Source organism: Pelagimonas sp. (assembly GCF_058892305.1).
In genome coordinates, this window is sequence record NZ_JBZXVN010000035.1 from 1 (window position 1) to 56,206 (window position 56,206).

Annotated in this window: 56 protein-coding genes, 1 other RNA gene and 2 riboswitches; of the genes, 40 read left to right on the forward strand and 17 right to left on the reverse strand. The window is 55.9% G+C overall.

Features of this window, described 5'->3' with window-relative positions; genetic code table 11:
- Positions 1 to 548 precede the first annotated feature (548 nt).
- Positions 549 to 3,341: a bifunctional aconitate hydratase 2/2-methylisocitrate dehydratase gene (locus tag AC5EFR_RS14745; protein WP_493576550.1), complete on the forward strand. Its 2,793-nt coding sequence runs from the start codon at positions 549 to 551 to the stop codon at positions 3,339 to 3,341.
- 168 nt (positions 3,342 to 3,509) lie between these two features.
- Here the strand turns inward: AC5EFR_RS14745 and AC5EFR_RS14750 are convergent, their stop codons facing one another.
- The 3 genes from AC5EFR_RS14750 to cobU are packed head-to-tail and all read right to left on the reverse strand — an operon-like array spanning position 3,510 to position 5,795.
- Complete coding sequence (locus tag AC5EFR_RS14750; RefSeq protein WP_493576551.1) at positions 3,510 to 4,262, reverse strand: adenosylcobinamide-GDP ribazoletransferase; 753 nt, start codon at positions 4,260 to 4,262, stop codon at positions 3,510 to 3,512.
- Entirely contained in the window at positions 4,259 to 5,275 is a 1,017-nt protein-coding gene (gene cobT, locus AC5EFR_RS14755; protein ID WP_493576552.1) for a nicotinate-nucleotide--dimethylbenzimidazole phosphoribosyltransferase, read from the reverse strand. The genes AC5EFR_RS14750 and cobT overlap by 4 nt, the downstream gene beginning before the upstream one ends.
- Positions 5,259 to 5,795, reverse strand: coding sequence for a bifunctional adenosylcobinamide kinase/adenosylcobinamide-phosphate guanylyltransferase (cobU, locus tag AC5EFR_RS14760; RefSeq protein WP_493576553.1), 537 nt, complete (start codon positions 5,793 to 5,795; stop codon positions 5,259 to 5,261). The genes cobT and cobU overlap by 17 nt, the downstream gene beginning before the upstream one ends.
- Before the next feature lie 57 nt (positions 5,796 to 5,852).
- On the opposite strand from cobU, the gene AC5EFR_RS14765 reads away from it, so the two are divergent.
- From AC5EFR_RS14765 to bluB, 5 genes are read left to right on the forward strand one after another with little or no spacing between them, the layout of a single operon-like run.
- Positions 5,853 to 6,416 (forward strand): histidine phosphatase family protein, encoded by a 564-nt coding sequence (locus AC5EFR_RS14765; RefSeq protein ID WP_493576554.1) that lies wholly within the window; start codon positions 5,853 to 5,855, stop codon positions 6,414 to 6,416.
- A complete protein-coding gene (locus tag AC5EFR_RS14770; RefSeq protein WP_493576555.1) occupies positions 6,407 to 7,222 on the forward strand; it encodes a GHMP family kinase ATP-binding protein in 816 nt (271 codons plus the stop codon). Before AC5EFR_RS14765 ends, AC5EFR_RS14770 begins: the two co-directional genes overlap by 10 nt.
- Positions 7,219 to 8,154 (forward strand): adenosylcobinamide-phosphate synthase CbiB, encoded by a 936-nt coding sequence (gene cbiB, locus AC5EFR_RS14775; RefSeq protein WP_493576556.1) that lies wholly within the window; start codon positions 7,219 to 7,221, stop codon positions 8,152 to 8,154. The genes AC5EFR_RS14770 and cbiB overlap by 4 nt, the downstream gene beginning before the upstream one ends.
- A 12-nt stretch (positions 8,155 to 8,166) precedes the next feature.
- Positions 8,167 to 9,132 carry a threonine-phosphate decarboxylase CobD gene (gene cobD / locus AC5EFR_RS14780; RefSeq protein ID WP_493576557.1) on the forward strand — a complete coding sequence of 322 codons (966 nt, stop codon included), beginning with the start codon at positions 8,167 to 8,169 and terminating at the stop codon, positions 9,130 to 9,132.
- Positions 9,129 to 9,752 carry a 5,6-dimethylbenzimidazole synthase gene (bluB, locus tag AC5EFR_RS14785; RefSeq protein ID WP_493576558.1) on the forward strand — a complete coding sequence of 208 codons (624 nt, stop codon included), beginning with the start codon at positions 9,129 to 9,131 and terminating at the stop codon, positions 9,750 to 9,752. The genes cobD and bluB overlap by 4 nt, the downstream gene beginning before the upstream one ends.
- On the opposite strand, the gene AC5EFR_RS14790 is transcribed toward bluB, so the two are convergent.
- The 5 genes from AC5EFR_RS14790 to AC5EFR_RS14810 form a co-directional block, all read right to left on the reverse strand.
- Positions 9,749 to 11,197, reverse strand: a complete 1,449-nt coding sequence (locus tag AC5EFR_RS14790; RefSeq protein WP_493576559.1) for a cobyric acid synthase — start codon at positions 11,195 to 11,197, stop codon at positions 9,749 to 9,751. The genes bluB and AC5EFR_RS14790 overlap by 4 nt on opposite strands.
- Positions 11,194 to 11,541, reverse strand: a complete 348-nt coding sequence (locus AC5EFR_RS14795; RefSeq protein ID WP_493576560.1) for a Lin0512 family protein — start codon at positions 11,539 to 11,541, stop codon at positions 11,194 to 11,196. The genes AC5EFR_RS14790 and AC5EFR_RS14795 overlap by 4 nt, the downstream gene beginning before the upstream one ends.
- The gene (locus AC5EFR_RS14800; RefSeq protein ID WP_493576561.1) at positions 11,542 to 11,883 is read right to left on the reverse strand and encodes a Lin0512 family protein; all 342 of its coding nucleotides are present in this window, start codon (positions 11,881 to 11,883) and stop codon (positions 11,542 to 11,544) included.
- A 151-nt stretch (positions 11,884 to 12,034) separates the two neighbouring features.
- Entirely contained in the window at positions 12,035 to 12,643 is a 609-nt protein-coding gene (gene cobO / locus AC5EFR_RS14805; RefSeq protein WP_493576562.1) for a cob(I)yrinic acid a,c-diamide adenosyltransferase, read from the reverse strand.
- Between the two features lie 69 nt (positions 12,644 to 12,712).
- Positions 12,713 to 13,885 (reverse strand): NnrS family protein, encoded by a 1,173-nt coding sequence (locus tag AC5EFR_RS14810; protein WP_493576563.1) that lies wholly within the window; start codon positions 13,883 to 13,885, stop codon positions 12,713 to 12,715.
- Between the two features lie 39 nt (positions 13,886 to 13,924).
- Positions 13,925 to 14,130: riboswitch (cobalamin riboswitch) on the forward strand.
- A gap of 89 nt (positions 14,131 to 14,219) precedes the next feature.
- On the opposite strand from AC5EFR_RS14810, the gene AC5EFR_RS14815 reads away from it, so the two are divergent.
- The 7 genes from AC5EFR_RS14815 to cobJ are packed head-to-tail and all read left to right on the forward strand — an operon-like array spanning position 14,220 to position 22,125.
- Complete coding sequence (locus tag AC5EFR_RS14815) at positions 14,220 to 14,594, forward strand: DUF1636 family protein (protein ID WP_493576564.1); 375 nt, start codon at positions 14,220 to 14,222, stop codon at positions 14,592 to 14,594.
- Complete coding sequence (cobW, locus tag AC5EFR_RS14820; RefSeq protein WP_493576565.1) at positions 14,587 to 15,621, forward strand: cobalamin biosynthesis protein CobW; 1,035 nt, start codon at positions 14,587 to 14,589, stop codon at positions 15,619 to 15,621. Before AC5EFR_RS14815 ends, cobW begins: the two co-directional genes overlap by 8 nt.
- Before the next feature lie 6 nt (positions 15,622 to 15,627).
- Positions 15,628 to 18,873: a cobaltochelatase subunit CobN gene (gene cobN, locus AC5EFR_RS14825; protein WP_493576566.1), complete on the forward strand. Its 3,246-nt coding sequence runs from the start codon at positions 15,628 to 15,630 to the stop codon at positions 18,871 to 18,873.
- Entirely contained in the window at positions 18,870 to 20,042 is a 1,173-nt protein-coding gene (gene cobG, locus AC5EFR_RS14830; protein ID WP_493576567.1) for a precorrin-3B synthase, read from the forward strand. The genes cobN and cobG overlap by 4 nt, the downstream gene beginning before the upstream one ends.
- The gene (locus AC5EFR_RS14835) at positions 20,043 to 20,672 is read left to right on the forward strand and encodes a precorrin-8X methylmutase (RefSeq protein WP_493576568.1); all 630 of its coding nucleotides are present in this window, start codon (positions 20,043 to 20,045) and stop codon (positions 20,670 to 20,672) included.
- A gap of 2 nt (positions 20,673 to 20,674) precedes the next feature.
- A complete protein-coding gene (locus AC5EFR_RS14840; RefSeq protein WP_493576569.1) occupies positions 20,675 to 21,391 on the forward strand; it encodes a precorrin-2 C(20)-methyltransferase in 717 nt (238 codons plus the stop codon).
- Positions 21,388 to 22,125 (forward strand): precorrin-3B C(17)-methyltransferase, encoded by a 738-nt coding sequence (cobJ, locus tag AC5EFR_RS14845; RefSeq protein WP_493576570.1) that lies wholly within the window; start codon positions 21,388 to 21,390, stop codon positions 22,123 to 22,125. Before AC5EFR_RS14840 ends, cobJ begins: the two co-directional genes overlap by 4 nt.
- Here the strand turns inward: cobJ and AC5EFR_RS14850 are convergent.
- Positions 22,101 to 22,850: a cobalt-precorrin-6A reductase gene (locus tag AC5EFR_RS14850; protein WP_493576571.1), complete on the reverse strand. Its 750-nt coding sequence runs from the start codon at positions 22,848 to 22,850 to the stop codon at positions 22,101 to 22,103. The genes cobJ and AC5EFR_RS14850 overlap by 25 nt on opposite strands.
- On the opposite strand from AC5EFR_RS14850, the gene cbiE reads away from it, so the two are divergent.
- From cbiE to AC5EFR_RS14930, 16 genes are all read left to right on the forward strand, one after another.
- A complete protein-coding gene (gene cbiE, locus AC5EFR_RS14855) occupies positions 22,849 to 24,069 on the forward strand; it encodes a precorrin-6y C5,15-methyltransferase (decarboxylating) subunit CbiE (RefSeq protein WP_493576572.1) in 1,221 nt (406 codons plus the stop codon). The two genes, AC5EFR_RS14850 and cbiE, sit on opposite strands and share 2 nt — an antisense overlap.
- Positions 24,066 to 24,428, forward strand: coding sequence for a cobalamin biosynthesis protein (locus AC5EFR_RS14860; protein ID WP_493576573.1), 363 nt, complete (start codon positions 24,066 to 24,068; stop codon positions 24,426 to 24,428). The genes cbiE and AC5EFR_RS14860 overlap by 4 nt, the downstream gene beginning before the upstream one ends.
- A complete protein-coding gene (gene cobM / locus AC5EFR_RS14865; protein WP_493576574.1) occupies positions 24,425 to 25,210 on the forward strand; it encodes a precorrin-4 C(11)-methyltransferase in 786 nt (261 codons plus the stop codon). Before AC5EFR_RS14860 ends, cobM begins: the two co-directional genes overlap by 4 nt.
- The gene (locus tag AC5EFR_RS14870) at positions 25,207 to 26,520 is read left to right on the forward strand and encodes a cobyrinic acid a,c-diamide synthase CobB (protein ID WP_493576575.1); all 1,314 of its coding nucleotides are present in this window, start codon (positions 25,207 to 25,209) and stop codon (positions 26,518 to 26,520) included. The genes cobM and AC5EFR_RS14870 overlap by 4 nt, the downstream gene beginning before the upstream one ends.
- Positions 26,517 to 27,242, forward strand: a complete 726-nt coding sequence (gene cobA, locus AC5EFR_RS14875) for a uroporphyrinogen-III C-methyltransferase (protein WP_493576576.1) — start codon at positions 26,517 to 26,519, stop codon at positions 27,240 to 27,242. The genes AC5EFR_RS14870 and cobA overlap by 4 nt, the downstream gene beginning before the upstream one ends.
- Before the next feature lie 19 nt (positions 27,243 to 27,261).
- Positions 27,262 to 27,474: riboswitch (cobalamin riboswitch) on the forward strand.
- A gap of 79 nt (positions 27,475 to 27,553) precedes the next feature.
- A complete protein-coding gene (locus AC5EFR_RS14880) occupies positions 27,554 to 28,222 on the forward strand; it encodes an energy-coupling factor ABC transporter permease (protein WP_493576577.1) in 669 nt (222 codons plus the stop codon).
- 70 nt (positions 28,223 to 28,292) lie between these two features.
- On the forward strand, positions 28,293 to 29,051 hold the full coding sequence (gene cobF / locus AC5EFR_RS14885) for a precorrin-6A synthase (deacetylating) (protein WP_493576578.1): 759 nt from the start codon (positions 28,293 to 28,295) through the stop codon (positions 29,049 to 29,051).
- Between the two features lie 97 nt (positions 29,052 to 29,148).
- Positions 29,149 to 29,523, forward strand: a transfer-messenger RNA (tmRNA) gene (ssrA, locus tag AC5EFR_RS14890).
- A gap of 104 nt (positions 29,524 to 29,627) precedes the next feature.
- A complete protein-coding gene (locus AC5EFR_RS14895) occupies positions 29,628 to 30,071 on the forward strand; it encodes a nuclear transport factor 2 family protein (RefSeq protein WP_493576579.1) in 444 nt (147 codons plus the stop codon).
- 56 nt (positions 30,072 to 30,127) lie between these two features.
- Positions 30,128 to 31,378 carry a chromate efflux transporter gene (gene chrA, locus AC5EFR_RS14900; RefSeq protein WP_493576580.1) on the forward strand — a complete coding sequence of 417 codons (1,251 nt, stop codon included), beginning with the start codon at positions 30,128 to 30,130 and terminating at the stop codon, positions 31,376 to 31,378.
- A 66-nt stretch (positions 31,379 to 31,444) separates the two neighbouring features.
- Positions 31,445 to 31,909 (forward strand): SspB family protein, encoded by a 465-nt coding sequence (locus tag AC5EFR_RS14905; RefSeq protein ID WP_493576581.1) that lies wholly within the window; start codon positions 31,445 to 31,447, stop codon positions 31,907 to 31,909.
- 164 nt (positions 31,910 to 32,073) lie between these two features.
- Positions 32,074 to 32,643 carry a class I SAM-dependent methyltransferase gene (locus AC5EFR_RS14910; RefSeq protein ID WP_493576582.1) on the forward strand — a complete coding sequence of 190 codons (570 nt, stop codon included), beginning with the start codon at positions 32,074 to 32,076 and terminating at the stop codon, positions 32,641 to 32,643.
- Positions 32,644 to 32,740: 97 nt separating this feature from the next.
- The gene (gene fumC, locus AC5EFR_RS14915) at positions 32,741 to 34,135 is read left to right on the forward strand and encodes a class II fumarate hydratase (protein WP_493576583.1); all 1,395 of its coding nucleotides are present in this window, start codon (positions 32,741 to 32,743) and stop codon (positions 34,133 to 34,135) included.
- A gap of 150 nt (positions 34,136 to 34,285) precedes the next feature.
- A complete protein-coding gene (locus AC5EFR_RS14920) occupies positions 34,286 to 34,882 on the forward strand; it encodes a protein-methionine-sulfoxide reductase heme-binding subunit MsrQ (protein WP_493576584.1) in 597 nt (198 codons plus the stop codon).
- Positions 34,883 to 34,919: 37 nt separating this feature from the next.
- On the forward strand, positions 34,920 to 35,093 hold the full coding sequence (locus AC5EFR_RS14925) for a DUF4169 family protein (protein WP_493576585.1): 174 nt from the start codon (positions 34,920 to 34,922) through the stop codon (positions 35,091 to 35,093).
- Positions 35,090 to 35,317 carry a ribbon-helix-helix domain-containing protein gene (locus AC5EFR_RS14930; protein ID WP_493576586.1) on the forward strand — a complete coding sequence of 76 codons (228 nt, stop codon included), beginning with the start codon at positions 35,090 to 35,092 and terminating at the stop codon, positions 35,315 to 35,317. The genes AC5EFR_RS14925 and AC5EFR_RS14930 overlap by 4 nt, the downstream gene beginning before the upstream one ends.
- Before the next feature lie 16 nt (positions 35,318 to 35,333).
- Here the strand turns inward: AC5EFR_RS14930 and AC5EFR_RS14935 are convergent, their stop codons facing one another.
- The 5 genes from AC5EFR_RS14935 to AC5EFR_RS14955 form a co-directional block, all read right to left on the reverse strand.
- Entirely contained in the window at positions 35,334 to 36,395 is a 1,062-nt protein-coding gene (locus AC5EFR_RS14935) for an ABC transporter ATP-binding protein (protein ID WP_493576587.1), read from the reverse strand.
- Positions 36,396 to 36,477: 82 nt separating this feature from the next.
- On the reverse strand, positions 36,478 to 37,848 hold the full coding sequence (locus tag AC5EFR_RS14940) for an SLC5/6 family protein (protein WP_493576588.1): 1,371 nt from the start codon (positions 37,846 to 37,848) through the stop codon (positions 36,478 to 36,480).
- A gap of 91 nt (positions 37,849 to 37,939) precedes the next feature.
- Complete coding sequence (locus AC5EFR_RS14945) at positions 37,940 to 38,479, reverse strand: RSP_2648 family PIN domain-containing protein (RefSeq protein ID WP_493576589.1); 540 nt, start codon at positions 38,477 to 38,479, stop codon at positions 37,940 to 37,942.
- On the reverse strand, positions 38,476 to 39,690 hold the full coding sequence (locus tag AC5EFR_RS14950) for an RSP_2647 family RNA methyltransferase (RefSeq protein WP_493576590.1): 1,215 nt from the start codon (positions 39,688 to 39,690) through the stop codon (positions 38,476 to 38,478). Before AC5EFR_RS14950 ends, AC5EFR_RS14945 begins: the two co-directional genes overlap by 4 nt.
- Positions 39,691 to 39,732: 42 nt before the next feature.
- Positions 39,733 to 40,428 (reverse strand): DUF6778 family protein, encoded by a 696-nt coding sequence (locus tag AC5EFR_RS14955; RefSeq protein WP_493576591.1) that lies wholly within the window; start codon positions 40,426 to 40,428, stop codon positions 39,733 to 39,735.
- 306 nt (positions 40,429 to 40,734) lie between these two features.
- On the opposite strand from AC5EFR_RS14955, the gene edd reads away from it, so the two are divergent.
- Together edd and eda are read left to right on the forward strand one after the other, a co-directional pair.
- Entirely contained in the window at positions 40,735 to 42,552 is a 1,818-nt protein-coding gene (gene edd, locus AC5EFR_RS14960; RefSeq protein WP_493576592.1) for a phosphogluconate dehydratase, read from the forward strand.
- A gap of 77 nt (positions 42,553 to 42,629) precedes the next feature.
- Positions 42,630 to 43,274, forward strand: a complete 645-nt coding sequence (eda, locus tag AC5EFR_RS14965) for a bifunctional 4-hydroxy-2-oxoglutarate aldolase/2-dehydro-3-deoxy-phosphogluconate aldolase (protein WP_493576593.1) — start codon at positions 42,630 to 42,632, stop codon at positions 43,272 to 43,274.
- 51 nt (positions 43,275 to 43,325) lie between these two features.
- Here eda and AC5EFR_RS14970 read toward each other — a convergent pair whose 3' ends face one another.
- Both AC5EFR_RS14970 and glnE read right to left on the reverse strand, forming a co-directional pair.
- Positions 43,326 to 43,595, reverse strand: a complete 270-nt coding sequence (locus AC5EFR_RS14970; RefSeq protein WP_493576594.1) for a hypothetical protein — start codon at positions 43,593 to 43,595, stop codon at positions 43,326 to 43,328.
- Positions 43,592 to 46,372, reverse strand: a complete 2,781-nt coding sequence (gene glnE / locus AC5EFR_RS14975) for a bifunctional [glutamate--ammonia ligase]-adenylyl-L-tyrosine phosphorylase/[glutamate--ammonia-ligase] adenylyltransferase (RefSeq protein ID WP_493576595.1) — start codon at positions 46,370 to 46,372, stop codon at positions 43,592 to 43,594. Before glnE ends, AC5EFR_RS14970 begins: the two co-directional genes overlap by 4 nt.
- 962 nt (positions 46,373 to 47,334) lie before the next feature.
- Here glnE and AC5EFR_RS14980 point away from each other — a divergent pair.
- From AC5EFR_RS14980 to AC5EFR_RS14990, 3 genes are all read left to right on the forward strand, one after another.
- Positions 47,335 to 49,314, forward strand: a complete 1,980-nt coding sequence (locus tag AC5EFR_RS14980) for a BTAD domain-containing putative transcriptional regulator (protein WP_493576596.1) — start codon at positions 47,335 to 47,337, stop codon at positions 49,312 to 49,314.
- 76 nt (positions 49,315 to 49,390) lie between these two features.
- Positions 49,391 to 50,410: a phosphatase PAP2 family protein gene (locus tag AC5EFR_RS14985; protein ID WP_493576597.1), complete on the forward strand. Its 1,020-nt coding sequence runs from the start codon at positions 49,391 to 49,393 to the stop codon at positions 50,408 to 50,410.
- Positions 50,411 to 50,438: 28 nt separating this feature from the next.
- Complete coding sequence (locus AC5EFR_RS14990; RefSeq protein WP_493576598.1) at positions 50,439 to 51,482, forward strand: C1 family peptidase; 1,044 nt, start codon at positions 50,439 to 50,441, stop codon at positions 51,480 to 51,482.
- Between the two features lie 106 nt (positions 51,483 to 51,588).
- Here the strand turns inward: AC5EFR_RS14990 and AC5EFR_RS14995 are convergent, their stop codons facing one another.
- Complete coding sequence (locus tag AC5EFR_RS14995; RefSeq protein WP_493576599.1) at positions 51,589 to 52,422, reverse strand: hypothetical protein; 834 nt, start codon at positions 52,420 to 52,422, stop codon at positions 51,589 to 51,591.
- Between AC5EFR_RS14995 and AC5EFR_RS15000 the strand changes: the two genes are divergently transcribed.
- The 6 genes from AC5EFR_RS15000 to AC5EFR_RS15025 are packed head-to-tail and all read left to right on the forward strand — an operon-like array spanning position 52,397 to position 56,046.
- On the forward strand, positions 52,397 to 53,422 hold the full coding sequence (locus tag AC5EFR_RS15000) for a peroxidase family protein (RefSeq protein ID WP_493576600.1): 1,026 nt from the start codon (positions 52,397 to 52,399) through the stop codon (positions 53,420 to 53,422). The two genes, AC5EFR_RS14995 and AC5EFR_RS15000, sit on opposite strands and share 26 nt — an antisense overlap.
- Before the next feature lies 1 nt (position 53,423).
- A complete protein-coding gene (locus tag AC5EFR_RS15005; RefSeq protein ID WP_493576601.1) occupies positions 53,424 to 53,630 on the forward strand; it encodes a hypothetical protein in 207 nt (68 codons plus the stop codon).
- Positions 53,627 to 54,544 carry a hypothetical protein gene (locus AC5EFR_RS15010; RefSeq protein WP_493576602.1) on the forward strand — a complete coding sequence of 306 codons (918 nt, stop codon included), beginning with the start codon at positions 53,627 to 53,629 and terminating at the stop codon, positions 54,542 to 54,544. The genes AC5EFR_RS15005 and AC5EFR_RS15010 overlap by 4 nt, the downstream gene beginning before the upstream one ends.
- Positions 54,474 to 54,920, forward strand: coding sequence for a hypothetical protein (locus AC5EFR_RS15015; RefSeq protein WP_493576603.1), 447 nt, complete (start codon positions 54,474 to 54,476; stop codon positions 54,918 to 54,920). Before AC5EFR_RS15010 ends, AC5EFR_RS15015 begins: the two co-directional genes overlap by 71 nt.
- Positions 54,921 to 54,928: 8 nt before the next feature.
- Positions 54,929 to 55,330 (forward strand): hypothetical protein, encoded by a 402-nt coding sequence (locus AC5EFR_RS15020; protein ID WP_493576604.1) that lies wholly within the window; start codon positions 54,929 to 54,931, stop codon positions 55,328 to 55,330.
- Entirely contained in the window at positions 55,330 to 56,046 is a 717-nt protein-coding gene (locus AC5EFR_RS15025; protein WP_493576605.1) for a hypothetical protein, read from the forward strand. Before AC5EFR_RS15020 ends, AC5EFR_RS15025 begins: the two co-directional genes overlap by 1 nt.
- The last annotated feature ends 160 nt before the right edge of the window (positions 56,047 to 56,206 follow it).

Below are 56,206 nucleotides of genomic sequence, written 5' to 3' on the forward strand. Positions count from 1 at the left end.
ACGAGGAAATCAATGCGTTCTGAGGCTAGCCCTCACTTCGTTTAAAACATCCGCATACAGGATCGGAGATGCCGCTCTCTTAAGGCCGCGACACGAAGACACGCGGAACGGGCAGTTGTGGTTTGACCGTCAATCCGCGCACAAAAGGGTATCGGAGACGCTTACATACTCTCCGACTCGGTATCGCGATTTAACTCACCCGAGGAACTGGACAACCATATGCTGAAATGAGGCTCGTCAGCAAAAGTTGAGGGCAAATCGCAGATGTCATTGATGGAAGTGAGTGACCAGTTACAAAATGCGGTATTTCGCCCCTTTCTTTAACATGACTCGTCAAGTATCGACTGTCTCAGACTGACCGAAGCGGTCCGGAAACCAAGTTGATAACAGCTTATTTCTTGGGCGCGGGCCTATGTCGCGGGCTGACATGTTGCAACTTGAGACAACTTGGTATACTTCGGCATACAATGAATTTGAGCATCAACGAGGCAGAGGTGCCGAAGAGCGGATGCTTGACCTAAACCAAACACCAAACTGTTGGATTCATCATGAGCTTGTACACCGACTACCTGACTGAGATTGCCACACGTAAAGAGCAAGGGTTGCACCCCAAGCCCATCGATGATGGCGCGCTTGTTGGCGAACTCATCTCGCAAATCAAAGACTCTGGTAATGAGCACCGCGACGAGTCCCTGAACTTCTTCATTTATAACACCCTGCCCGGTACAACCAACGCCGCTGGCGTCAAAGCGGCGTTCTTGAAAGAGATCATTCTAGGCGACACGGTTGTTGCGGAAATCACCCCAACCTTTGCCTTTGAATTGCTGTCGCACATGAAGGGCGGCCCATCGATCGACGTGCTGCTCGATCTGGCGCTTGGCGACAACGCAGATATTGCAAAGCAAGCTGCCGAGGTTTTAAAAACGCAAGTTTACCTCTACGAAGCCGATACCGAGCGTTTGAAGACAGCCTATGAGGCGGGCAATGCCATCTCCAAAGAACTGCTAGAAAGCTACGTTCAGGCCGAGTTCTTTACCAAGCTTCCGGACATCGACGAAGAAATCAAAGTTGTCACCTATATCGCCGCCGAAGGGGATATTTCGACGGACCTTCTGTCACCGGGCAACCAAGCACACTCGCGTGCTGACCGTGAATTGCACGGCAAATGCATGATCTCTGAGGACGCACAGAAAGAAATCGAAGCGTTGAAGGTCAAGCACCCCGAAGCGCGCGTCATGCTGATCGCGGAAAAAGGCACCATGGGCGTTGGCTCGTCGCGGATGTCTGGCGTGAACAACGTCGCCCTCTGGACCGGCAAGCAAGCCTCGCCTTATGTTCCCTTTGTGAACTACGCGCCGATCATCGCGGGCACCAATGGCATTTCGCCGATCTTCCTCACCACCGTTGGCGTGACCGGCGGGATCGGTGTCGATCTGAAAAACTGGGTGAAAAAGGTTGATGAAGACGGCAAGCCGATCCTGAACAACGATGGCAACCCGATCCTTGAGCAGAAATATTCGGTTGAAACCGGTACTGTTCTGACCATCAACACCAAAGACAAAAAGCTCTACTCTGCTGATGGTAGCGATGAGCTTGTTGATATGGCTGGGTCCTTCTCACCGCAGAAGATGGAATTCATGAAGGCCGGTGGCTCCTATGCCATCGTCTTTGGTAAAAAGCTTCAGACATTTGCCGCTGAGACCCTTGGTGTCGAAGCACCTCTGGTTTTCGCTCAGTCCAAGGAGATCAGCCATGAGGGCCAAGGCCTAACCGCGGTTGAGAAAATCTTTAACGCCAACGCGCGTGGCGCCACGCCGGGCAAAACCCTGCATGCCGGATCGGACGTTCGTGTCGCGGTCAACATTGTTGGTTCGCAGGACACCACCGGTCTGATGACCATGCAGGAACTCGAAGCGATGGCCGCAACCGTCGTGTCGCCAAGCGTTGATGGGGCCTATCAGTCTGGCTGTCACACAGCATCGGTTTGGGACCTCAAGGCCCAGGCCAACACCCCTCGCCTAATGAAGTTCATGAATGACTTTGGTCTGGTGACAGGTCGTGACCCCAAAGGGTCTTACCACGCGATGACCGACGTTATTCACAAGGTTCTGAATGACATCACCGTCAGCGACTGGGATGTGATCATCGGCGGCGACAGCCACACTCGTATGTCCAAAGGCGTGGCCTTTGGGGCCGACTCGGGCACCGTGGCTTTGGCTCTGGCAACCGGAGAATCCTCGATGCCGATCCCTGAATCGGTCAAGGTGACCTTCAAGGGTAAGATGGCCGATCACATGGATTTCCGTGACGTGGTTCACGCCACTCAGGCCCAGATGTTGCAGCAACATGGCGACAACGTCTTCCAAGGTCGCGTGATCGAGGTTCATATCGGCACGCTTCTGGCGGACCAAGCCTTTACCTTCACCGACTGGACAGCCGAAATGAAGGCCAAAGCATCGGTCTGTATCTCGGATGATGACACGCTGATCGGCTCGCTTGAGCTGGCCAAATCGCGCATCCAGATCATGATCGACAAAGGCATGGAGCATGACAACGGCATGCTGGCTTCGCTGATCGCCAAGGCCGACGCACGGATCGCCGAAATCAAATCCGGTGAAAAGCCTGCGCTGCGCCCAGATGACAACGCCAAGTATTTCGCTGAGGTTGTTGTTGATCTTGACCTGATCAACGAACCAATGATCGCCGACCCGGACGTCAACAACATCGACGTGTCCAAGCGCTATACCCACGATACAATCCGCCCAATTTCGTACTACAAAGCCGAGAAAAAAGTGGATCTGGGTTTTGTTGGCTCCTGTATGGTTCACAAAGGCGATATCAAGATCGTGGCACAGATGCTTCGCAACCTTGAGAACGCCAATGGAACCGTTGAGTTCAAGGCACCTCTGGTCGTCACCGCGCCGACCTACAACATCATTGATGAGTTGAAGGCCGAGGGCGATTGGGAAGTTTTGCAGAAGTATTCGGGCTTTGAATTCGATGACGCGGCCCCTAAAACCGCGGCGCGGACCGAGTATGAGAACATTCTCTACCTCGAACGTCCGGGCTGTAACCTCTGCATGGGTAACCAGGAAAAAGCCGCCAAAGGCGACACCGTACTGGCCACATCGACCCGCCTCTTCCAAGGCCGCGTCGTTGCGGATGCACCTGAGAAGAAAGGTGAATCCCTACTTGGCTCGACCCCGGTTGTTGTGCTCTCGGCAATCCTTGGCCGCACGCCAACAATTGAGGAATACAAAACCGCCGTTGAAGGTATCGACCTGACCAAGTTTGCTCCGCCGGTTCAAAAGCCTGCTGGCACACGTTCGGCACATTTCTAAGTCAAATCGCAAATCTATCGGACCTGACTGGTAGGTCCGGTAGATCTCGATTGATCAAGGCGGTTGAGGGCAGAAAATGAAAGAGCCGCATGGTTGTCCCATGCGGCTCTTTTCTTGTGGACGTCGCTCCGCAATTCCGGTGGTTAAGGCTTATTCCTATTTCAATGCTCAGACATAAAGCGATAGAGCCAACCATCCGGCGCATTCTGCGGCCAATTGTACGGCTCCCAACACATCACCGGTTTGGCCGCCGATGAGACGTTTGGCTTGAAACCCCAAGGCAAGCGACGCCAGTGCCATCGCAAACAGCACCGAAATTGCAGCCGATCCTAATGGGATGGTTGACAAAATCATCACCAACAAACCAGCCCATATCCGCCACCCACCGGTTTGCGAGGCATCGAACCCCATGCCGTCCTCACGCGCCGCTGGTAGGTACTCCTGAACGGCAAGCATGAAAAAGCGGCTACTGACCGCCATGGCCAAAACGGGCCAAATCATCATGCCCGATCCAAAAACCACGAACATAGCTTGGGCTTTTAGAGCCAAAGTCAGGCCCAACGCCAAGACACCGTAAGAGCCGATCCGGCTGTCACGCATGATTTCAAGGCGGCGGGCTTTGGTTTGTCCACCACCAAACCCGTCTGCCAGATCGGCCATGCCGTCTTCGTGCAAACCCCCGGTGAGCAGTACGCCAAATGCCACAACCAAAAGCGTGGTGATTGCGGAATGAAAACCCAAATGTGCCCCAAGGCAGGCAACCAGACCCATCAACAAACCAAGCGCCAAACCAACCAAAGGATAGGCCCATCTGGCGTCAGGAAGTGCGGGAACTGGCTCCGCCAAGGTGCCCATAGGCACCCGCGTCAACAACATGCCCGCCAGACGTAACTCTTTGATCCGGCGAGACACGACCTTCATCCTCCGGACACTCCGGCCTCGGCAAAGGTCGCCATTCCGTTGTGGCATTCAAGCGCGCTACGCAAAATACCCAAAGCCAACGCCGCTCCTGATCCTTCCCCCAGACGCATGTCAAAATCAAGGACAGGACGTTTGTTCATCGCTTCAAGAAGCCGCCGATGACCCGGTTCGACACTTTGGTGCCCAACCAAACAATGGTCCAGCAAACATGGGTCAACCGCATACAGGGGGGCGGTTGCGGCCGTGCAAATAAACCCATCAAGAAGCACCGGAATACGCGCCGCGCGCGCCGCAAGAACAGCACCGCAAATCGCGGCTTGTTCGCGCCCTCCCAAGGCCGCCAAAATGCCTAGACCGGTGGCCGAGCTATGCAAAGAAACGCCGCGGTCAACCGCCGAGACCTTGCGCATAACCCCGTCGTCATCAGAGCCAGTTCCACGTCCCACCCAATCCACGGCGTCGCCCCCAAAGACCGCGTTGGCCAAGGCGGCGGCCACCGTAGAATTGCCAATACCCATTTCACCAAGAATCAAAACCTTGGCCTGTGTGTCTACCGCCTCGGCCCCGGCTCGCATGGCCTTTAATGTGTCGGCTTCGCTCATGGCGGGGCCCGCGGTGAAGTCTTCTGTTGGGCGATTCAACTCAAGCGCAATGACCGACAAATCCGCGCCGTTCGCCCGGCACAATTGGTTGATTGCGGCTCCACCAGCTTCGAAGTTGGCAACCATCTGAACGGTAACCTCTTGTGGAAACGGGTTGACACCTTGGGCACAAACGCCGTGATTTCCCGCAAAAACAAGGGCCTGCGCCGAGTCGATTGTTGGGTTTTCCGTGCCTTGCCACCCGGCCATGAAGATCGCCAACTCTTCCAAACGACCCAAAGCGCCGGGTGGTTTGGTCAAGCTGTCTTGTCGGGTCCGCGCGGCCTCAGCCGCTGCTGTGTCGACCTCGGGCAAATCCGCCACCTGATCTTTTAGGGCCGCAAGCGTGCTCAATTCAAATTTCGATGTCATTCGGTTTCACCTTCATGGGATAGCCAGCCACGGCGAGATACAGCTCGTCGCAGGCCGCTGCAATGATCTGATTGACGCGGCCTGCTTCGTCTCGAAACTGACGCGCCAAAGCATTTTCGGGTACGATTCCCGCCCCGACTTCATTCGTCACGAGAATAACTGGAGCGTTTTGAGACGCGATGATCGTCGCCAAATCACCGGCGTTTTGTGCACAGTTTTCGTCGTTGTGCATCAGATTGGACACCCATAGGGTCAGACAATCGACCAAACGCGGCCCCTGCCCGTCTGTCTCTTGTAGCGCTTTCGCCAAATCCAACGGTTCGGCCACGGTGCGCCACTCGGGCCCACGCCGGTTCTGATGGGTCTTGATCCGCGCTTCCATTTCAGAATCAAACGCCTGCGCCGTGGCGATATAAATCGGCCCGGCTTGCATTTTCGTCGCCAAACGTTCGGTAACACGCTCGGCGATGACGCTTTTTCCTGATCGGGCCCCGCCCGTTACCAGTATCGACTTGCTCATGGCGACATGAGAAAGCAGAAACAGGCCGCAAACGAAAGAGGAATAACGACCGTGCAGATGAACGCAGCGACAGAGTTCACTTTCATCCGTCATGCCCCAGTCATTGGTGACGGGCGCATGTACGGGCGACGTGACGTTGCGGCCGATTGTTCTTCGGTCGGAACCTTTGACGCGTTGCGCGCCACACTTTCACAGTTTGATACCGTCTATTGCAGCCCGGCTTTACGCTGTGTGCAAACCCTAAACACCTTGCTGCCAGAGACGAGACCGACCCTCATTGATGCGCTATGGGAACAGGATTTTGGCGATTGGGAAGGGGTTCCCTACGGGGAATTACCGGATTTGGGTGAGATGGATAGCCCGGAACTTGCGGCGTTTTCACCACCAAATGGCGAAAGCTTTGATGATGTTTGCACAAGGGTTCAGGCGGTTTTAAACGCCGCCAATCCCGGCCGCACTTTGATCATCGCCCATGCCGGACCCATCCGCGCAGCCTTGTCCGTTGCCTTGGGCGGTGTATCCACCGCTTTGCGTTTTGACATCGCCAACCTGTCGGTGACCAGACTATCACGCCTATCTACGGGCGTTTTTAGCATCAAAGAGGTCAATCGATGTATATAAACACCTCAGTCGCCGGACATTTTGGGGAATTGTTGCAAGGTCGGTTAGGTCCACATGGTCCGGTTTCGCTTGTCTCTCTGCCCTGCCCTCTACTAACACTCAAGGCCCGTTCGAGACCATCCAATCACCTATCTGTCTATAGTCCGCAACGCGTGCTTTCGCTTCAGACCACACGATGCTTCCTCAATAGGATCGGCGTGCCAATAAACCAGCGCTTTACGCTACATAGTGACATGCCACCGGGTGGCGGCGCAGGTGCCTCTACAGCAAGCTTGATTGCTCTGGCAAAGCTTGCAAAATCCCCACTGTCTGACATGGAACTAGCCCGCGCCTGTCTCGATATTGAGGGAGCAACAGACCCGTTGATGTTTTCACATCCCGAACAAATGCTCTGGGCCTCACGTCAGGCTAACCTTGTACACCCGCTTCCGGCGCTCCCGAAATTTGAGGTTCTTGGTGGGTTTTACGGCCCTCACTGTCGCACAAACCCGCAAGACCAAAACTTTGCCGATATTTCAGATTTGGTCACCAAGTGGAAAGATGCGGCACAAGCGCAAAACCTAGGCGCAATTGCAAAACTAGCCACAGCATCAGCCAAGCGAAACTTGGCGATACGCGGTGACGCCTCGGATCCGACCCTAGATATTGCGAAAGACATCAATGCGCTAGGAATCGTCATAGCGCATACCGGGGCGGCCCGTGGTTTCATTTTCGCGCCCAATACCGTCCCGAAAGCGGCCAAATCACATCTGGTTGCAGCAGGCTTCTCAACCATTGTTCACTTCAAGGCGGGTGGTCAGAGATGAGTTTTGCATTGGCCATGATTGTTGCCTTGGCAATTGACGCTTTGGTCGGCTGGCCCAATTGGCTTTTTCAGCGCATCGGGCATCCCGTGACATGGATCGGGACCGCTATTTCAGTATTGGAAGGCCTTTGGAACTCCGGGTCGCCTATAAACCGGTTTTTGCTGGGCTGCCTCACAACGGGTCTCATAGTAGGGGGCGCTATGCTTGCGGCGGTTGCCGTCACCTATGCTTTGCCAGACACATGGCTTGGCACTCTGCTGTCTGGTGTCCTCGCTTGGCCACTGGTCGCGGCGCGTTCGATGTTCACTCATGTCCAAGATGTCGCCCGTCCATTGACAGCGGGGCATTTGCCAAAGGCACGACATGCGGTTTCGATGATTGTTGGCCGTGACCCGACCGATCTGGACAGTGCCGGTATCACGCGCGCCACTTTGGAAAGCCTCGCGGAAAACACCTCTGATGGCATTGTCGCGCCGATCTTTTGGGGGGCTTTGTTCGGCTTGCCCGGCATTGCCGCCTACAAAGCCATCAACACCTTGGATTCAATGATTGGCCACCGCAACGACCGGTATGAGTATTTCGGAAAATGCGCGGCCCGGCTTGATGATGTGGTCAATCTTCTGCCTTCGCGTCTAACCGGTCTTTTGTTCGCGCTCATCTCACCTCTCCCCTTAGAAGCCTTGCGCTGTATCAGGGCCGACGCGCGTTACCACCGATCCCCGAATGCCGGTTGGCCGGAGGCGGCTCTTGCCGGGGCCTTGGCGGTGCGTCTATCTGGACCGCGGACATATGGCGCGATTACGACTGATGACCCGTGGGTCAACGGCGCATGTCCTGACCCCGAACCGCAGGATTTAGCGCGTGGTTTGCGGCTTTATACCTTTGCGTTGCTTGCATTGTCCTTTGGGCTTGCACTATGGGCCATGACCTAGGGAGGACAGCTTATGCGCGATCATGGCGGCAATATTGACGGGGCGCGTGCGCTTTACGGCGGCGCTTCGGAAGATTGGATTGATCTTTCAACCGGGATCAATCGCGTCCCCTACCCCGTGCCGGCGTTATCACCCCAAGCATGGCAAGCCTTGCCTACCCAAGCCGCCCTTGCCAGCCTGACACGCGCCGCGAAACAGGCCTATCGGGCTGAGGTCGACATTTTGCCCGTTGCAGGAGCACAGGCCGCAATCCAAATGATCCCCCGCCTGTTTCCGATCGGACAGGCGCGGGTGCTAAGCCCAACCTATAATGAACACGCCGCCTGTCTATTGGCCGCCGGGTGGAACGTAGAAGAGGTTGATAACCTAGACGCTTTGTCCGGGGCGGATTTGGCGGTTGTCGTCAATCCCAACAATCCTGACGGCCGCGAAACAACGCCGCAAACCCTCGTTGGTTTGGCGCAGCAGGTCGGACATTTGGTTGTAGATGAAAGCTTTGCCGATGCGCGCCCCGACCTAAGTGTCGTGCCACTTATGACCGGTTTGAAAAACCTTTTCGTTCTGCGTAGTTTTGGGAAGTTTTACGGTCTGGCAGGCCTACGACTTGGGTTTATTTTAGGACATTGTGATAGTGTCAAAGCCTTGTCCGCGATGTTCGGTCCTTGGCCCGTGTCCGGTATTGCCATCGAAACTGGCAGCCAAGCACTTTTGGATGACAATTGGGCGCGCCAAACTGTTGATCGCCTGCGCCAAGAGGTTGCCGAGATTGATGGCTTAGCGACCGGCTATGGTTGGACCGTTGTCGGAGGCACCGAGCTGTTCCGATTATATGACACCCCGAGCGCGACAAAGGCCCAAGCGCATTTGGCCCAAAACCACATCTGGAGCCGAATATTCCCTTGGTCAAAGGGCCTTATTCGACTTGGATTGCCCGGAACGACACACGAATGGACCCGATTGCGCGAGGCGATGGTATGAAGTTCGGTGACTCACATAGCGACACCCTCCAAGACCTTTTGACCTGGCGGCGTGACACACGGCACTTTAGGCCTGATGTGGTGCCCGATGATACCTTGAGCAAATTGCAGTTAGCCATGACCCTTGCCCCATCGGTTGGCAATGCCCGTCCTTGGCGCGTCTTGTCGGTGGCCTCACCCGAGAAACGACAACATGTTCGCTCAGAGTTTCAACGCTGCAACGCCGAGGCGGAAACCCAATATGACAACGCCGCCAAGGCCGAATACCGCAAGTTAAAACTGGCTGGCCTCGATATTGCCCCGGTTCAATTGGCCGTCTTTACCGACACAGCCCCCGAGGAAGGTCGGGGCTTGGGGCGCCACTCGATGCCGGAAACCTTGGAACAATCGACATCCATGGCAATATTCAGCCTGTGGCTTATGGCGCGCAGTCTCAATTTAGGGGTCGGCATGGTCTCCATACTTGACCCGCGCCAGATTGAAACGATTTTTGAAACCCCCGACACATGGCGGTTCAGCGCCTATTTGTGTATTGGATACCCGAGTTTTGACGATGACACGCCGCTTTTGCACAAAGTTGGCTGGCAGGAAAACACAGACACGGTTTGGACAAAGGTTTAATCTGCGGTTGCCAAGAGACCATCAATGTCCAAATGCCGCTCCATATACTCCGCCAAATCGTCTAATGCTTGCTCGACTGTCTGGCCGTATGGGGACGCGCCCGCCTTTACCCCTAGCGATTGTAAAAAGGCCGATCGGAACGTGTCGGACCTAAACAATCCATGCAGATAGGTTCCGATGACTTGGCCGTTGGGTGAAATCGCGCCTTCGGGCATCCCATTAATTTCGGCGAAAGGCGAAAGGCGGTCTGGCCCATGACATCGTCCAATATGGATTTCATACCCATCCACCATCGTCCCAGTCGCGCAGTGCTTTGCCGTCACCTGCGTGAGCTGTTTGCTTGGTGTCATTTCGGTTTCGATATCCAATAGACCAAGCCCGGCATCCGTTCCCGGCGCGCCCTCTATCCCCAATGGATCTGATATCAGGGTACCAAGCATTTGATACCCGCCACAAATTCCCAACACTTGCCCACCGCGTCGCACATGGGCCACAAGGTCGATATCCCAGCCTTGCTTGCGAACAAAAGCAAGGTCACCACGCGTGGACTTGCTTCCTGGAATAATCACCAAATCGGTATCACCGGGGATGGCCTCGCCGGGGGATAACATCGTCAGGTCAACGCCCGGTTCTTGTGCCAAGGGATCAAGGTCATCGAAATTGGCAATGCGCGACAGGCGTAAACACACCACCCGCAAACCCGCTCCCTTGGCGCGTTTCGGAAGGTCTAACGCGTCCTCAGCAGGCAGCTTATAGGCATCATTGAAGAACGGAAGAACACCAAATCCAGACCATCCACTGGTATCTTCAATCAAAGAGTACCCCTCATCAAATAGGCTCGGATCGCCGCGAAACTTATTGATCAAAAACCCTTTTATCAGGTTTTCGTCCTCAACATCCAACACAGTTTTTGTGCCAATTATTTGGGCAATCACCCCGCCCCGATCAATATCGCCGACAAGTATTACCGGCACATCAGCGGCCTGAGCAAACCCCATATTGGCAATGTCACCAGCGCGTAAGTTTACTTCCGCCGGGCTACCAGCCCCTTCGACAAGCACAAGATCATAGATGGATTTTAGCCTATTGAAACTTTCCAAAACCGCGGCCAACAATGTCGGTTTAAGCTTTGAGTATTCCCTGGCTTTACATGTAGTTAGTCGCTGCCCCTGAACCACGACCTGAGCACCGACATCAGTTTCGGGTTTGAGCAAAACCGGGTTCATATCCGTGTGCGGTTCAAGTCCACAGGCCAGTGCTTGCAAGGCTTGCGCCCGTCCGATTTCTCCACCGTCCAGTGTAACAGCGGCATTGTTGGACATATTTTGTGGCTTGAAAGGTGCAACGGTCAACCCACGGCGCCGGGCGGCCCGACACAGGCCTGCCACCAACATGGATTTTCCCACATTAGACCCGGCCCCTTGGATCATCAGGGCCTTACTCATTCAATAACATCTTTCGGATCAAGAAAGGCCTCAACGGCTGCCGACGCAACGACAACCGTGTTGCCGCTATTAGGGTTGGTAACATCCAAACCACCTAGGACCGCTTTGACCGTGGCATTGCCACGCGGCAAGATTTTGGCCAAGGCATCACAATTCACCAAGTCAGGTTTTTGAACACCGACAGTGACTTGAACGACCATCTTTGAGTGATCGACGCCCAATGTCTCAAACATTGGGATAGAGGAATGCCGGATGGCGTCTTCGATCGCACGTCCCGCAGCCTTGGTATAATCCTGACCGTATTGATCGTTTCCGGTGCCCATTTCGATGATGAAACGCTGCATTTACCCCTCCATCTCAAAACTAACAGAAATCGCCACATTGGCCATCACAGTTGGGTTGCCACCATCGGCGCGCGGAATATCCAATCCGCCGCGAACCACATGAACCTTGGGCTGACCGTAAGGGAAAACCGCTTCAACCTGGCCAACATCAACGGCACTCGGATTGGCAACACCAATTTCGACGTCAATCAACATGTCCCCCTTGGGGCGACCAAATAATTCGGCCAAATTGATAGAGTTGTGCCAAAGGGCATTTTTGACCGCACGAACCGATGCCTCGGTGTAATCTTGACGACGCAAGGAAGTGCCCAATCCAAACTCGGTCAACATACGTTTTTTCATGTCTGTTCCTTTTCATGGCGTTACGCCACAAAGAGTATCTTTGATCAAAGGTGTTTTAGCTTCATCAAAAGCGTCAGGGCCTCTGCAAAAACCGCCGGTTGCCGAACGATCAAATCCCAATACCCTCGCATATGCGTTGCCTTTGACGTGCTTAAAACTCTACGCCTTTTTGGCCTTTGATACCCGAACGGAACGGGTGTTTGACCAAGGTCATTTCGGTGACCAGATCGGCGATTTCGATCAATTCCTCTTTGGCATTGCGACCGGTTAAAACCACATGGGTCATCTCTGGCTTTTCATCCCGCAAAAAGGCAACAACCTCGTCAACATCAAGGTAATCATAGCGCAGCGCAATGTTGATTTCATCGAGCAGGACCATTTTGATTTCGGGATTGCGGATAAGCTCCTTGGCCTTTTCCCAGCCCTTTTTCGCCGCCGCGATGTCGCGGGTTTTGTCTTGGGTTTCCCATGTAAACCCTTCGCCCATCGCATAAAACTGACAAAGCTCACTAAAGTTCGCCTCGATCAAAGTCCGCTCACCAGTTTGCCACGCGCCTTTGATGAATTGAACCACTGCACAGGGCATGTCATGGGCAATACACCGCAATATCATCCCAAAACCAGAGGAAGATTTTCCCTTACCCGGCCCGGTGTGTACGATGATCAGACCCTTTTCGCCCTCTTTGCTGGCCATGATTTTGTCACGCGCGGCTTTCTTCTTGGCCATTTTCATTGCGTGGCGGTCGGTATCGTCGCTCATCCGGGTTCTCCTGCTTGCGGCTCAGGATCGGAGTTGAAACGCAGCCAGAACGTGCTGTCAATGGTCGCTCTAGATCGTCGCTCGTTTTTGCCGGGTACCACTAAAGATTGGACGTGGAATGGGGCTGTTTTTCCGTGGCCAAACTGTCACCAAGAACATCCCCCACGCCAAAACCCAGACCCAATAGGAGATCATAACCGCGTCAGCAAGCCGGCAAAAAATCGCGATTTGCAGGAACAAAAATGCCGCAAACACCCCTGGCCCAGTTGTTAGACCGGCTTCAGTGCGACGCGCATGGGGACGTGCCATCACCGCCATTATCAAACTCGACAGTGCCCCCATTATAGGGGCGTGGGTTGTAGAAGAAAAACTTAGAGGAGAGAGATCGAAAAGTTCTAAAACAACGGCCCAAAGTCCGATTGGAACCCAAAACACGCCAACGCAGGTCATTATGATCAACCCCTGCCCTTTGGCCCATTTCAGAGGCCAATTCGCACATTGGATTGTTAAACACATCGCGCCGATCAAAAAGACCAGACGCGCCATCAATACCCCATCCGCAAGTTCAAAAAATGCGACGATCAAAAGCAACGGAGCAAAAACCGCTATCCACGTCAGCCAGCGTTGATCTGGCTTAACCGTTTCGCCGTTTCGCTGCGCCTGTGATTGCAAAAACCCATAACCCATTCTGGTGCCGACGACGGTTAGCAACGAAACAAAAAGCCAAATCACCAAGAGAGGTTCTCCGAAATCAGGAGCACTCGACACCCCGGCAACACAGCCCGCGATCAATAAAAAGGCAATATAGGCCCAGATTTTGGCAGCGGCCCCCATTAGGGCCTCGCTGATCAACACAGCTGCACAAGACCAAAACACCGCCGCATTCACGACCGCGACACACCAATCTGGTAGATAGCTTGCAAAATACATGGCAAGCCTTGCCGAAACCCATAAACCGGCCATCGCTTTGACAGGCCACCCCGCGACCGGTGCCCGCCCTGTCCAACTGCTGATCGCTGAGGGTAAATACCCAAGGAGAGCTGCGCTCCCTAACCCGATGACCATCTCGTGTATGTGCCAATTCATCGGATTGGGCACGCTCATAAGAGCAAACTGAACGACCCAAATTGTCACCGACAAAATTGCCCAAATCGCCGTTAGCGGGAACATGATCCGATAAGATGCCCCCCAAATACCTGTTGCGGGCCAAATACGGTTTGACGTGTCGTTTTCAGTGTCCAATCTGCCCCCCTTGTCGCTTGACAATCAACGGTCCTCTGCCTCATGTGGCCTAACGTTGGTTCCTGTCGCAAGACAGGCGAAGAGGGAATGCGATAGATCAAAGTGATCCAAGCGCAGCCGCCCCCGCGACCGTGACCGGAGAGGTCGCCGCGCCACTGGTTTTTGACCGGGAAGGTGGGCGAGCCGCCGGGGCAAACGCCCCGATATCCGCAAGCCGGGAGACCTGCCAACGATGTGAATTGCAACGGGCGAACGGGGTGTTTCGCGTCCGGCTTTGGGGGCGTTGTCCTCATGCTGGCCTTCCCCTTTTTGTCTTACCAAAAGGACGGACTCCATGGCCGAGGTCACATTGACTGTTTGCACCACTTGCCGCGCAGGTGCCCCAACCGACGACACCGGCCCGCGCGCTGGTGCACAGCTGTTTGATGCACTAAACGCCGAAAACCTGCCTGAAAACGTCCAATTGCGCCCGGTCGAATGCCTATCCGCCTGTTCACGGGGCTGTTCGATGGTTTTGTCTGGCGGCCCGCAACGCTGGACCTATGTCTATGGCGACCTCGATGCGGCCGAGCATGTAGAAGACATCGTCAAAGGCGCAGCCGCCTATGCCGCCACCCAAGACGGGATCGTGCCGTGGCGCGAACGCCCGGTTATTTTCCGAAAACAATCCGTAGCCCGCATTCCGCCACAGGAGACCTCACATGACTGATCTGGCTAAAATCCCTGTTACCGTCGTTACTGGTTTCCTTGGTGCCGGGAAGACCACGCTCATTCGTCATTTAATGATGAACCCACAAGGCAAACGCCTTGCCGTTTTGGTCAACGAATTTGGTACTGCCGGTGTTGATGGCGACATCCTCAAAAGCTGCGCTGACGAAAACTGTCCTGAAAACAACATTATGGAGCTGGCCAATGGCTGCATCTGCTGCACGGTGGCAGATGATTTCATCCCAACCATCGAAGCCCTGATGGCCCTTCCCCAAAAGCCCGAGCATATTCTGATCGAAACCTCTGGTCTTGCGCTTCCCAAACCCTTGCTCAAGGCCTTTGAATGGCCCGCAATCAAGTCGCGGATCACCGTGGATGGCGTAATTGCATTAGCCGATGCCGAAGCGGTAGCCGCCGGTCAATTTGCCCCCGATCTCGATGCGGTACAGGCACAGCGTGAGGCGGATGACTCACTTGATCATGAAACCCCTCTGTCAGAGGTCTTTGAAGACCAGATTTCATGCGCAGATATTATTTTGCTGTCCAAAGCCGATTTGGCCGGTGAAAAAGGTATCGCCAAGGCGCGCAGTGTGATCGAAGCCGAGGCCCCTCGCAAACTTCCGATCATTCCAATGAGCGAAGGTGTGGTTGATCCGCGTATTGTGCTCGGCCTCAACGCCGCTGCTGAAGATGACCTTGATAGCCGACCTAGCCATCATGACGGGCACCATGATCACGAACATGACGATTTTGATAGCTTCGTTGTCGATCTCGGTGAAATCGCCAATCCGGAAGCTCTTCAGGCCAATATCGAACGCCTCGCCAAGGAACAAAACATTCTACGGGTAAAAGGTTACGTCGCTGTGCAGGGAAAGCCCATGCGGATGCTGGTTCAGGCCGTAGGTGCCCGAGTTCGTGCACAATTTGACCAACCGTGGGGCGCTCAGGAACGACGCACCCAGCTGGTTGTCATCGCCGAACATGATCACATAAATGAGTCTGCCATTCGCCAAGTGTTGGAGGCCTAAACCTTCATGCATGTCGTCTTTCGTGAAAGCCACGGGTTAGAAGAAACCGATACGCCACAAGATCTTGGGCAGACGCCTGCGGAACTTGTGGTGCTGTCGTTTTCTGACAGCGACCTTGGGGCCTTTGCGGCGGGATGGCACCGTGCCGAGGGCAGTTTACCCAGCTTAAGATTGGCCAATTTGGTGGCCCTGAAACACCCTTTGTCCGTCGATACTTATGTTGAACAAACATTGACCGGCGTTAAAGGGATTTTGGTGCGTTTGATTGGCGGTGAAAGCTACTGGCCCTATGGTATAGCGACGCTTCAGGATATAGCGCGCCGCAACGGTATTGCCCTCGCGGTTCTTCCCGCCGACGGACGTCACGATGCGCGTTTGGATGAGGTTTCGACGCTCCCTGTGTCGACGTTACGAAGTCTGCAAAACTTATGCGACGCAGGTGGTGCGGTTGCCGCTCAGGCGGCTTTGGCCCAAATGGCGCTTGCTGCGGGCCTATATGCTGGCCCGGTGGTCGGTGAAAAAACAGTTCCGGACATGGGATATTATCACCCCGGCTCCGGCATCGTTTCCGCGCCCACTTCATCCTGCAATCCATTGGTTATGATTAGTTTTTATCGTTCATACCTCACAGCCGCCGACACGTCACCCATTGATGGTTTGATCGCCGCATTCGAAGCCCGTGGATTTGACGCCGTTGGCGTGTTTGCTCCCAGCCTAAAATCGCCTCCAGCGGCCGTTTGGCTACGAACTCAAGCGTCTGAGTTACATCCTGTTGCCATCGTCAACGCGACGGCTTTTTCCGCCCAAGGAAGCGATGGATCGGCCTCGCCTCTGAATGAAACAGGGTGTCCGGTGTTTCAGGTAGCCTTGTCCACCGCGCGCAAAAAAGAGTGGGCGCAGGCGGATCGCGGTTTATCCCCTGCTGATTTGGCGATGCATGTGGTTTTGCCAGAAGTCGACGGCAGAATTTTTGCCGGTGTTGCCAGCTTCAAACAACCCGGCAAACAGGACCCCGATCTAGAATATTCGCGCTTTGCCCATCGAGGTCACCCATCGCGCATTGATGCAATTGCCGATCGTGTCGTCCGTTGGCACACTTTGCGGACCAAACCTGCGTCACAAAAAAACATAGCGGTGGTTTTATCGACCTATCCGGGGAAAACCCATCAACTTGCCCACGCCGTCGGGCTTGACGCTTTGGCTTCAGCTAATGAAATCCTGATGAGCTGCCAAGCTGCGGGGATTGCAACTGAGCTTCAAGACGATTTGGGAAAACGGTTGGGAACCGAGACGCTGAGCTGGCCTGTGTCGGCCTATCAAGAGGCTCTGACATCCCTGCCCCAATCCTTGCGCGACACTTTGCATGACGCTTGGGGACCTGTAGAAACAGATCCTCTTTTTTACGCGGGTGACCTAAGGTTTTCGGCCATTCGTGCAGGAAATGCCCTAATTGCGCTTCAACCGGAACGTGGCGATGTCGCAAGTCGCGTTGACGACTACCATGATTTAGACCGCACACCCCGGCATTCCTATGTCGCGTTTTACCTTTGGATGCGCCAACAAGTGGATGCCCTAATTCACGTTGGTGCTCATGGCACATTAGAATGGCTTCCGGGCAAAGCGGTTGCTTTGTCGGATGACTGCTGGCCCGAAGCGCTGATCCGTGATCTGCCGGTGATTTACCCTTTTATTGTCAACGATCCCGGTGAGGCAGCACAGGCCAAGCGACGGGTTTCAGCGGTAACGATCGGGCATTTACCCCCGCCCATGGCGCAAACCAAATTGCCCGAAGGCATGGGTCGTTTAGAAAGCCTATTGGACGAGTATTCAACCGCCGACGGGCTTGATCCGGCGCGCCGCGACCGTCTTGTCTCTGACATCCGGAGCGAGGCACAAGGCACCGGTGTTGAAGCCGATCTTGGCCTGACCGATGACACCAGCCCCGCCGAAGCCATCACACGCATTGACGCTTTTGTGTGTGACATCAAAGAAAGCCAATATGGCGAGGGCTTGCACATCTTTGGAACAGGTGACTGTGAAAATCAGGAAAAATCGGGCCTTCTCAGAGCGTTGAACGGTTATCTTGTCGATCCTGGCCCCTCAGGTTCGCCTTATCGCGGTCGCTCGGATGTGCTTCCTACAGGACGCAACTTATTCACCACAGACCCGCGTGCGGTACCGTCACGGTCGGCGCATGCACAAGGGGTCAAGCTCGCCGAAGAACTGTTGCGCCGCCACTTGCAAGACCACGGTGATTGGCCCAACGGCTTGGTTATTGACCTCTGGGGATCGGCCACCATGCGCACAGCTGGGGAAGAATTCGCCATGGCCCTACATTTGGCCGGTTTGGCCCCCAAATGGGATGATGGCTCCGAGCGCGTTGGCGGCTTTGAAGTGGTGCCTTTGGCCCTTCTGAACCGGCCTCGGATAGATATTACTCTGCGCGTCTCTGGCCTGTTTCGCGATGTCTTTCCGGGATTGGCGCAGTTGTTTGAAACGGCTGCAGCTGCACTTTCTCAACGCGACGAATCCGAGGCCGATAATCCCTACCTCTCCAAACAACCCCGCGTGTTTGGGCCACGACCCGGACTCTATGGATTGTCGATGGGTCAAAACTTGGACCTCTACACAGAAGAGGCACGCGCCGCCGCCGGTGAGGCGTGGTTGAATGCGTCAAGCCATTCCATTGATGCCAAAGGTAATATCACCCCTGCGCGCGATCAACTTGAACACCGCGTTAGGGCCGCAGATGCCTTTGTCCATTTGCAAGATTTGCCGGAAACAGACATTCTAATGGCCTCGGACTACGCTGCACATGAAGCCGGTTTTGCCGCCGCCGTGTCGCGGCTTGGTGGACAAAGGCCGGCTCTCTACCACCTTGACGCTACAACGCCCGACACGCCCGTCGCTCGGGACCTAACCGAGGAAATCGCACGCGTCACCCGCGCCCGCGCCGCCAACCCGGATTGGGTCACATCCATGATGCAACATGGGTTTCGCGGTGGTGCCGAGATCAGCGCGACTTTGGACCACATGGCCGCATTCGCCCATTTGGCCCAAGTGGTGCCGGCGCATCTTTTTGATATGTATTTCGAAGAGACATTGGGTCGTGACGATCTGGTCGACTTTCTCGAACGGGAAAACCCCGGTGCTCTCAAGGCGATGCGTGATCGGTTCTTGGCTCTTCAAGAGGCCGGACTATGGGTAACACGCCGCAATTCAATCATGGCGGCGTTGGAGGACAATCAATGAACACACCGATTGTCAAAGGGCCGATTGTTAAAGGCTGGTGTCCGGGGGCCTTGCGTCCGATGATGTCTGGGGACGGCCTTGTCGTCCGCATCCGCCCACCGTTTGGACGGGTGTCACAAAAACAAGCCGCCGCAATTGCCTTTGCTTCCGAGAAATTTGGAAACGGTTTGATAGACTTATCAACCCGAGCTAACATTCAAATGCGTGGAGTGTCAGAGGCATCGCACGCAGAGTTGATTACAACCCTTCAAGACGAGGGTCTCGTCGACAACGACCCGTTGATTGAGGCCCGCCGAAACGTCACGATGACCCCGTTTTGGTGTGACGGCGATGACACCTGGACCATTGCGCGCGCGTTGCAAACCGCGTTGACCGACACCAAGGCCCCCCAAACACCGGGCAAGTTCGGATTCGCGGTTGATTGCGGTCCTGCGCCGGTTTTGTCACAGACTGCTGCTGATATTCGGATTGAACGCAAGGGCGACGGCCCCCTGATAGTGCGCCCTGATGGCGTCAATTTGGCCGCAGTTGTGACACCCAGTACCGCCGCGCCGGTCGCTTTGGACCTTGCCCATTGGTTTTTGACGAGCGGGGGCGCATCGGGAAATCGCGGGCGCATGGCGCGACATGTCGCCAATGGTGCGGTGTTGCCATCGCATTTTTCACAACCGGTCGATCACGCCGATCCTTTTACCGCCCATCCGGGCGTGACCGATTGTGGTCAAATGCTTGCCTTGGAATTTGGCCAAATGACCGCGTCTCAACTGGCCCAACTCTCCGCATTTGGAACCTTGCGTATAACCCCTTGGCGCATGATTTTGGTCGAGAACGCCACGAAACCAATAGAGATCGACGGGCTTATCACCTCGGACAACGACCCAAGACTGCGTATATCGGCCTGTACCGGCGCGCCGGGCTGTCCGCAGGCCTTATCAGCCGTTCGCGACACGGCGCGCACAATTGCCCGGCAAATCACATCCAACCAAACGTTGCACATTTCGGGATGTAGCAAAGGCTGTGCACATACTCGGCGGGCTGACACGACCTTGGTTGCAACTGGGACAAATACCTTCAATCTGATCCGAAATGGCCTCGCTTCGGACCAGCCCGACATCACTGGCCTGACGCTGTCAGAGCTCCCCAAACACATCAAGAACAGAGGCATCTAAATGCCCCATACTTATGAGCAAAATGGCGCAGCCATTTACAAAGAGAGCTTTGCGACCATTCGCCGTGAAGCTGATCTGGATAGATTTAACAGCGACGAAGAACCCGTTGTCGTGCGTATGATCCATGCGCTTGGCTTGGTCGGCTTGGAAAAGCACATACACTTCTCGACCGGTATGGCGACGATGGCCCGCAAGGCCCTTCAAGACGGGGCCCCTGTGTTGTGCGACGTGCGTATGGTGTCAGAAGGGATTACGCGACCGCGGCTGCCGGCTGAGAATGAGATTATCTGCACACTTCAGGACCCACGCGTTCACGACATGGCCAAGGATATGGGGAATACCCGCTCGGCCGCAGCACTCGAACTCTGGCGCCCCCGGCTCGAAGGGGCCGTTGTGGCCATTGGCAACGCTCCGACGGCGTTATTTCATCTATTGAACATGCTCGAAGACCCGACATGTCCGCGCCCTGCCGCCATTATTGGCTGTCCTGTCGGATTTGTCGGCGCAGCAGAAAGCAAAGACGCATTGATGGCAGACCTGCCTGTTCCGTCCATGGTCTGTCAGGGGCGATTGGGCGGATCGGCCATAACAGTGGCCGCAGTCAACGCCTTGGCAAGTTGGAAGGAATAAGCATGGGCAAAGTGATTTGTGTTGGGCTTGGCCCCGGCGATCCTGATCTTATGAGTGTCCGCGCCGATCGTTTGATCCGCAATGCCGGCCATGTCGCGTACTTTCGCAAGATTGGACGCACAGGCCAGGCGCGCAAAATTGTGAACGGCATGATCAATGACACGGCCATTGAATACCCGATGGAATATCCGGTCACGACCGAGATCCATTTCAGCGATCCAGAATACAACCGATTGCTGTCTGAGTTCTATGATGATTGGGCAGATCGGTTGGAAGGTTTGTCTAAAGATCAGGACGTTATCGTCTTGTGTGAAGGTGATCCATTCTTTTATGGGTCCTTCATGCACCTACATTCCCGTCTTCAGGGCCGCGCCGAAGTTGACGTCGTGCCCGGTATTACCGGCATGTCCGGCTGTTGGACGGCCACCGGCACGCCGATCACTTGGGGCGACGATGTCTTAACCGTTTTAATGGCAACTTTGCCCGAGGACGAACTAACCAGACGGGCCGCCGATACGGACGCATTGGCGGTTATGAAAATCGGGCGCAATTTGCCCAAACTCAAACGCGCACTCAAGGCCGCGGGACGGCTTGAAGATGCATGGTTGATCGAACGCGGAACCATGCCAGGGCAGCGCATTCAACGCTTGACCGAAGCCGAAGGTGATTGGCCCTATTTCACCATCGCCGTCGTACACGGCCAGGGGCGCCGCCCGTGACCGGCTGGGTTCAGGTGGCTGGCCTTGGCCCCGGCGACGACGGTATGATCACCCAAGAAGTTCATAGCGCCATTTCCGAAGCAACTGATATCGTTGGGTATATCCCCTATGTCCGCCGAATTGCGCCGCGCGAAGGCCTTACTTTGCATGAAACCGACAATCGGGTTGAGTTGGATCGCGCCAAACATGCGCTTGACATGGCGGCTAAAGGCAAACGCGTGGTTGTCGTGTCTTCCGGTGATCCCGGTGTGTTTGCCATGGCTTCTGCCTTGTTTGAGGCGCTTGAATCCGGGGCACCAGACTGGCTCGATTTAGATATTCGTATCCTGCCCGGTATCACGGCGATGCTTGCGGCGGCGGCGCGTCTTGGAGCCCCTTTGGGGCATGATTTTTGCGCCATTAACCTGTCGGACAATCTCAAACCATGGGACCTGATTGAAAAACGGATACGCTTGGCGGCGCAGGCTGGTTTTGCGATGGCGTTTTACAACCCAAGATCGAAATCTCGCCCGCATCAATTTGGTCGCGCACTTGAGATATTACGAGAAGAATGCGGGGGCAAAACACTGATTTCATTTGCAAAAGACGTCACCAAACCCTCGCAATCTTTGACAACTGTAACACTAGACGACGCTCTGCCTGAAATGGCGGATATGCGGACCGTTGTCATAGTCGGCAACCAAGACACCCGGCAAGTTGGACGGTTTGTCTATACGCCAAGGTCTGCGGAATGACCCAACCAGTTCAAAACCTGATCCAAATCGCCCAAAATCATGCGCGAAGGGACTTTTGGTCGGTCTATCATGATCACCTCAATTCCCAGTTCTCGCGCCACATCAAGTTTTGCACGCGCGCCGGCACCACCGGCGTTTTTGGAGACAATGATTTGCGTTTTATGTTGCGAAAGCAGCGCCTTATCGGACGACGCTGTGAACGGTCCGCGGTCAACAACGACGTCATAGTTTGGCAAAGGCAAATCGGTGGTCGGCGCATCCACCAACCGCAACAAATATCGATGTTGGGGCGCTACGGAAAAGGCCGACAAGTTCTGTTTCCCAATCGCCAAAAACACCCGGCTCGCCGCTTTGGGCAAGGCCGCGACAGCACCGGAAATGTCAGCAACATCGGTCCAACGATCCCCTATTCCGGCCTTCCAAGGGGCACGTTCAAATCCGCGCAATTCGACACCGACCTTATGACAAGCGGCAACCGTATTGGTGCTCATTTGAGCGGCAAAAGGATGTGTGGCGTCGACAACTTTTGTGATGCTCTCGCGTTTCAAAAACGCTACCAAACCATCTACGCCACCAAACCCACCAATACGTGTTGGCAAGGGCTGCGCGACTGGAGACCGGGTGCGCCCCGCATAGGAAAACACCGCATCAGCCCCACGATCGGCCAAAGCTTTGGCCAGCGCGCTGGCTTCGGTGGTGCCGCCGAGCACAAGGATGCGTGTCATGTCTAAGCTCGGTCCTTTGCCATGGTTAACCATCATCGGTATCGGCGAAGATGGACTAAACGGCCTATCACGCGCAAGCCGAACCGCCATCGAAGAGGCGGAATTTGTATTTGGCGGGGCGCGCCATTTGAAATTGGCGGAGTGTGAGGACAAAGGTCGGGCGTGGAGCGTTCCGTTTTCCATCACCCCGGTGCTCGACTGCAAAGACCACAAAACCGTGATGCTCGTATCCGGCGACCCGTTTTGGTACGGGGCTGGGGCGACAATTGGCGATTGTTTGACACCGGCCGAATGGGTCACGCATCCGTCGCCCTCGACTTTTTCGATGATTGCGGCCCGGCTTGGCTGGCGCATTGAAGAAACGAATTGCATCGGCTTACATGCCGCCCCTTTTGAACGCCTCGTTGCTGAATTGGTCAATGGACAAAGCTTTATATGCACCTTGCGGGACGGAACATCGCCTGAAAAACTGGCGCATTGGTTAACGGATCAGGGGTTCGGGGACAGCGAGGTAGAGGTTTTCGAATGCCTTGGTGGCCCAAATGAAAGGCATCAAACCTGTCGCGCTGACAAATTTGAATTGGATAAAATCATTGCCCCTGTCGCTGTTGCTTTTGACGCCAAATCAAGGACCAACGCGGGCCTTTCTCATGCGCCCGGACGGCCGGAGACCTGTTTTGCCAATGATGGGCAAATCACCAAAGCGCCCGTTAGGGCCATGACCATCGCGGCGTTGCAACCGCGCCCTTTTGATCTTCTCTGGGATCTTGGTGCTGGGTCTGGATCTGTGTCAATCGAATACCTGCTGGCGGCGCCAAAAACGCGCGCTGTCTGTGTTGAGACCCGCGAAGATCGCGTCAAAAACATCGCTGACAACGCGCGACGCTTTGGGTTGGATCACCGTATGACCCCTGTTCATGCGGACCTCATGGATCACATCGACACCCTGCGTTTTAGCAACACCCAAGCACCGGACGTCATCTTTATTGGCGGTGGGGCCAATGACGCGGTTCTTATCGCGATTTTTGAACATTGCGCGCCGGGAACCCGGTTGGTGGTCAACTCGGTCACCTTGGAAACCGAAAGCCTGTTGACCCAATGGCATGCCACCAAGGGGGGGCATTTGGTCAAACTGGAATTGTCAGAAGCGACTCCGTTGGGCCGGATGCGTGGCTGGGATCGCGCCCGCCCCGTTGTTCAATGGAACGTCACCCTATGAAGGTCGTTGGTGTCGGATACCGGTCCGGAGCGGACATGTCGGCTCTGAAGGACGCCGTAGACACGGTTGGAACTGGCGCAGAGGCTATTGCCGTTTCGGATCACAAAACCGATTTGGCAGCAGTTACCGACCTCGCCACCACACTCAAAATCCCCCTGATCACCGTCTCTCAGGTCGATCTGGAAAAACAAATCACCCTGACCCAATCCCCCCGCCAACAAGAGCGTTTCGGCGTTGGGTCTTTGGCCGAGGCGGTTGCCCTTGCTGCGGCTGGGCCAAACGCGCGCCTGCTTGGGCCTCGGGCCATATCATCTTGCGGCATGGCAACGGCCGCATTTGCAGAAGGACACACCCCATGACCGTCCATTTTATCGGAGCCGGCCCCGGGGCCGCCGATTTGATCACCCTGCGCGGACGCGACCTCATCGCGTCTTGCCCGGTTTGCCTTTACGCGGGCTCTTTGGTGCCCGAGGCCTTGCTTCAGCATTGTCCGGATGGCGCGCGGATCGTGAACACTGCGCCGCTGTCGTTAGACGACATCATCGCCGAAATCAAAGCCGCCCATGAGGCTGGTCAAGACGTGGCGCGCCTGCATTCTGGTGACTTGTCGGTCTGGTCAGCCCTTGGAGAGCAAACCCGCCGCTTGCGTGATTTGGGCATCCCCTATGATGTGACACCGGGTGTTCCGGCCTTTGCGGCGGCTTCGGCGGCTTTGGGGGCGGAATTCACCCTGCCCGGCGTTGCCCAATCCTTGGTTTTGACCCGCACATCGGGACGCGCCTCTTCGATGCCGGAAAACGAAACGCTGGAAAACTTTGCCAAAACCGGCGCGACTTTGGCGATCCACCTCTCGGTTCATGTGCTTGAAGACGTGATTGCCCGACTGACCCCTCACTATGGCGCTGATTGTCCGGTCGCGGTTGTCTGGCGTGCAACCTGGCCTGATCAACGCATTGTGCGCGCCACGCTCGACACTTTGGAAGAGGCCACAGGGGGCGAGCGCGGGCGCACTGCCTTGATCATGGTTGGTCGGGCCATTGGGGCCGAAGAGTTTGACGAAAGTTGCCTTTATGCCGGGGATTACGATCGCCGTTATCGCCCGGTTGGCACCAACCCACGTTTCCCGGAGGGGCAAGAATGAACACGCCCGGTCTCGTCATATCCGCACCGGCCTCTGGCACCGGCAAAACCACTCTGATGTTGGGGCTTTTGCGCGCCTTTGCCCAACAGGGCAAAACCGTTCAACCGTTCAAAAGTGGCCCAGATTATATTGACCCGGCGTTTCACCGGGCCGCCTCTGGCCGGGCTTCGGTGAACCTTGATAGCTGGGCCATGTCGCGCGGCATGATTGCTTCGCAAATCTCGGCCGCCGCAAATGCCGATTTGGTTTTGGCCGAAGGGTCCATGGGCCTGTTTGATGGCGTCGCGGTAACCGGTGAAACCGGAAATGGGGCCAGCGCCGATATTTCCGAACTGACCGGTTGGCCGGTGGTTTTGGTCATCGACGTGTCCGGTCAGGCGCAATCCGCCGCCGCCGTCGCCAAAGGTTTTGCCAGCTACAACCCCAATGTCAAACTGGCCGGTGTTGTGTTGAACCGCGTGGCCTCGCCGCGCCACGAGGCGCTTACCCGCGTCGGAATGGAAGCGATGGGCATCGAAGTTTTGGGGGCTTTGCCTCGGGTCAAATCGATTGAAATGCCCGAACGCCATTTGGGACTTGTCCAAGCTCAGGAACAGGCCGGTTTGGACGCAATCCTAGATGATGCTGCCAAGTTCGTGTCCGAACATGTGGATATGGACCGGGTTCTTGCCGCCGCACAACCATGCAAGCCAATCACCGGCCCTGCCCCGCGCCTAACCCCGCCGGGTCAGCGCATTGCCTTGGCGCAGGATGACGCATTTTCCTTTGTCTATCCGCATCTTGTTGCGGCGTGGCGCGCGGCTGGGGCCGAAATCCTACCGTTTTCCCCGCTGGCCGACCAAGCCCCCGACGACAGCGCCGATATTTGTTGGCTTCCCGGTGGTTACCCGGAATTGCACGCCGGGAAAATCGCCGCCGCCCAAAACTTTCGCGCCGGGCTTCAAGCCTTTGCCATGACCCGCCCGGTTCATGGGGAATGTGGGGGCTATATGGCCATGGGCGAGGCTTTGATCGACAAAGACGGCACGCGCCACCAAATGGCCGGTCTTTTGGGGCTGGTGACATCATATGCCAAACGCAAAATGCACCTTGGCTATCGTCAGGCCGAGTTAACCCACCCCCTGCCCGGTTTTGCCCCCCAGAGCCAATTGCGTGGGCACGAGTTCCATTATTCCACTATTTTGGAACAGCCCGACACGCCTTTGGCTTGCGTACGTGATGCAAACGGCGCAGAAGTCCCCGAAACAGGATCGGTGCGCGGTTTCGCCAGCGGCACCTTCTTTCACCTGATTACGGAGGCCACCTCATGAGCGGTTTCGTCAGTTTTGTCTCCTCGGGTCCCGGTGATCCAGAGCTTTTGACCGTCAAGGCGGTGAACCGGCTTCAAAACGCCGATGCGGTCTTGTTTGATGATCTTAGCTCGGGTCCAATTTTGGCCCATGCGCGTGAGGGGGCGGATATGGTTGGCGTCGGCAAACGCGCCGGCCGCCCGTCGCCAAAACAGGAACACGTCAGCAAGCTTTTGGTTGAATACGCCAAGGCCGGTGGCCGTGTGGTGCGTTTAAAATCCGGCGACGCCGGTGTTTTTGGACGCCTCGAAGAAGAGCTTATTGCGCTTCGTGAGGCGGGAATTGAGTACGAAATCATCCCCGGTGTGACATCGGCCAATGCTGCCGCTGCCGCGGCAGGTATTCCGTTGACACGCCGCTTGACTGCCCGCCGGGTTCAGTTTGTCACCGGTCATGACGTCACCGGCGCCCTGCCCGAAGATCTCAACATGGCGGCTTTGGCCGACGACACTGTAACCACCGTGGTTTATATGGGGCGTCGCACATTTGCGAAAATGGCCGATATGTTGATGGCCTCCGGATTGCCCGGTGACACCCGCGCCATGTTGGCCGAAGCGGTGTCGACCCCTGACCAGAAAATCAGCTTTCATACGGTCGAAGAATTGGCCCGTGATTTGGTTGGTCATCCAAGCCCCTCGCCCGCGCTCATTCTTTATGGACCGCTAGCGCAACCAGATGGTTGACAAGAATCTGACACTCGTGACAAGCCTTTAAAACGACGGTTCCTCAACGGCAAAGCCAAGAGGATGAAAAGGGAACACGGTGAGGTGTAGCCATCAGGCGCCAAGACCGCGACTGCCCCCGCAACTGTGAGCGGAGAGCTTGCCCGGACAATGCCACTGCCCCAACGGGTGGGAAGGCCCGGACAAGCAAAGACCCGCAAGTCAGGAGACCTGCCGCCGGGGGTGCCACAGGCACCCCAATTTGAAGCTCTGGGCCAAACTGGCCCTCTTAAACAAATCGCCGTCGGGTTGGACGGTTGGGAGACAGTAATATGCACGTAGAACCAGGAATCGTAGACGCCGCCAAGATCGGCCTAAGCTATGCAACCGCCGCGGGCGCGGGCGGTATTGCCACCAAAATGGCCATCGACACAGTTCGTGACTCTGGCGTTTCAAAAATGGTGACTCGGACGGTTTTGGCCTCAGCCGCAACCTTCACATTCTTTCAAGTGTTGCCGCATTTTCCGGTTGGGATCTCCGAGGTTCACTTTATCCTTGGATCGACACTATTTTTGATGCTGGGCGCGGCCCCCGCGGCCTTTGGTCTTGCTCTGGGTCTGCTGCTTCAAGGGCTGATGTTCGCCCCGACCGATCTGCCGATGTATTTCGTCAACGTCACCACTCTGCTGGTGCCACTAATCGCTATGGCGGCCCTTGCCAAACGCATCATCACACCGGGCACCGCCTATGTTGACCTAAGCTACAAACAGACCCTTGCGCTTTCGACCGCCTTTCAGGCTGGCGTTGTCGCTTGGGTCGCCTTCTGGGCGTTTTACGGTCAAGGCTTTGGTGCCATGTCGTCGGTCATGTCCTTTGGCGCAGCTTACATGATGGTTATCCTGATCGAGCCTCTGATTGATCTGGCCTGCCTTGCCGGAGCCAAGTCGATCCGCGACATCAAAGCATCGGGCCTTCTCACCTCACGCGTTTACAACGCCTGATCTGGGATTTATCCGAGCCTTACGCGGCCCCCAATTTTGCGGGGCCGTGTTTCGTTTAAGAGGCTGACACATGATTGAATTGCTTCTGGTTGGCGTTGGCGCTGGCAATCCAAAACACCTCACCCTCGAAGCGATCGAGGCGCTCAACAGTGCCGACGTGATCCTCATCCCGCGCAAAGGGCCGGGCAAAGACGATCTTGCTGGGTTGCGCCGCGCCATTTGTCGCGATGCGTTACACAATGGTGGTCCGCATCAGCACGAATTTGACTTGCCCGTCCGTGATCCGAAGACACCCGATTACATACAACGCGTCAATGACTGGCATGATGCCATCGCCGCGGCTTGGATCGATGCCATCAGATCACAAATCGGCGTCTCCGGGCGCGTCGCCTTTTTGGTCTGGGGCGATCCGTCCCTCTATGATAGCACCCTGCGTATCGCAGAGCGGGTTCAAACAAAATTGCCCCTGTCCTTGACCGTCATTCCCGGCATTACCTCGGTTCAGGCCCTGACCGCTGGACATGCCATCCCGCTCAATACGCTTGGCGCGCCGGTCACGATCACCACAGGTCGTCAGTTGCGTAAACATGGCTGGCCCGACAACACCGAAACCTTGGTTGTTATGCTCGATGCCGGGGGGGCCTTTGAAACCCTCCCGCCCGAAGACTTTGATATCTGGTGGAGCGCCTTTGCCGGTATGCCCGAAGAGGTTCGCATCGCCGGACCCCTCATTTCCGTGGCCAATGACATTCTAGAAACCCGGTCCAAAGCCCGCGCCGATCACGGCTGGATCATGGATGTTTACCTATTAAGAAGGCGAACCGCCTAGCTCTGCGGGTTCGCTTCTTCTTTCCACAAATACCCTGGCGTGACTTGGCCCTAGGCCAAGAGGAGGCAACGCCCCCTTTTTCCTAAATTCTCAATACCCCCTTTAAATCCCTCAAAACACCGCCTATATTCAAAGCGTTCCCTCGGGAACTATGGACATAAACGCGCTCGTAATAAGCGGATCGGACCCGGGGGCGGTACCCGGCGTCTCCACCAAATCATTCTGGGGTGATCCTTCATTTGGGGATTTCAATCAGAACTGGGGGGACGAAATAGGATCGACGAACGTCTAAAGGGGTTAGCTTTGTTTCGGCTGTCTGCCACCGTTATCGGCGAAAACTGTACAATTGCAAATGACAATCGTGCTCCGGTAGCCCTCGCAGCGTAAGCTGTTCGGAAAACCGAAAATTAAGCCCTTGCGCCTAGCCGCGTAAGGCGGGGTTCGCAGGTACCTGGCAACAGAAACCTGCACTTCCCTCCTCCTGATATGCCCCTAGCACGCTTTTGACGTGGTTGCCTTTTGGGTCTCACCTCCTGGCTTCAATCACAATTAACCTGATTGATTTAGACACAAGCCATGAGCTACGCCCCTGAACAAACACCCAATATTATCGACGATGTCATGCGTGATGTCTGGATTCGCGAAGACCTCGATGCGATCGACATCTACTTTCATCCCGATGCCAAATTTCATGGCCGCATTCGCGATACCATTCTTAATCGTGACGAGTTTCGCGATTGGGTGGCCCAATTTCAATCCATGGCCTCGATCACATCGTTCAAACGTGTTTTTACGGTCGAGGGTGCCAATGGGCGGTTTGGTCATGTGATTGAAGGCGCTCTTTCCTCGCACACCTCTGGGAAAACCGGCTTGCTGATGGGGATGTTTTTTGACCGCGTTCAGAACGGTGTCATTGTCGAATCCTATGCCAATGCCGACCTGATGAATTTCTTTGAAACAACCGGCGCGGTTCCCGAAAACGCCATGTTACTAATGTTGGCTGGTGCGACTCTGACCTAGCCCCAACGCCTCTTTTTTCTGTTGCGCCTTTTGCCTTGTCCTGTCACCTCTCGGCCATGACACAGGCCCCTTCGACAACTGACCTTCTCTGCGTTTTTGGCAAAATCGGCGTGACGTCCTTTGGCGGACCGGCGGCGCAAATTGCATTGATGCATCGCAGTCTGGTTGAGGAGCGTGACTGGCTTAGCGAAGAGCAGTTTTTGCGCGCCTTGAGTTTCTGTATGATGCTTCCGGGACCAGAGGCGATGCAGCTGGCCACTTATGCCGGGTGGCGGCTGCGCGGCATATCCGGCGGCGTCATCGGCGGGTTGTTGTTTGTGCTGCCCGGTGCACTGGTCGTCGCGATTCTTGCTCTCCTTTATGCAAATTTTGGCAGCCAGCCACAGACAGCGGCGCTTATGCTTGGGGTAAAGGCCTGCGTTGTTGTCATCGTCGCCCAGGCTCTGATGCGCCTATCTCAAAAAGCTCTGAAAACACCGACGTCTTTGATCCTCGCTGGCCTGTCCTTTCTTGCGATCTTTGCCTTCGGCATCCCCTTTCCAATCTTGATCGGCATGGCGGCGCTTTGGGGCGCTTGGCAAACAAAAGCCACTGCCCAGATAGAACCACAACCTGTTCAAAACACCTCTCCACGGGTATTGATGGCGTGGGCCGCGCTTTGGCTAGCCCCCTTGCCCATCCTCTGGGCAACCGGGCAAAACCTGCTGTTTTCCCTTGGCGTTTTCTTTGCAAAACTGGCGGTTGTTACCTTTGGCGGGGCCTATGCTGTGCTGGCCTATATGTCCCAAGAAGTGGTGCAAACGCGCGGCTGGCTTAGCACAACGGAAATGGTGGACGCGCTTGGGTTGGCCGAAACCACCCCCGGCCCCCTCATCCTAGTGACCCAGTTCGTGGGTATGTTGCCCGGCCATGCTCAGGGCGGCGTTGCATTGGCGGTTGCCGCTGGTGCTTTGACCCTATGGGTGACGTTCGTGCCCTGCTTTCTGTGGATTTTCGCCGGTGCCCCGCATGTGGAAAACCTTTTGGCCCGTCCACGGTTACACGCGGCGTTGCAAGCCATAACCGCTGCGGTTGTCGGGGTAATCCTCAACCTGTCGGTCTGGTTTGCCTTGCATGTTCTTTTTGGGCAAGTCGGACAAGTCTCCTTTGGTCCCCTCGCATTTCCTTGGCCCGATCTCACGACGCTTCAACTTGGGGTTTTGCCTTTGATCGCCCTTGCTGCTCTCTTGCTGGGGCCGCTCAAGCGAGATGTGTTAACCACATTAGCCCTCTGCGCCACAGCAAGTTGGATTTTGAGCCTGATCTGACCAAATCTGCCCTTTCGTTCCGCTCCGAATCCAATATGCTTATTTGCAACTAAGGAAAGCAAAGATATGTCCTCGGGTATCGACTACGGAAAACTGATGCATCATGCCATGCGCGGCCTGATTCAAACGGTTCTGGAAGACGTCAAACAAAACGGTCTTCCAGGGGAACATCATTTCTTTATCACGTTTGACACCGGTCATCCGGATGCGCGTTTGGCCGATTGGCTCAAGGAACGCTATCCCGAAGAAATGACCGTTGTGATGCAGCATCAATATGATGATCTTGAGGTCACGGATGAAGGGTTCTCAATCACCCTGTCCTTTGGGGACGCACCAGAGCCGCTCTATATCCCCTATGACTCGATCGAGACCTTTGTTGATCCATCGGTAGAATTTGGATTGCGGTTCGAATCTCAAGACACCGAAGATGACGACGGTCCTGAACCGCCGGAGGACACGCCAGATGGGGATGGCCCCGAGCCTGAACATAAGGACGCCGAGGTGGTCAGTTTGGATCGCTTCCGCAAATAAATGTGCATCCCTGCATATTGCTCTCAAATGGATGAAACAGTCGGCGCTATCGTGCTGGCTGTTTTTCTTTTTTGTGAAGTTTTGCCAATAGATGACCTTAGGTCTTGCCCAATCCCACTTGGCCGCTCATGTTTAGACAAGCGTAACCAAAGACAGGGTGTTTTATGTCGCTACAATCCGGGCTGCCGCTCTTTCTGGGTCAATTGATCCGCTCACCGCAAAAGATTTCGGCCATTGCGCCGTCTTCTGTGGCTTTGGCTCGGCGGATGGCGATGGAATTGCCTCAAGACCGCAGCGGGCCCGTTGTAGAACTGGGCGCTGGAACCGGAAAAATCACCCAAGCGCTTTTGGAGGGCGGTGTCGCGCCAAGTGACCTGCATGCCTTCGAGCTGAACCGCGAATTTGTCGACAATTTGCACACCTCGTTTCCAGATATCCATGTGCACCACAACAAAGCTCAGGACATGGGCCAATTGGGGCTGAACAATGTGCGTGCTGTGGTTTCTGGCCTGCCGTTTTTGTCGATGCCGGGAAGCGTTCAGATCGCGATTCTGCGTGCATCTTTTCGGGCAATGGGCCCCGATGGCGTATATATTCAGTTCACCTATGGGCCAAAATCGCCGGTGCAAGACCGCGTCGCCAAGGCGCTAGCGCTAACCTATACCAAGTCTGAGACAATTTGGGCCAATCTACCGCCCGCTCGTGTCTATTCCTTCCGCCGTAGCATGGTATAAGCCCCCCAAATCCGCCCCTGCGCGCATCTTGCCAGTTGCTCTAACCGGCTGAGATCGCTATGCGGCATGCAATAGTATACAACGCGAGGAGACTCCGATGGCTGACACCCGTACTGAAACCGACAGCTTTGGCCCATTGGAGGTTCCCTCCGACAAGTATTGGGGCGCACAGACACAGCGCTCGATCATGAACTTTCCCATTGGTTGGGAAAAGCAGCCCGTCGCTATCGTGCGCGCCTTGGGTGTGATCAAACAAGCCTGTGCCATGCAAAACAAAGCCACCGGCGCGATGGACGCAAAAATCGCCGATGCGGTGATTGCCGCCGCTGGCGAAGTATTTGAGGGCAAGTTCGACGACAACTTCCCATTGGTCGTCTGGCAAACCGGCTCCGGCACCCAGTCGAACATGAACTCCAACGAAGTGATCGCCAATCGAGCCATCGAAATGCTTGGCGGTGTGATCGGCTCCAAAGATCCGGTTCACCCTAACGATCACTGCAACATGGGTCAGTCGTCCAACGACACCTTCCCAACCGCAATGCACATCGCCACCGCCATGTCGGTGCGTGACGTCTTGGTGCCCGGCCTGACCAAATTGGCCGAGGGGCTTGAGGCCAAGGCCGAAGAGTTCAAGGACATCATCAAAATTGGCCGGACCCACACACAAGACGCGACGCCGCTGACATTGGGTCAGGAATTTTCCGGCTATGCGCATATGATCCGTCAGGGTCTGGCCCGCGTCGATGCCGCCCTTCCCGGCATCTATGAGCTGGCTCAAGGGGGCACCGCCGTTGGTACCGGCCTCAACACCGCACCCGGTTGGTCCGAAGCGGTTGCCGCCAATATGGCCGAGATCACCGGCCTGCCCTTTGTCACCGCCCCAAACAAATTCGAAGCCCTAAGCGCCCATGACGCCATGGTGTTTATGTCGGGTGCTTTGGCAACGGTTGCGGGATCGATGTACAAAATCGCCAATGACATCCGTTTCTTGGGCTCTGGTCCACGTTCCGGTCTGGGTGAACTGATCCTTCCTGAGAACGAGCCTGGCAGCTCGATCATGCCGGGAAAGGTCAACCCGACCCAAGCCGAAGCCATGACCCAAGTCGCCGCGCATGTCATGGGCAACAATGCCGCCATGACTTTTGCCGGGTCGCAGGGCCATTTTGAGCTTAACGTTTACAACCCGATGATGAGCTATAACCTGCTTCAGTCGATCCAGTTGCTGGGTGACGTCGCCGATAGCTTTACCGAACGGATGTTGAACGGCATCAAGGCCAATGAGCCCCGCATCGACAAGCTGATGAAAGAGAGCCTGATGCTGGTCACAGCTCTGGCGCCGACCATCGGTTACGACAACGCCACTAAAGTTGCCAAAACCGCGCATAAGAACGGCACGACCCTCAAGGAAGAGGCCATTGCACTTGGTTTTGTGGACGAAGAAACCTTTGATGCGGTTGTGCGCCCCGAGCAGATGATCGGCCCCAAGGCCTAGTGGAATTGGGGGCCAGCCCCCACACCCCCGGAGTTTATCTGGCAAGACAAAAAAGACGCCCGAGATTTTCTTGGGCGTTTTTCTTTTTTGTGCGACGGGAATGCCCGGCTGCTGCGTATTATGGATCTGACACACAAAAAGGATTGGGCGATGGCACGTTTTTCCCCCTATTGGATGTGGTTGGTTTTGGCCTTGCCTGCGTTTGGTATGGTGGCCGGATTGGCCGAAAGCACCAACCCAAGAATCTATCATATCCTGGTGCATCCGAGCGGCGAATTTGCCGCGAGATTCACCATTATCGCCATGCTGGCTAGCCCCTTGGCTTTGATCTTCAAAGGGTGGCGCGGGCCGATTTGGCTCAAGAAAAACCGACGCTACTTTGGGGTTGCTGCATTTTTCTATGCGATTGCACATACGGTTTTTTATCTGATCGACACGGCGACAATGACCAAGGTGATTGCTGAATTGCCACGGCTCTATATCTGGAGCGGTTGGGTGGCCTTTGCGATTTTCATACCGCTTGGCGTCACCTCGATGGATTACTTTGTCCGTGTGATGGGACCACGTTGGAAAACCTTGCAACGCTGGACATATGCCGCCGCCGCATTAACCCTGTTGCATTGGGCTTCGCTCCACAATTGGCGAGGGCTTACACCGGCTTTGGTCCATTTTGGCCCGCTGATCGTGCTTGATATCTACCGCATTTGGTACTGGTATCTGCGCCCTCGCCCCGCACGTACCGCTTAAGCTTGGCAAGGTTTACGGTCTTGGCTATGGTTTGATCATGGCTGAGATCGTAAACCTAAATCAATTCCGCAAACAAAAATCGCGTGACGCAAAACGCCAAGAGGCGGATGAAAACGCAACAAAGTTTGGCCGGACCAAAGCCCAAAGAAAGCTGGAAAAATCCAAACAGGATAAGGCCACGCGTGATTTGGATGGGCACGAACGCGAATGAGCGGGCGCCCCGAAAAACACTCTTTGACGCTTGCAGGACACCGGACATCAGTGTCTTTGGAGCCCGAATTTTGGCGTGAGTTCCGCAATATAGCCGCGCGTCGAAACCTACCGATCAATGCGCTTGCTGCCGAAATTGATGCCGCGCGTGACCCCAACGTGGGTCTTGCCTCATCCATCCGGGTTTTTATCTTGAACGAACTGTTAAACCCAGCCGCCAGTTAGTTAGGGCTGCGACACGTCACTTTGCCGGGAACACAAAGCAGCGGTCGCGACGCACCGTCAACCATAGTGGTGTGCCCGGCTTGGGCATGAACACATTGGGCACCGTCGCCTTGAGCATTTGCCCATCATGGTCCATGCGGAATTCAACAAGGCTTTCGGACCCCATAAACCGGGCACGTTCGACTATGCCGCGCGCCGGGGTGCCGGCCATTGCGGTTGGGTTTGGTCCTTTGCCATCGCGATCAAAGTCGATGCTGACGTGCTGGGGACGAAAAACAATCTCGACCTCAGAGCCGTCTGGCTGCCCCGGCGCTAGGAATTGCCCAAAGGGCGTATCGGTCAGCGACCCTTGAACTTTCCCATGTAACACGTTGACATCACTAAAGAACGCAACCGCCTCTCGATCAACGGGAGCGTTGTAAATGTTATAGGGGGCACCGCGTTGCACAATCTTGCCACCGCGCATCAAGGCGATTTCATCGGCCATGCGCATCGCCTCTTCTGGCTCATGTGTCACCAATAAAACCGACGTCCCTTCTTCCTTGAGAAGGTCCAGCGTTTCGTCTCGAATGCCATCACGCAGACGGTTATCGAGCCCCGAAAACGGCTCATCCATGAGCATGATACTCGGACGTGGGGCCAAGGCGCGGGCCAATGCAACGCGTTGTTGCTCGCCTCCTGAGAGGTGGTGGGGATAGGCGTCGATGAAATGTGCCAACCCGACACGATCCAACAAGGACAAGGCGCGCGCCTTTTTCTCGGCTGCGGCGGTGGTCAGGCCAAAGGCAACGTTTTCACCCACCGTCAAATGCGGGAAAAGCGCGAAATCCTGAAACATCAGACCAATCGAGCGACGCTCGGGCGGTACGCGGAACACCGTGTCACAGACCAATTGCCCATCAACATGGATTTCCCCACTGTCTTGCATATCGACACCGGCAATCATGCGCAGGGTTGTCGACTTGCCACAGCCCGATGGGCCCAAGAGACACATGACTTTGCCGGGTTCGATCGACAAGGACACATGATCAACAACCGGTTTGCCTTCGTAGATGCGCACCAGGTCGCGGATTTCCAATCGGGGATGGGTAGATTTGGTCAAGCCGGCCTCGCGTTAATTCCGATGTAAGTTCTCGGGATTAACGCGAGAGGTAACAGCCTTAATCGTCGGTCGCAACCCTGCGGCTGCCTGCAAAGACTGCGACAAAGCCCAGCACAAGCACAACAATACAGATGGCAAACAGCTGTTCGTATTTGTGACCTTCGGGCAGGATCATCATCATGGTTTCGCCACCGCGCGCGAAATAGGCATAGGCCCCAATCATTGCCCCCCCCCAAGCCACCATATAGGCCCAGAGGTCGATCTGACGGTTGAGGACCAGACCGACCACCAAAACCGGCGTCAGGAACATGCTGGCGGTCCCGGAAACGGCAACGGCGTCGAACAAGGTCTGGCTCCCCCACAGGGTTAGAGCCGTACCAGCAAGAGTGAATACGATCATCGCGGCACGGCCACCGTTTAAGCTCCGCGGGGCAAGGCGCAACTCTTCAACCACCAAGCGCGCAGCGGAACTTAGTGCGGAGTCCAAAGTCGAAAGAGCCGAGACCAACAGGGACACCATCAGCGCGGCAAAAACCCATGGGGGGAACATCCCCGCCCAAGTGCCAAGCAATTGCCCTTCGTAGTCAGCACCTTGCAGACTGGCTTGAATGCCAAAGAAGCCAAACCCAATGATGCAAAGCGCCGAAATCCAAAAGGCATGGAGAAAGGATGCGCGGGTTGTTTTCGGATCAGCCAAAAAGCCACGATCCATCATCACCGGATCATGCACCGGATAAGAAAACACCTGAAGCGCGGCGACAGCCATAAGAACCCAGCCCAAATAGCCGCCCGATTGGCCCGGAGCCGTTAGAACCGCCGAGAGCGAGAAGTCCGGGCTGGTGAGGAGAAAGCCAAAGGCGACGGCAAAGATGACGAGAAACAACGACATTTGCAAAACATCGGTCCGCAACGCCGCCGACAAACCACCCCACGCCGAATACCCCAAGGCCAAGGCCGCCACGACCAACACCGCCGTGGTGCCGGACCCATCGGACACCGCGTTGAAGATTAGGCTGACGACTATCAGGTTGGCAAAGACTTCGGACAACAAGCGCAACGCGATCACAAGGTTGTAGGCCAGTGTGCCGGTGGTTCCAAAACGTGCGCCCAACCAATCTTGTACGCTTGTGGCCCCGTTGGCGCGCAGATGGCCGACGACATAAGCCCCGGTTAGAAAGGAGCCGTAGTAGGCCGCATAGGCCAAGGTGCCTGCGATGCCATAGAAATACCCCAAGATCGCGGAATTCATCAGCGAACGGGCGAAAATCCATGTGGTGACTTGGCTTAACACCAGTGTCCAAAGGCCCGGTGCCTGACCACTGTCACCAGTGCCGCCGAAAAAGCCATCAACCGTGGCGCGGCGCGGGGCCACTAAGAGGCTTAAAACGAGAATGGCACCGAAAACGATAACCAAGGTAAGGGTTTGCATGATAGGTCTCCTGTCGCTTTCCTTGCGCTAACAGGAGAGACACCCATCGACCAGAGGCGTTACACCTGCCTTGCGCAAATGTGAGGAGATGTCAGGACAGCGCCTTGGCCAAACGTGGCAGGCGCGCCTTTTTGAGCAAAGCCCGCATTTGCCACTCTTCGCCAGAAAGACGGCGGGCTTCGGCAAGGACAGCGTCGCCTACATGCTGAAGTGCCTCTGGATTTGCTTGCCACAACCCTTGCAAAAACGCATCGGGATCAGAGCGGGCAAGCCCCTCTTCGGCCAAGATATTACGCGGAAAATCCTTGGCGTTCAGCGTGATGATCATATCCGCCGACCCTGAAATCGCCGCCGCCAAGACATGGGTGTCGTTTGGGTCAGGAAGGTAAAGTCGATCCTGAAGTGAGGGTTTCCACGTCACCTCGGCCTTGGGCCATTTGGCTCGCAAAAGCGCAATTTCGCCCCGCGCCTGCGCCTCGCCGTTCGGGCCAAGCTTGTTGGCGGCGCGCGCCCATTCTTCGAGAATTCGGGCGGACCATTTCGGAGTGAAAAGCCCCTGCCCGGCCGCGCCCAAAAGCATCTCGCGCATCACTGTTGGAAACAGAACGCAGGTATCAAGCAGGACCTTCACAGACGGAAGAACAGCGCCTTAAGGTACCCGCTTTCGGCCAGCTGCGGCAAAAGCGGGTGATCCGGCCCTGCCGTACCCGTATGCAACAATTGCGCCCGACGCCCGGCCCGGCCAATGCCCCGCAAACACGCGCCGGTAAAGCTATTGGTATCGGCCGCGTGCGAACAGGAACATAGCACCAAATAGCCGTCATCCTTGACCAAGCCCGCCGCCAAACGTGCCACGCGTTCATAGGCGCGCAGGCCTTTGTCCAATGTTGGCTTGGACGGTGCAAAGGCCGGTGGGTCACAGATAACAACGTCAAATTTGCGGCCCTCTTTGGCCATCTCGGACATGACGTCAAACGCATCCCCTTGGCGCGTGTCGAGCACCTTGCCCATCTTTTTGGCACCAGCTTCGGCAAGCTCAAGCGCCGCGGCTGATCCGTCAACGGCCACCGCCGTTTTCGCCCCATTGGCAAGCGCGGCCAAAGCAAAACCACCAACATGAGAAAACACGTCCAACACACTGGAATCGCCTGACAAACGTGCGGCGAACCCGTGGTTATCACGCTGATCAAAGAACAATCCAGTTTTCTGACCGCCGGTCAGATCGGCCATATAGGTGGCCCCATTCATGTCGACTGCAACCGGCGCATCCGGCGCTGATCCACGCAAGACGGTGCTGACGTCATCAAGACCTTCTAGCGCACGACCACGACCAGAGGCATTTTTGAGCACATTGGCCACGCCCGTCGCCGCCATAAGCGCATCGGCCATGTCTTCGATCAACATTTCGGCCCAAGCCGCGTTGGGTTGGATTACAGCCGTATCACCGAACCGGTCAATCACCACGCCGGGCATACCGTCACCTTCGGCATGGATCAGCCGATAAAAAGGTTTGTCATAAAGCCGGTCACGCATCGCAACGGCTTTGGTCAGCTTTTCAAAAAGCCAATCGCGATCAATATTTGCCAGAACATTGCGGTCCAACATCCGCGCCACGATCTTGGACGTCGGATTAACCGCAACAACACCAAGAGCTTGGCGCTCATTGTCTTCGAGAACGGCAATGGTGCCGGGGGCGATTTTACGCGTACGTCGGTCCATGACCAACTCATTGTCAAAAACCCAAGGCGCTCCGCGACGGATGGCACGGGCGTTCGCTTTGGGCAAAAGGCGCAAAACAGGGATGGAATCGGGGCGATCAGATGCGGAAACGGGGGCTGTCATGCCCCCGCCTTTAACTTGCTTTGCCCCGTTAGGAAAGCGCGATTAGATTTGATCGACACCTTTGAGCAAACGTTCCCCTTGGTCGGACCAACCACCTGGAACCGTCAACTCGGCCTTGATCACCCGTTCCAAATGACGGTGGATACGTTCTTTCATCGTTAGACCCTGACGATCCGCGTTGATCGCCCGGCGTCCGCCAAAGGCCTTGAGATCCGCCTTGATGGTCCGGGAGACCAAAACCTGACCGCTCTGGGCATCGCGCAAGAGAAGGTCAAAGTTGATCGAATGCACCCCACCAACGCTAAAGCGGGTCTTTTCAGTAATGGAATGAAAGCGTTGAACAACGATCTCGGCTTTGACCGCCTGACCATCGGTTAGGTTTTGGCGGGCTCGGTTTAGGCTTTCCTGAAAGATATAGCCGATTTGATCCTTGCGATCTCCAATGGCATCACCGCGCCACACGATGTCAGCGACCGGATAATAAAGATTTGCCTCCGACACAGAAAGTTCCTCGGGGACCGTAATCGAATAGTTGACGATTTTATAGGTCGCCCGGCTTTGTGACGGACGCTCAGGTATATCGGGTTGCGCCGCGACCACCGGAACCACGACGACACCAGATTGCGCTAGCGGCACCGCCTCAAACGGGGCGTTTCGCGTCGCCACATCTGGCATTCCGCCACAAGCCGAAAGCGCGCTCATCAGTGCTACGGCGGCTACAATTCGAAAAGGTGTCATGGTTTTGCCCTCTTGCCCTACAACGTGCCGGCCTCACCGGCAGTCCGCTCTTTGGCGGTTTTCATTGTTTGTTAACCTGACAGGCGAATCGGCCCGAACTGGGGCGGGTTTGAGACAAAACAGCGGTTTTATCGTGGAGCGCGAAACTTCGAAATCATTCGAACAAAATCGAAAGAAAAACCGAAAGAACGCCCACTCAGCCATCAAAACGTAGGTATTTTGACTGTGGTTTATGTTGAATACACCTTTACTGTTAGCGCTAACCCACATAGACAACAGCCAAGCACAGCAGGATGGATCCCAGACATGCCAGGCAATACCCCCCTGAACGATACAATCGCCCGAGTCACCGCAAAAATCGAAGAGCGGTCGCGCGATATGCGGAAAACCTATCTGGATCGTATGCGCCAAGCCGCCGAAGATGGACCACGTCGCGCCCATCTTACATGCGGTAACCAAGCACATGCCTATGCCGCAATGGGCGGCGATCAAGACACTTTGGCTTCTGGGCGCGCGCCAAACCTTGGGATCGTTTCGGCCTATAATGATATGCTTTCGGCCCACCAACCCTATGAGCGCTACCCTGACATGATCCGCGACGCTGCGCGCAGTGTCGGTGCCACGGCGCAGGTCGCGGGTGGCGTTCCAGCCATGTGTGACGGGGTCACCCAGGGACAGGTCGGCATGGAACTGTCGCTGTTTTCGCGTGACGTGATTGCTCTGTCGGCGGGTGTGGCGCTGTCGCACAATACGTTTGACGCGGCTCTGTACCTTGGCGTTTGCGATAAAATCGTTCCCGGATTGGTGATCGCGGCGGCAACCTTTGGCTATATTCCGGCACTATTCTTGCCGGCTGGCCCTATGCCTTCTGGCTTGCCCAATGACGAAAAGGCCCGCGTCCGTAATCAGTTCGCCACCGGCGAGGTCGGACGCGAAGAATTGATGAAGGCGGAAATGGCCTCATATCATTCGCCCGGCACCTGCACCTTTTATGGCACGGCCAACACCAATCAAATGTTGATGGAATTCATGGGCCTGCACCTACCGGGGAGCTCGTTTGTCAATCCCAACACGCCGCTGCGCGATGCCCTTACCGTCGCCGGCGCCAAACGGGCACTGGAAATCACCGCGCTTGGAAATGATTACCGCCCGGTGTGTGACGTTCTCGATGCCAAGGCCTTTGTGAACGGTCTCGTTGGTCTTATGGCGACGGGTGGGTCCACCAATCTTGTCCTGCATCTGCCCGCCATGGCCCGTGCTGCCGGTATCGCGCTTGAGTTGTCCGATTTTGACGAAATCTCATCCGTAACGCCGCTGATGGCCAAGGTCTATCCAAACGGCCTTGCCGATGTGAACCACTTCCATGCTGCCGGTGGGTTGCAATACATGATTGGCGAATTGCTCGACGCGGGGTTGATGCACGAAGACGTGCAAACCGTCGCTGGCACCGGCATGAGCCATTATACTCAGGAGCCGCGGCTGACAGACGGCGCAATTAGCTTTGTCGACGGGGCCAAGGAAACCCAAAACGCCAAGATTTTGCGCCCGGCGCAGGATGCGTTCCAAACCTCTGGCGGTTTGAAACAGCTGAACGGCAACCTTGGCCAAGGGGTGATCAAAATTTCTGCCGTTGCGCCCGAACGCCATGTAATCGAAGCCCCGGTCCGTATTTTCCACGAACAAACCGACGTGAAAAAGGCCTTTCAGGCTGGCGAATTCACCTCTGACACCATCGTTGTCGTCCGCTTCCAAGGGCCCAAATCCAACGGCATGCCCGAACTACATAGCCTTACCCCGACGCTGACCGTTCTTCAGGATCGCGGTCTTAAAATGGCATTGGTTACCGACGGGCGTATGTCCGGCGCATCCGGCAAGGTGCCGGCCGCCATTCACATAAGCCCCGAGGCCGCAAACGGTGGGCCGCTGGCTTACCTGCGCGATGGCGACATTGTTCGCCTTGACGCCGCCAATGGCACCCTAACCTGCCTCACCGAAGGGTTCGACAAACGCAGCCCCGCCACCGCTGACCTTTCTGGCAACGGCCACGGAGTGGGGCGCGAACTCTTTGCCGCCTTCCGGGCCAATGTCGGACTCGCCTCGGACGGCGCGGCCGTAGTGGTCTGATCCGGCTTTTCATCTCGCCCAAAAAACGCCCGCCGGAGGCTCCCTCCAATGCGGCCCGACCAAAGGTTTAAAACGATATGACTCCGCAAGACGCAAGCATCGCTTCTGAAAAACTCTGCCGCATGGCCCCGATCATTCCCGTGATTGTGGTCGACGACCCCGCGCACGCCAAGCCACTGGCGCAAGCGCTGGTAAAAGGCGGCTTGCCTGTACTCGAAGTCACCCTTCGGACCGCCGCCGCCCTAGAAGTCATTCAAGAAATGGCCACTGTCGAAGGGGGTGTTGTCGGCGCGGGTACTTTGCTCACCCCAGCCGATGTCGCCGCCGCAAAAAACGCGGGTGCGAAATTTGGTGTCTCTCCCGGAGCAACCGATACGTTGCTAGATGCGGTCGAAGACGCCGATCTGCCCACCCTGCCCGGTGCCGCCACCTCGTCTGAGGTCATGCGCCTTCTTGAGCGCGGCTACACCGTCCAGAAATTCTTCCCCGCCGAAGCAAATGGAGGGGCCCCCGCCCTAAAGGCCATCGGCGCGCCTCTGCCACAGGTGCGGTTTTGCCCCACCGGCGGCGTATCTCTGAAAAACGCCAATGAGTACCTAAGCCTTTCCAACACCCTGTGTTGTGGCGGGTCTTGGGTCGCCCCCAAAGATCTAATGATCAAAGGCGATTGGGACGGTATTGAAAAACTGGCGGCCGAAGCCGCCGCCTTGCCACGTCGCTAGCACGGGCACGCATCTACCTAGGACGCGCCGCCGATACGTGCGCGCAGCGGATCAGGTTGCAGCGTTTCGACGACGCACACCACCGCGCCGCTTTGGCGCGGTGAGTTTCGTTAAGCCCTCGTTCAAAACGTTCGTCATCGGGTGATCCCCCATATCGCCATGGCGCTGTATAAGCGCGGCAATCAAAGCGCCCGTATCAACATCCACCGGCACCGACAGCGCCCAATCCAAAAAGATCGTGCGGCATTCTTCAAGCCTGATGCCCTCAATGCGATAGGCATCGGCAATCAAACCCTTTGGATCAACGGCATCGCCCTTCATTGATCAGACTCCTTTTTCTCTGGCAGTTCTCGTGTGATGATCCGGGCCGCACGCTGTGCCTGCGCCTCCAGTTCCGACCGCAGGGCTTCCATATCCGACGTACCAGTCAACCGTGTCAAGAACCCACAGCCTCCGCAGCCAACTGCCTGAGGGTCCAAAGCCTCTTCGCTGATGAGCCGCGAGCCGAGTTGCAACGCCCAGAACAAATTGTACGCCTCAATCAAACTCTGATGGTCCTTGACCTCTAACCATTCCGTTTGGCGCAATGCGCGGGGCGTATGGCGAATGCCCCGTCCTGACACCAATGTTGCCGCCTGTGAAAACAGCTCGATATCCTGCATCCGGCCGGCCCCGATTTTGGCGCTCCATGGGCCGCCATCCCCCTTGGCATCGGCAATTCGCGCGCGCATGTCCCCAACATCCGCAAGAACATCGTCACGGTTACGCGGCTGTGCCAAAAGTTCGAGCCGGAACCCTTCGACATCCGCCGCCAAGGCCGCCGGGCCCGCGACAACCCGCGCACGGGTTAGTGCCAAATGCTCCCATGTCCACGCCTCGTTGCGCTGATAATCTTGAAAGGAGGCCCAAGACGTGGCCACCGGCCCTTGATTGCCCGAGGGGCGCAACCGCATGTCGACCTCATACAATCGCCCTTCGGCCATCGGGGCGGTCATCGCGGTAATCAAGGCCTGTGTTAGGCGCGAATAATAGGTTCGCGACGGCAGAGGGCGGCGCCCCTCCGACGCCTCAACCCCATCCGGGTCATAGATAACAATCACATCAAGATCCGACCGCGCGTGCAAACGCCCGGCCCCAAGCGAGCCCATACCGATCACAACCGCGCCGCGACCAGGGCAAGGCCCGTGTTTTCTGGCGAACTCCTCTTGAACCACTGGCCATGTCGCGCCCAAAGTCGCCTCAGCCAAATCCGCGTAGGCGCGCCCGGCCTCCTCGGCCTCCATCAAACCACGCAACAGATGCACCCCAACCCGGAAATGCCATTCTTTGCCCCAACGCCGCGCCAGATCGAGCCGGCGTTCGTAATCGGGTTCGTCCGCCAAAAGCCCCACCAACTCGCCGGTCAACGCCGCACGCCCAGGCCAAGGGCTAAAGAAATCGCCGCCAATGACCGCGTCAAACACCTTGGCATTACGTGACAGGTGCGTCGCCAATTCCGGCGAGGTGCTGACCACATCAATCAAGAGGTCAATCAGCTGATGGTTGGCCTCAAACAACGAAAACAGTTGAACCCCGGCGGGCAACCCTTTGAGGAAGCCATCAAAAGCCAACAGGGCCTCTTCCGGCTTTGCCGCCTGCCCCAATCGGCGCAAGATTTCAGGACGCAGCCGTCGGAAAATCTCAAGCGCGCGCTCAGATCGCAACGACGGATAGGTCGGCCAGCGCGCGACAATCTCGCTATCGCCCAAAGTGTCCGGCATGTCTTCGTCACTGCCCGCGTCCGGGGCAAAAAACCCTTCTGTGACCTCATGCACTTCGGTCAACCGTCGATAGAGATCTCCCTCAAACTCTTCTACCGAAACGCCCATCAAACACGCCAACCGCTCAAATCCGTCGGGATTTTTAGGAAGATCATGGGTTTGGGCATCGTTGACCATTTGAATGCGGTGCTCGACCTCACGGTGCGCCCGATAGTGATCGGCCAAAACATCGGCAGCCTCTTGTGGAATCCAGCCCTTTTGCGCCAACACCTGTAGCCCCGGCACGGTTTTGTTGGTGCGCAGATCGGGGTCACGGCCACCGGCGATCAACTGCCGGGTTTGGGTGAAAAACTCGATCTCCCGAATGCCGCCACGCCCCAGTTTCATGTTGTGGCCAGGCAAGGTAATCGGCCCGCCAAGCCCCTTGTGTTCGCGAATGCGCAACCGCATGTCATGGGCATCCTGAATGGCGGCAAAATCCAGATGCTTGCGCCATACAAAAGGTTTCAAAGTGGTCAAGAACCGCTGCCCGGCCTCGATATCCCCGGCGCAGGGACGTGCCTTAATATAGGCGGCGCGCTCCCAAGTGCGGCCAACGCTTTCATAATATCGTTCCGCCGCCTCCATCGCCATACAGACCGGAGTAACCGCCGGATCGGGCCTTAGACGCAGATCGGTGCGGAACACATAACCGTCGCCGGTCAAATCAGACAGGCTCGCCGCCATTTTGCGGGTTGCCCGGACCAAAGACGTGCGCGCCTCGTGGAAGTCATCCGGGTCGTAGCGGGTTTCATCAAACAAACAGATCAGATCAATGTCCGAGCTGTAATTCAGCTCATGCGCGCCGCCTTTGCCCATCGCCAATGTGACCATCCCGCCCGCCGTGGCAATGTCATCTTCGCTCTGACCCGGAAGCTTTTTGCGCTTGATCTCACGCGCCACGGCCGCTTCTAGCGCGACCTGCACCGCAATATCCGAGAAATCGGTTAAGGTGCCCGTGACCTCTTCCAAGGCCCAGACCCCAGACAAATCACACAGAGCAATCAACAACGCGACCCGGCGTTTGGCCTGACGCAAGTCATGGTCAACCTTATCATAGGACCCAGACCGCAAATTCGCGAATATCTGCGCAATCGCCGCTTCTGGGTCGTCAACCGCGCCTTCTAGCCACCCGCTTTCCTTGGAAATAAGCCCCTTTAGATACGGGCTCGATCCACAGGTCCCGTCCAAAAGTCTGGCAATATCGCCACTGGCCCAGGGCGCAAAACGCTGTGCCTCCAATCCATGATCGGTATCAAAAGCGCGTGGAAGGCGGGTTATTCGGTCAACTATTCTCATATCCGCAAAAGGCCACGCCCCGCCAAAATGCGCAACACCCCAAACACGAGACGTAGCGCCGCGGCAGACAGAATTAGGGGGCTGAGACAGTTTTGATTGTAACCTCAGACAAAGAAACCCCAATGTTCAGTGCGGCGAACCTGAAAATACCGGTTCAAGTTACTTAAGCGCTTTAGAGAAACAAAACAGTCGTTAGGTATCAAAATCATACGGTGTTTTCAGGGTTTTGAACTGCGTTGAAACTTGAAAGTGATTTTCAGTTACGATCTCGGTGGCTCGCCCTGAACCACATAGGCTATCGCAATTGCCGCTTGGCCACTCAAATCAGATTGGATCTGTGACCCAGTCTGTCTGAGCAGTAATTGACCACCCTTCCTGAAACAATCCACCCTGCCCCATGGATGACTGAATTCATAGCTGCTCCCTAAGTGCCTTGTTGATAGGATGCGAGGGCCAGAAACAAGTCACCATCCCCTGCCCTTTTGGGGCCCCTGCTGCGCAACGCCAGCAATGCGCAGATAGCGGAGTTTGCAAAGTCAGGCCCTACCCAACCATTTCAGCTTAAACACGCTGCAACGCCGCAAGAAGACCGGTCATTGGTGACCCTTGCAGCAAAAATTTGGGCTAGATGACGGCCTTGCGGACTTTGCTGCCGTTAGACGAATAGCCATAAAGGTCTGGTTCAAACCAGATTGCAGACTTTGGGAGGTACTTTCATACGAAATACGCATGGGGCGCAGTTAACCGGCCGGCAACACATTTAAATCGTTATATTCCATCAAAGGGGTGAAAGACAAAATCGCTGCTGCACGGACTGCTCTGTGCTGCATTCATAGTTTGTTAACGAAATGATGGAGTTTCGACAGGGAATTTGCTACCTAAAGGGGCACTATAGATAAAAAACCAACTTGGGATGTCGTAGCTAAATGTGGGATGGTCGGCCTGGCTCAACGGACCCGGAAGTGAAAGCAACGCCGCAGTTTCAATTACGTGTTATGGGATCGGTTGCGATTTGCGTCGATGGCGTCCCTGTCCCGCTGCGCAATACCAAAGCAATCGCGATTATTGCCTACCTTTGTTTGAATTCAGATGGCATTTTGTTACGCTCTGACTTGTGCACCTTGCTTTGGCCCGAGAAAGACCCGCTGCGCGCGCGCGCGTCGTTTCGACAATGCCTAAGCTCTATCCGCCGGGCATTGGGGTCTTTGACGGATAATCTTCTTGTTATTGATGGCGAAAAGATCGGCTTGGTCAGAGATGTCATATCGACAGATCTGCAGGCTTTGCAGATGCAATTGGAACACCGGCCCTTTCCACCAGAGAAACTCTCTGATTGCCTGAAGGTCAGTCGGATGTTCTCGGATATTTTTTCAATAAGTTCAAAGTTTGAGGAATGGGCCAAAGAAATTCAAACGGATGCGGTTGCTTCGGTTTTGCGGCAGTTGAAAGAGATCTACAAAAACCCTCAGACAGACCGGACGCTGCGGTACGCCTGTGCGCAAACAGCGTTGAAACTGGACGAATTCGATGAAGAAGCGGTGCGCACATTGATGTCCACATTTGTTGAGAATGCGGAACCTGCGGCCGCACTCAGGGTCTATGCCCTTTTCTTTCAACGTTTAGAGACGGAAATGGACGCAGAGCCCGCGGCAGAAACCCAAGAGCTGGCCATTGCCATCAAACTGAACACTGGGCCAAAACAAGAAATTAGCTTGCCTGCTGCAATCGAAAAACCTCTATCAAACGCACCGCCCGTGGCATTGGCGGTTTTGCCCTTTGAGGTCTTTGGCGCAGATCAGCGGGGCGAGGAATTGTCTCTGGCATTGCTGGAGCATTTGACCTGTCATCTTGCGTCCTTCCGCGCCCCATCAGTCATTTCCAGCAACACAACACGCATGTATTTGCACAAAGTCCCGCGCCCAATGGAGGTTGGGCGTGATTTGAACGCCCGGTATATATTGTCCGGGTCGGTTCGGTTGCACGACGATCAAGCCGCGCTCACCACCCAATTGGTCGAGGCACAAAGCGAACGGGTGATCTGGGCGACAAGACTGATGAGTCGCAAACGCGAGATACTGAGTTTGAACGTGCCCATCGCAGAAGAGATTGCACGCGCCATTGTGCCGTCCGTGGATGCGGAAGAATTGCATCTGTCACGCACGCGGCCCTTGCATGAGCTGGAGCCTTATCATTTGGTTCTTCAGGCGAAAGACCTGATTTTCAAGTTGTCTCATGACGCTTTCGTGGAAGCCGGGAATCTATTGGCCATTGCCGTACGGAACGGACCCCAATTTGCACTTGCGCATTCGATGATGGCAGATTGGTTGTCGATCCGCATGTGGGAAGGCTGGTCGCCCGACTGGTTTACGGATCGTGCCGCGCTTGACCAACATGCGCTCAAGGCAATGTCGCTCTCGCCACGGGACGGGCGCGTGATGGCATTGTGGGCGCATAATCGCATGATGTTTGACCGGGACTATACCGCAGCCCTATCGCTGATTGGTGACGCGATGGACCTTAGTCCCAACGATGCAGAGGCCCTTGCATGGTCTGTGCCGACTTTGACCACAACACGTCATTCACAAGAAGCCGTGCGCAATGGGCGCCGAGCGCTAGAGCTGTCGCCGTATGATCCATTCATCTTTAGAAACGAGCATTTTCTGAGTTTCGCGCTTTTCAGCCAAGGCGACTATGACGCTTCAGCCGAATATGGGTTTTCCAGCTTCCGACGTTCACCCAATTATAGTGGAAATATCCGTGCAACCATTGCCGCATTGATGGCCGCCGGTCGACGCTCTGAAGCCGTCCCTCTCGTTGATCATCACCTAAAGTTATACCCAGATTTTTCTGTGGTGGAATTTGAGAAAATTCAGGGCTTTAGGGACCCGGCGGACAGAAAGGCCTTTGCGACATTGTTGTTGGATGCGGGCATGCCCGCCTGATTTTCACACTGCATTCACAGCGTATTCGCGGCCTGGCACCTATGAAGACCAAAATGATTAACACGGGGGAAACCACATGTCATTTTTACCATCAACCAACGGCGCAACAAATGGTGCAACAAATGGTGCCACACGCGGGTCGACATCGACCGGAATAGGCCCCGGAGCGGGCACAGTGATGCCATCGGTGTTGCCTCTGTCAATCAAAGGCGACGTATTCGATTTTGACCTGATCCCGGATGCCACTAAGCGTAGTTTTTCAGACTACGATCTGCACCCCGATCTATGGGCACAGTCAAAACTAGCAGAGCTCTTGCCTCTGGTCAGTAAAAACACTGTCGGTACTGCATCCGGTCTCGAGGCGGAACTGAGTACTTACATCAAGTCGATTAAAAACGCGCCAGAAAAGGATCTTGATGACAAAACCGAAACACCCGTTGCGACAGAACTCCACTATGCGATTGAAGTGGATCGTAACCGGACGCTGCAAAACTATGGGGCAGAGATCGCGGATCAGTCCGGCAGTTTTTACCACTATTTTTACAACGTCCTGTCGATCAATCCGGTCCAGCACCCCTGCACGGCCCGTCTGATTTCCATTGGCATGATGGTGTCGGGCATTGTGGGCATGGAATGGAAACTGCACTTTAAACGGCCCCGGCCTGTACAGATCTGGCCCGGAATTTTGCCTGTTATTCCGACCCCGCCCCATCCGTCCTTTCCCAGCAATCATGCATCACAGGCCGAGGCCGTATCGCTGTTGATACAACACGCCATGGGCGCGTATGATGACGATATGAAACCGGTTCCTGTCCAGCCCGAGACTCCTGACGGTTCTGAGACCCCTGCCAAGCCCGAAGCTGCTGACGAGTCCGAAATTACTTACAAGACCGAACAAGGGATCAGCAAATATCTCACCGAACTCTCTTTGCGGATCGCCCGCAACAGGGAACGGGCGGGCGTCCACTATCAAAGCGATTCCGAAGCTGGACGCGCATTGGCAAAATGGATCGTTACCGAATTGGTCAAATCGGGAAAAATCAACGACCTGATCACAGGCTGCCAAACCGAACTTGCGCAGTTCAAGCTCAAATGATCGGCGCAGGTGAAAGGAGGCACACAGCATGACAGAGAACATTGTTTTCGGCAGCGGCGTTCCGCAGTGGTCATTCCAGCGGGTGCAGACTGAAATCGCCAGGCGAAGTACCTTTGCGTTGAAAGAAAACACTGCCCCAGAAGTCGACCTGAGCAAGGGGCTGCGCACATTCAAGGACGGGGATGGCTGGCCCGTGCGCCATCAACATGCACGGGGCACCTGCAACGCATTCGCGGTCGTGGCGTCAGAAGAACTGCGCCGGTTTCATGTGAATGGAGAGACCAAGTACGTCCCCCTGTCCGAAGAACACCTTTACGACAAGGCATGGCGCAAGCCGCTGACAGGTATCGACAATCCGCCAACCAGGCAGGCGCTAAAAATCCTGCAAGAACAAGGTGGCACGTTTTTGGTCCAATTGAAGAACACGCTGATCAATGATGGCCTCGCAGACGCGAAAGATGCCCCTTACGAGCCCAATGCGTCGATCATCCCACCAAAAGCCCCCAAAGTGTTTGATGTCACGGTCGATAGCGCGGCTGGCAAGCGTACGGTTGCGGCGGACAAACTGTTCCATGACATCACCGACGCAGAAGTCGGCCCCAAAAGAGAATGGCAAAATAAAACGCCCCGGCCAAATCTGGTCAATTTTTTTGTGGATCAGCTGTCCAAGAAGAAACCGATCGTCGCCGGATTCGCGATCCTGAACGAGGCAGAGTATGTCTGGACTGGCGCATATGCCCGCGCCTCTGGCCACATACGCTATCCAACCGACAAGATCGTCAAGGGAAAACGACCGGTAGCCGGGCACAGCGTCTGCTTGGTTGGCTATAGGGTCAATGAAGACGACAGGGATGGGGAAGATCCGTTTACGTTTCTGTTTCGCAACAGCTATGGGACGGATGTTTTCGCCAAAGACGCATATAAATTTCCCGACCGTCTGAACGGGGGACTGCCCGGCTATGGGATCATCTCGTCGCGTGATGTCAAAAGGTATTGCTGGGAGTTCCTGACCCATGCGCCAGCTGAAGATATCGAACAGCTGACCGGAGGCTTTGTACCGTCCCGGGCTTGAGCCACGCGTCCTGAGAATACACACGCATCGCATCCGCCCAAGGCCACGCAAATTGGCCTTGGGCGATTTGCGTTTTGACACGGGGTGCGGGGGCATTCGCCCGGGTTCACACCAAAATCACAGCGCGCTCCCACATGGTTAACGGGTCAGCTGGCAGGCTCGGGTTAATCCAAAATTGACCAAGGAGACTGCTATGCAAACCACAGCTCACCACGGCGGCACACGCGTCGTCTGCCCCGAAGCTTTGAGCCAATGCGCAAGCTTTGGGTTCCTTTTCCCAGATGCCGAAGGCGTGCCCTTCTCTGCCGAGACGCCCGCGCATCTTCGGGCGCTTCAAGAAGAGCTCTACCGTCACGGCGACCCGGAGGATCTGAACAATTCCGCTCTGGCACCGGTGTTCACCTACCTGGGGCAGTTCATCGATCATGACATCACCAACCAAGGGCTGTCGCGTCCCGGCGCAGCCGACATTGTCGACATTTTCAATCGCCCCGGCGACGACTTTGCGCCGCAGCCGCGCCCAGATGTCGCCGGTGCGATCGTCAACCAACGCACCGGTCGGTTTGATCTTGACAGCCTCTATGGCCCGACCACGCCCACCGGCAACGCTGCCCATGACAAACTGATCGGGCTGCTCCGGTTTCCGGGGGACAAGGCCAAGATGTGGCTGGGGACTTTGGCCCCGTTCGAGGGAGGCATCCCCGACAGATTGCCTTTGGACGGTGCCGCTGACCTGTTGCGTCTTGGGCGTTTGTTGGCACCCGAACATGGGTCGATCCACTTTACCCAAGAGGATTTCGACGCGCTGCCCGAAGGCATTCGCGCGACATTCCAGCGCGACGGGCGCCCAAATATGACGGCCGCGGTCATTGGCGACCCGCGCAACGATGAAAACCTGTTCATTGCCCAGTTGCATGTTGCTTTTTTTGCGGTTCCACAACCGGATGGTCGATGCCCTGCGCGATGCAGGCGAGAACGCCGACGCCGACGTGCTTTTTGCCAAAGCGCGCGAACAGGTCGTTCTGCACTATCAATGGCTGGTCATGAACGTCTATCTGCCGGCCATTTGCGATCCGGTCGCGTTGCAACAGGTCAAAGCCTCGGGTGCGTCGCTATACGGAAAGTTTCTTCGCGATTGCGGGCATAAGCACGACGAAGCGTTTCCCATGCCGATCGAATTCGCCGTGGCCGCCTTTCGCTTTGGGCATTCCATGGTTCGCGGCAATTATGACTGGAACAGCGCCTTTGGGCGCAATAAAGACGACGGCTTGGCACGCGCCACATTCAAGTTGCTGTTTGCGTTCACAGGTGGTGGCACCAACCCCATGTTCGGAGCGCCAAAACTGCCGGAGAACTGGGTGATTGATTGGGCGCGCACGGGTCTGTCCAATTCTGAATTTGCAGACCGCACAACGCGCCGGATCGACACCAACCTCGCCTTGCCATTGCGTGCCATGCGAAACGAGGCAACCGAGCTGGACGAGAACACCGCGACAGAGGTTGAACTGGATGAAAAGAACCTGGCCGCGCGCAATTTGAAACGCGGTATCCGGATGTCTGTCCCCTCGGCACAGGCCTGCCTTGCGGCGATCAATGATCAACACGGGTTTGACCTGCGCGCCCTGACACAGGCAGAACTGACATTCGGACGCACAGGCAACGAGTTGAAAACGGCGGATTTCGCGGCCTCTACGCCGCTTTGGTTCTATACGCTCAAAGAAGCTGAGATGCGTCAGGCCGGGCAGCGTTTGGGGGCTCTGGGCACCCATATCGTGGCCGGGACAATTGCCGGTCTCATCATCCACGATCCGAATTCGTATTGGAATCGCGAAGGCTCGCACGAGGGGCGTTGGCATCCCGTTGATGGAACGCGCGCGTCCGGTCAGCTGGTCGACAGTCTGCCCGCAATGCTGCGCGCAGCACTGCTGTTGGAGGCGTAGCATGGCCCAAATGATGACAAACCGACCCGCCCGCAAGGTTGCTGCCGGGTCAGTGGGGTCTGCATTGTCGGTCCTGGCTCTATGGGCTCTTGCAGAGTTCGGCGGGATCGAAATGCCCACTGGCGTGGAATCGGCCTTCGTTTTGCTGGTCACCTTCCTAGTGGGCTATTATGTCCCGCCTTCTCCGCATGATCAGGTCACGACATGAAGCACGCGGCTCATTTGATTTATGTGTGGGCCTTAACGGCCTGCACAACGCCGGACGTTATGGCGCCGCTTGCGCAGGCGAGGGAAGAGTTCACGACCTTTACGACAGGGATCGAAGAACACCTTCTTCACGATGCCGCAGAAGAACGAGCGCGCGAAGAACAGCGTGCGATTGCCGCGGATGGCGGCGTCATAGGCTTTGTTGGCGATTGCGATACGACGGTGGCCCGTCTCGACGCAAGCGGGGTGAGCGACTGCAGGTTGGTCGAGTATTTTGATCCGCGCGACGACGCAGGTTCCGCGTCGGAACTGGTGGACTTTCGGACCATAATGGATGGCTACCTGACCTCGCTGGAGGCGCTTGCCGGGTCGAAAACCCCGGCGCAGGCGCAAGCGCAGGCAAATGCGATCGTGGCTGCATTCGGGATGCCAGACGCGGCCCGGCCCGCAGCATTCGAGCGCTTGGGCGACGTTGCCCGTGAACAACAGACCCTCATCAGTACGTCGACCAAGTTCTTCGTCAACCAGTTGCGGGTCGGTACTTTGCGTCGGGTGATCGGGCAAGCGGACGCTGTGCTTGAAGACAATCTCGAGGTGATTTTGGCCCATCTTGAGCCCTATGACACGGACTTGCTTGAGGCGCAGGCACAGCTGTTAACAGCGCGCCAGAACTTGCTGAACGCAGAAGGCAAAAACGATCCGGTCGCCTATGCGGAAGCCATCGAAAATGCCCGCACCGCCCATGCGACCTTTCTAAAGGCCCAGGAAAATTCGCCGGTCATCAATTTTCTTCAATTTCGCAAGTCTCATGCCCAGCTTTTGGCCCGCACCCGGCCCGGCGCGGATGCCGCTGAATTTGTTGAATATTTGGAAGAGCTGCGCGGGCTTCTCGATGCTGCAAACGAGGAGAATTGACATGACCACAACTGCAAAAGACCACGCGACAGCCCTGGCGCGGATCAGTGCGTTGAAAATGACCCAGAAAAATGTGCTCGTCGCGTTGAACGCACAGGCGCATGCCGCACGTTTGGCCGGCGATGATGACCGGGCGCGGTCCCTGACGCAAATGTCCATCAAGCTGAGCCAGCAAAATCTGGTCATCCATCGCGCCAAAAACAAAGTGCTCAGGGCGCAGGACATTGGCGCTGTCAATTCACAGCTAAGCGCCATCGTGGCACAGAGTGATCAAATTCTCAAAGATCTCAACGGCATCGTCGATGCGCTGACCAAGGCGGCAGAGTTTATCGACCTGCTGCGCCGCACCATTGCTATTTTTGACCCGACACAATGAGGAAACAGATGAAACATCTTATCGCAGCACTTTGCCTTGCCTGTCCGGCGCCCACGGCCCAGGCGCAGGACATTCAATTTATCGGCCCCGGTGCCACAGTGGTTGAAATGAACATCGACACCTGTCCACAGGGCATGATGTGTGTCGATGCGCCCAAGACGGACCACGATACCAACCTTAGCCTCATGCTGCCCGAATGGATCGAAGAGACCACTGTGGAAGCGCGGAAAACCGATATAAACTCTGCTGCGTATGTCCGCGGCTTGTCCGATAGCAGCATCGTAGACTTCTGCGATGATTGTCAGTGTTGTGCCGTTGCGCTCGATGGGGGCGACGGGGGCGGTCTGTCGCCGTGGCAAGGCGCCGCGCATGCCTTGCAAATGAAGCCTTCCTTGGACGGTTCTGACTGATGCGCGCATTGTGGATCTGGTTGGCGCACCGTATGCCGTCGCACACGGTCACCACCCGTCTTGTCCCGTGGATTACCCTTGTACTGGGCGCGTTCGGTGTTACTTGGACGTTGTTTCAGTATGGCAACAGCATCGACATTCAGCGGTCAAATACGACACTTGCCATTCACCGACAGTTTGTCAGCGTCTTTCCAAACGGCGCACAAGAGATCACCGGGCATTCGTCCGAAGAATTGACGCGCAAGATTTTCAAGATCCGATGTGATGTCTACGCATCGGCGATGGCGGATGGTGTGCTTTCAGCTGATGAAAGGCTGCCTGCTTGCGAAACAATCGCGCTTGCCGATCGCGCCCTGCTCGATGAGATCGGGGCCACTGCACCAAAGACGCTGCGACGTCAGATCCGGGTGGCCGTGGAAGATGTGGTTTTGACCAACGCGGCAACGGCGCGGCGCATGATGACTTACTTTCGCTCGTTGCAAGTCTGTGCAGAGGGTCGACAATGCAACTTTGAGATTACGTCCGAGCTGTTTGCAGGCGATATCGTGGCATTTCTAAATACGACCTGCGATTTGTCAGACCGCGACCCGGAATTCGCCCGCCAAGGTGAAATGCTTGGCCTATTTGCACGGTCGCTTTTGCCACAAGGAACCATTCCCTGGACCACTGACCCAAATCGGAGGGATTTATTTAGGTGCAAGCATCTAAGATCATAATGGGCTCTAGTTGAGCAACAACCGAATGAAGGTAACAACAAGACCATTAAATCAATGAAATTACCAAAAAGGTAGTCACCTTTATCCCTGAAGAATTGCACAGTTTGTTTTCCATGTCCGCTTCGCCAGTGTTTTCAGACCTTGGTTCTCATTGCAGCAT

What these genes read in the sequence shown, in the direction of transcription:
- AC5EFR_RS14970 (WP_493576594.1), bottom strand. Translation starts at nt 43,595, where the DNA reads ATGAAGGGCGATGCCGTTGATCCAAAGGGTTTGATTGCCGATGCCTAT.
- AC5EFR_RS15005 (WP_493576601.1), top strand. Translation starts at nt 53,424, where the DNA reads ATGGCCCAAATGATGACAAACCGACCCGCCCGCAAGGTTGCTGCCGGG.
- cbiB (WP_493576556.1), top strand. Translation starts at nt 7,219, where the DNA reads ATGAGTTTTGCATTGGCCATGATTGTTGCCTTGGCAATTGACGCTTTG.
- chrA (WP_493576580.1), top strand. Translation starts at nt 30,128, where the DNA reads ATGACACAGGCCCCTTCGACAACTGACCTTCTCTGCGTTTTTGGCAAA.
- AC5EFR_RS14940 (WP_493576588.1), bottom strand. Translation starts at nt 37,848, where the DNA reads ATGCAAACCCTTACCTTGGTTATCGTTTTCGGTGCCATTCTCGTTTTA.
- AC5EFR_RS15010 (WP_493576602.1), top strand. Translation starts at nt 53,627, where the DNA reads ATGAAGCACGCGGCTCATTTGATTTATGTGTGGGCCTTAACGGCCTGC.
- AC5EFR_RS14910 (WP_493576582.1), top strand. Translation starts at nt 32,074, where the DNA reads ATGTCGCTACAATCCGGGCTGCCGCTCTTTCTGGGTCAATTGATCCGC.
- cobA (WP_493576576.1), top strand. Translation starts at nt 26,517, where the DNA reads ATGAGCGGTTTCGTCAGTTTTGTCTCCTCGGGTCCCGGTGATCCAGAG.
- AC5EFR_RS15020 (WP_493576604.1), top strand. Translation starts at nt 54,929, where the DNA reads ATGAAACATCTTATCGCAGCACTTTGCCTTGCCTGTCCGGCGCCCACG.
- AC5EFR_RS15000 (WP_493576600.1), top strand. Translation starts at nt 52,397, where the DNA reads ATGTTGCTTTTTTTGCGGTTCCACAACCGGATGGTCGATGCCCTGCGC.
- AC5EFR_RS14925 (WP_493576585.1), top strand. Translation starts at nt 34,920, where the DNA reads ATGGCTGAGATCGTAAACCTAAATCAATTCCGCAAACAAAAATCGCGT.
- AC5EFR_RS14920 (WP_493576584.1), top strand. Translation starts at nt 34,286, where the DNA reads ATGGCACGTTTTTCCCCCTATTGGATGTGGTTGGTTTTGGCCTTGCCT.
- cobG (WP_493576567.1), top strand. Translation starts at nt 18,870, where the DNA reads ATGAACACACCGATTGTCAAAGGGCCGATTGTTAAAGGCTGGTGTCCG.
- AC5EFR_RS14835 (WP_493576568.1), top strand. Translation starts at nt 20,043, where the DNA reads ATGCCCCATACTTATGAGCAAAATGGCGCAGCCATTTACAAAGAGAGC.
- AC5EFR_RS14840 (WP_493576569.1), top strand. Translation starts at nt 20,675, where the DNA reads ATGGGCAAAGTGATTTGTGTTGGGCTTGGCCCCGGCGATCCTGATCTT.
- AC5EFR_RS15025 (WP_493576605.1), top strand. Translation starts at nt 55,330, where the DNA reads ATGCGCGCATTGTGGATCTGGTTGGCGCACCGTATGCCGTCGCACACG.
- AC5EFR_RS14950 (WP_493576590.1), bottom strand. Translation starts at nt 39,690, where the DNA reads ATGACAGCCCCCGTTTCCGCATCTGATCGCCCCGATTCCATCCCTGTT.
- AC5EFR_RS14750 (WP_493576551.1), bottom strand. Translation starts at nt 4,262, where the DNA reads ATGAAGGTCGTGTCTCGCCGGATCAAAGAGTTACGTCTGGCGGGCATG.
- edd (WP_493576592.1), top strand. Translation starts at nt 40,735, where the DNA reads ATGCCAGGCAATACCCCCCTGAACGATACAATCGCCCGAGTCACCGCA.
- AC5EFR_RS14815 (WP_493576564.1), top strand. Translation starts at nt 14,220, where the DNA reads ATGGCCGAGGTCACATTGACTGTTTGCACCACTTGCCGCGCAGGTGCC.
- AC5EFR_RS14905 (WP_493576581.1), top strand. Translation starts at nt 31,445, where the DNA reads ATGTCCTCGGGTATCGACTACGGAAAACTGATGCATCATGCCATGCGC.
- AC5EFR_RS14870 (WP_493576575.1), top strand. Translation starts at nt 25,207, where the DNA reads ATGAACACGCCCGGTCTCGTCATATCCGCACCGGCCTCTGGCACCGGC.
- cobD (WP_493576557.1), top strand. Translation starts at nt 8,167, where the DNA reads ATGCGCGATCATGGCGGCAATATTGACGGGGCGCGTGCGCTTTACGGC.
- AC5EFR_RS14795 (WP_493576560.1), bottom strand. Translation starts at nt 11,541, where the DNA reads ATGCAGCGTTTCATCATCGAAATGGGCACCGGAAACGATCAATACGGT.
- AC5EFR_RS14765 (WP_493576554.1), top strand. Translation starts at nt 5,853, where the DNA reads ATGAACGCAGCGACAGAGTTCACTTTCATCCGTCATGCCCCAGTCATT.
- cobU (WP_493576553.1), bottom strand. Translation starts at nt 5,795, where the DNA reads ATGAGCAAGTCGATACTGGTAACGGGCGGGGCCCGATCAGGAAAAAGC.
- AC5EFR_RS14880 (WP_493576577.1), top strand. Translation starts at nt 27,554, where the DNA reads ATGCACGTAGAACCAGGAATCGTAGACGCCGCCAAGATCGGCCTAAGC.
- AC5EFR_RS14990 (WP_493576598.1), top strand. Translation starts at nt 50,439, where the DNA reads ATGACAGAGAACATTGTTTTCGGCAGCGGCGTTCCGCAGTGGTCATTC.
- cobM (WP_493576574.1), top strand. Translation starts at nt 24,425, where the DNA reads ATGACCGTCCATTTTATCGGAGCCGGCCCCGGGGCCGCCGATTTGATC.
- glnE (WP_493576595.1), bottom strand. Translation starts at nt 46,372, where the DNA reads ATGAGAATAGTTGACCGAATAACCCGCCTTCCACGCGCTTTTGATACC.
- AC5EFR_RS14800 (WP_493576561.1), bottom strand. Translation starts at nt 11,883, where the DNA reads ATGAAAAAACGTATGTTGACCGAGTTTGGATTGGGCACTTCCTTGCGT.
- AC5EFR_RS14985 (WP_493576597.1), top strand. Translation starts at nt 49,391, where the DNA reads ATGTCATTTTTACCATCAACCAACGGCGCAACAAATGGTGCAACAAAT.
- AC5EFR_RS14790 (WP_493576559.1), bottom strand. Translation starts at nt 11,197, where the DNA reads ATGAGTAAGGCCCTGATGATCCAAGGGGCCGGGTCTAATGTGGGAAAA.
- cbiE (WP_493576572.1), top strand. Translation starts at nt 22,849, where the DNA reads ATGTCTAAGCTCGGTCCTTTGCCATGGTTAACCATCATCGGTATCGGC.
- AC5EFR_RS14955 (WP_493576591.1), bottom strand. Translation starts at nt 40,428, where the DNA reads ATGACACCTTTTCGAATTGTAGCCGCCGTAGCACTGATGAGCGCGCTT.
- bluB (WP_493576558.1), top strand. Translation starts at nt 9,129, where the DNA reads ATGAAGTTCGGTGACTCACATAGCGACACCCTCCAAGACCTTTTGACC.
- AC5EFR_RS14860 (WP_493576573.1), top strand. Translation starts at nt 24,066, where the DNA reads ATGAAGGTCGTTGGTGTCGGATACCGGTCCGGAGCGGACATGTCGGCT.
- cobW (WP_493576565.1), top strand. Translation starts at nt 14,587, where the DNA reads ATGACTGATCTGGCTAAAATCCCTGTTACCGTCGTTACTGGTTTCCTT.
- AC5EFR_RS15015 (WP_493576603.1), top strand. Translation starts at nt 54,474, where the DNA reads ATGCCGCTGAATTTGTTGAATATTTGGAAGAGCTGCGCGGGCTTCTCG.
- cobO (WP_493576562.1), bottom strand. Translation starts at nt 12,643, where the DNA reads ATGAGCGACGATACCGACCGCCACGCAATGAAAATGGCCAAGAAGAAA.
- AC5EFR_RS14930 (WP_493576586.1), top strand. Translation starts at nt 35,090, where the DNA reads ATGAGCGGGCGCCCCGAAAAACACTCTTTGACGCTTGCAGGACACCGG.
- eda (WP_493576593.1), top strand. Translation starts at nt 42,630, where the DNA reads ATGACTCCGCAAGACGCAAGCATCGCTTCTGAAAAACTCTGCCGCATG.
- AC5EFR_RS14745 (WP_493576550.1), top strand. Translation starts at nt 549, where the DNA reads ATGAGCTTGTACACCGACTACCTGACTGAGATTGCCACACGTAAAGAG.
- fumC (WP_493576583.1), top strand. Translation starts at nt 32,741, where the DNA reads ATGGCTGACACCCGTACTGAAACCGACAGCTTTGGCCCATTGGAGGTT.
- AC5EFR_RS14850 (WP_493576571.1), bottom strand. Translation starts at nt 22,850, where the DNA reads ATGACACGCATCCTTGTGCTCGGCGGCACCACCGAAGCCAGCGCGCTG.
- cobT (WP_493576552.1), bottom strand. Translation starts at nt 5,275, where the DNA reads ATGACATCGAAATTTGAATTGAGCACGCTTGCGGCCCTAAAAGATCAG.
- cobF (WP_493576578.1), top strand. Translation starts at nt 28,293, where the DNA reads ATGATTGAATTGCTTCTGGTTGGCGTTGGCGCTGGCAATCCAAAACAC.
- cobN (WP_493576566.1), top strand. Translation starts at nt 15,628, where the DNA reads ATGCATGTCGTCTTTCGTGAAAGCCACGGGTTAGAAGAAACCGATACG.
- AC5EFR_RS14895 (WP_493576579.1), top strand. Translation starts at nt 29,628, where the DNA reads ATGAGCTACGCCCCTGAACAAACACCCAATATTATCGACGATGTCATG.
- AC5EFR_RS14770 (WP_493576555.1), top strand. Translation starts at nt 6,407, where the DNA reads ATGTATATAAACACCTCAGTCGCCGGACATTTTGGGGAATTGTTGCAA.